This is a genomic window from Actinomadura decatromicini (genome assembly GCF_008121305.1).
Lineage (GTDB): Bacteria > Actinomycetota > Actinomycetes > Streptosporangiales > Streptosporangiaceae > Spirillospora > Spirillospora syzygii.
The window spans coordinates 172,256-227,757 of record NZ_VSRQ01000010.1; the positions used below are offsets into that span (position 1 = coordinate 172,256).

Consider the following 55,502-nt stretch of genomic DNA (forward strand, 5'->3'; position numbering starts at 1 on the left):
CGGACGGCTCCTCGCCCGGCGCCGGATCGGCGGCGGCGGGCTCGTCCTCCTCGTCCAGCCACTGCGGACGCGGCGGCGGGCCGGGCAGGTGCTGCGCCGGGGCGTCCTCCTCGGGCAGGTCGCCTCCGTGCTCGCCGTCCGGCGTCTCCTTCGGAGTCACACCCGCCTCCCCGTAGGCCCTCCGCGGTCGTGGTCGTCAGGGATCATATCGACGCATGGCCGCCGAAATGACCTCCGTCGTCGGGCGGGGACGGCGCCGCAGCCCGTCCGCGAGACCGGTCCGCAGGCCCCTGCGCAGGACGGCCCGGTCCGCCGACCGGACGTACGCGCGCACCCACCGCCGCACGGACGACCCCGCGTACAGGACGCGCTCCCCGGGCGCGAGGCCGCGGCTGCGCGTGAACAGCCACACCTTGTTCCGCACCTCGTAGTAGAAGCGGTCGCCGGGGTCGGCGTCGGCGCCGCCGAACGTCCGCGTCTTGTGGACGACGACGCTCGCCGGGCAGTACAGCCCGGACCGCCCGCGCAGCAGCCGCGTCGTGAACTCGAAGTCGTCGTTCCAGAGGAAGTAGTCGGCGACCGGCAGCCCGCGTTCCCGCACCGCCGCCGCGTCCACGAGGACGGACACGAACGACGCCGACCGGATCGGGCGGCAGCCCACCGCCGACGCGGCGGCCAGCTCGGCGCGCGACGCGCCCGGCTTGACGCGCGGGGTGTTCATGGGGTGGTCGCGGCCGTCCGTCCACACGACGCGGCTCGCGACGAGGACGGGTTCCGCCGCCGCCCGCTCCCGCGCGTCCAGCAGGGCGCCGAGCGCGCCCGGCTCGGGAACGGTGTCGTCGTCCATGAGCCAGAGGAGCCCGGCGCGGCCGGTGTCCAGCACGTGGGCGATCCCCGCCGCGAACCCTCCCGCGCCGCCGGTGTTCTCGGCCAGCTCGACCAGGTCGACGTCCGGGAACCGGTCGCGGACGAGCCCCGCGGTGCCGTCGCCGGACGCGTTGTCCACCACGACGACGCCGTCCGGCGGACGGGTCTGCCGGCCCAGCGCGTCCAGCGCCTCGGTCAGCAGGTCGCGCCTGTTGTAGGTGACCACGACGGCGTACACCGCCGGGCTCATCGCTGCGAGGCCCTGCTCGACAGGACGGCGCCCGGCGCGTCCGCGTCGTCGTCGTCGTCGGCGGCGGGCTCGGGCTCGGGCGGCGGCTCGATCCCCTTGATTCTCTCGACGAGATGCCAGTAGCCGACCCGCATCTTCCACACGGCCCCGTTGCGCTCGCTGAGGTGGCGCGCCATCAGCTTGGGCAGCGCCGTCTCGTGCTGTTCGCGGCGTTCGCGCTGAAGCTCCGTGAGCTCTTCGGTGAGCACCGAGACCCGGTCGAGGAGACCGAGGATCGTGTGGGCGGCGGCGTCGAGGAGGTCGGCGTCGCCGGGCGCGCCGGACGCCGGTGGCCGCGCTGACTCGCGGGGCCGCAACTCCTCCAGGTCGCCGACGACGTCGTACCCTCCGGCGCGGATCGCGTCCACCCGCTCGTGCGACTTGGCCTCCGCCCACGCGCGGCGCTCGGCGGGCAGCGGGACCCGTCCCGGCTCGCCCCGCCCGGGGAGGACGGTCAGCGCGAGGACGTCGGTGACGAGCCGGTGGTACAGCCACATCGGGACGTCCTCGTCGACGGCCGCGTTCACCCGCCGGAGCAGCTCGGTCTCCGTCCAGCTCAGCGAGGCGTTCGCGCGGGCCTCCGACGGGTCGGCCGCGGACGGGTCGAAGCCCACCAGCCCGGCGAACCGCTCCCAGAGCAGCTCGCGGGGCGCGTCCGGACCGGGGACGGTCAGCACGTGCACCCGTTCCGGCGGGACGTGCCGGGCCCACCGTCCGAGCACGTCGGCCACGTCGTGCACCCGCCAGAACCACGAGGCCGCGCCGGTGTCGCGCGGGCCGTCGACCACCTCGTCCAGCCAGTGGTCGAAGCCGTAGTGGTACCGGTGCTTGACGTACTCCTGCCATTCGGACGGCAGCAGCCCCGTCAGGTCGCGCGCGGAGTAGACGACGTGGACCTCGCAGGGCGCGAGCGACCGCACGACCCGTCCGGCGACCTCCTCGTCCACCGCGCAGATGACCTCGTTGGAGATGACGGCGGCGCGGTGCCCCGACGACGCCTTCACCGTTTCGGCGAGGTCGTCCCAGGCGCCGTCCCAGCCGGGTCCGGGATCGTCGGGCTCGGGTTCCATCCCGCGAAGGTCGCGCGCGGCGCGGACGTGCGCGTCGAACGACCCGCCCGGCAGGAGGACACCCGCCTCGGAAAGGGCGTCGGCGTTCTTCCAGAGCAGGCCCTGGAGAAATGTCGTGCCGCTTTTCGGGGCGCCGATGTGGAGGTAGACGACCGGCGGGGAGCCGCCGGAGACCTCAGCCACCAGTGGACTCCTCTGGCTGGTCGGGTGCGACGCGCGGGACGCCGGTCCGGATCACAAGGCAGGGTACAACCGGCCAACCGGGGTCATTCAGCACAACGGGGATGAGGGTGTCGGTATCTTAGCGGGCGGCATCGTCGATCAACTCGTGTCAGTTCTCAGTGCCGATCCTCGACGTCGCTCCCTCCCCGACCCCCTGCGGGCCGCGGGCCAGGACGCGGGGACGGATCGCGCTCCGACGCGGCGGGGGCGTCGCAGGAAAGATGGGCCGTGAACGTTGATCTTGTAGTGGTGGGCTCCGGCTTCTTCGGGCTCACCGTGGCCGAGCGCTGCGCGGCCGAACTGGGGCTGCGGGTGCTGGTCCTGGAGCGCCGCGACCACATCGGCGGCAACGCCTACAGCGAGGACGAGCCCGAGACGGGCATCGAGATCCACCGGTACGGGGCGCACCTGTTCCACACGTCGAACGAGCGCGTGTGGGAGTACGCGAACAGGTTCACCCGCTTCACCGGCTACCAGCACCGCGTGTACACGACGTTCAAGGACCGCGTGTACCCGCTGCCCATCAACCTCGGCACGATCTGCGCGTACTTCGGCCGGGCGTTCACCCCGGACGAGGCCCGCGCCCTGATCGCCGAGCAGGCCGCCGAGATCACGCCCGGACGCGAGCCGCGCAACCTCGAAGAGAAGGCCGTCTCGCTCATCGGGCGCCCGCTCTACGAGGCGTTCATCCGCGGGTATACGGCGAAGCAGTGGCAGACCGACCCGCTCGACCTTCCGGCGGAGGTCATCACCCGGCTCCCGGTCCGGTACACGTTCGACAACCGGTATTTCAGCGACACCCACGAGGGCCTCCCCGTCGACGGGTACACGGCGTGGCTGGAGCGGATGGCCGACCACCCGAACATCGAGGTGCGGCTCGGCGTCGACTTCTTCGACCTGCGCGACGACCTCGCCGGGCGCGTCCCCGTCGTCTACACCGGTCCGCTCGACCGCTACTTCGGCTACGCGGAGGGCGACCTCGGCTGGCGCACGCTCGACTTCGAGCTGGAGGTCCGGGAGACGGGCGACTTCCAGGGCACCGCCGTGATGAACTACGCCGACGAGGACGTCCCGTACACGCGCATTCACGAGTTCCGACACTTCCACCCGGAGCGGCGGTACTACCCGGACGACCGGACCGTCATCATGCGGGAGTTCTCGCGCTCCGCCGAGCGCGGCGACGAGCCGTACTACCCCGTCAACACCGCCGACGACCGCGCCCGCCTGCTGCGCTACCGCGAACTGGCGCGGCGGGAGGACGGCGTCCTGTTCGGCGGGCGCCTCGGCACCTACCAGTACCTCGACATGCACATGGCGATCGCCAGCGCGCTCGGCATGGTCGACAACCGGCTGCGGCCCCACTTCACCGAGGGCGAGCGGCTGACCGACGGAGGAGTTGACCGATGACCGACGAAGCGATGACCGACGAAGCGATGACCGGCGAAGCGATGACCGGCGAAGCGATGACCGGCGATGACCTGCGCGTCCTGCACCGGGTCGTCATGCCCGGCGAGCGCGACTTCGACGTCCTCAAGCTGTACGTGGACGGGAACGCGGTCTTCGGACGCCGCACCGCCGACCTGCAGAGCGCGGCCGAGCGGGTCCGCGCCGAGCAGGACGGCGACGCGGGACCGGCGGCGGCGTACCGCCCCTCGTCCCAGGACGACAGCGCCGAGATCGTCGGACGGCACAGCATCGTCGTCCCGTCCGGGACGCGGGTGTCGTTCTGCAGCTACTTCAACGCGTTCCCCGCCGGGTACTGGCGCAGGTGGAGCACGGTCGAGGACGTCCGGCTGCGGGTCCGGGTCCGCGGCGAGGCGACGATCCTCATCTACCGGTCGACGGGCAAGGGCCACCAGGAGCGCGTCAAGTCCCTGCACGTCGACTCCGACTCGTCCGTCGAGCGGGTCGTCGACCTGCCGCTCGCGCCGTTCATCGACGGCGGCTGGTACTGGTTCGACATCGTCGCCGACGGCCGTACCGCCGTGCTCGACAGCGCGGACTGGTGCGCGTCCACCGACCGGACGGCGCCCGGCACCGCCACGATCGGCATCACCACCTTCAACCGGCCGAGGTTCTGCGTCGAGCAGCTGACGGCGCTCGCCGCGTCCGGCGACGTCCTCGACGTCGTGGACGAGATCCTCGTCGTCGACCAGGGCACCGACCGCGTCGAGGACCACCCCGACTTCGCCGCCGCGGCCGAAGCGCTCGGCGGCCGGCTCCGCGTCATCGACCAGGCCAACCTCGGCGGGTCCGGCGGCTTCTCCCGCGTCATGCACGAGACCGTCGAGTCGGGGCGCAGCACGTACGCGCTCCTCCTGGACGACGACGTCATCCTCGAACCCGAGGGCATCCTCCGCTCGGTGACGTTCGCCGACCTGGCGCGCGGCCCGATGCTCGTCGGCGGGCACATGCTCGACCTCTACAACCGGTCGGTGCTGCACGTGTTCGGCGAGAGCATCGCCCGCTACCGCTGGTGGATGGTGCCCGCCGCGCACACCGAGCTGTCGCACGACCTCGCCGCCCACCCGCTCCGCGACACCCCGTGGCTGCACCGCCGCGCGGACGTCGAGTACAACGCGTGGTGGATGTGCCTCATCCCGGTGGAGGTCATCCGCAAGATCGGGCTCTCGCTGCCGTTCTTCATCAAGTGGGACGACATCGAGTACGGGTTGCGTGCCAAGGCCGCCGGGTTCCCGACCGTCTCGCTGCCGGGCGCGGCGGTGTGGCACGTCCCGTGGCACTCCAAGGACGTCATGACCGACTGGCAGGCGTACTTCACCGAGCGGAACAGGATCGTCACCGCGCTCATGTACTCGCCGTACGAGCGCGGCGGCAACATGCTCAAGGAGAGCCTGTTCATCACCATCAAGCACGCGCTCGCCATGCAGTACTCCACGGCCGAGCTGATGCTGCTGGCGATCGAGGACGCGCTCAAGGGCCCGGAGGACCTGCACCCCTCGATCGTCACGAAGATGGGCGAGCTGCGGGAGCTGCGCGCCGGGTTCGTGGACGCGCAGGCCAAGTCCGACCTGGACGAGTTCCCCGCCGTCCGGCGGAGCAAGCCGCCGCGCAAGGGCCGCGACGTCGTCGCGCCGAAGAACCGGCGGGCCATGTTTCAGACGGCGCTGCTCGGCGCGGCCCGGCAGGTGAAGCCGGTCGGCTCGTTCCCGAAGACGCACCCGGAGGCGCTCGTCCCGCACGTCGACCAGACCTGGTGGCTGCTGACGAAGTTCAACAGCGCGCTCGTGTCGTCCGCCGACGGGACGAAGGTGTCCTGGTACCAGCGCGACCCGCAGCGGTTCTGGTCGCTGGTCCGGCGCGCGTCGGCGCTGCACGCCCGGCTCGGCAAGGACTGGGCGCCGCTCAGCCGCCGCTACCGGGACGCCCTGCCCGGCCTCACCTCGCCGGACGAATGGCGCGAGACCTTCGACCGTGCGCGGCGCCGGTGACGACCGCTTCGACGTCTTCCGCCGACCTCGACGACCCCGAGCTGGTCGAGCCGGGCCGGGGCGGCGGGCTCGCCGACGTCCTGCGCCGCCGCTACCTGCTGCGGCTGATCGTGCGGCGCGAGCTGCGCGCCCGCTACCAGGGGTCGCTGCTCGGCCTCGGCTGGTCCTACGTCCGCCCGGCGGCGCACTTCGCCGTGTTCTACTTCGTGGCGGGCGTGTTCCTCGGGATGAGCAAGAACGTCCAGCACTTCCCGATCTTCATGTTCTCCGGGCTCGTGCTGGTCTCCTTCTTCAACGAGACGCTGATCAACACCACGCACTCGGTGCTCGGGAACGCGCCGCTCATCCGGAAGGTGTACCTGCCGCGCGAGCTGTTCCCGGTCGCGTCGCTGCTGGTGTCGTGCGTGCACCTGCTGCCGGGGGTGGCGATCGCGCTGGGCGTCGCGATCGCCTGGGGATGGACGCCGTCCGCGCTCGCGATCGGCTCGGCGCTCCTCGGGTTCGCGCTCGTCGCCGTGCTCGGCATCGGCCTCGGGCTGATCTGCTCCGCGCTGCACGTCTTCTACCGCGACACCGACAAGGTCGTGGACATCGCGACGCTGTTCGTCACCTGGTCGGTGCCGATGATCTACCCGTGGACGATGGTCCGCGACACCGCGCCCGGCTGGGGCCTCGACCTCTACCTGTCGAACCCGATGGCGGTCGGGGTGCTGCTGTTCGAGCGCGCGTTCTGGTGGCCGACGACCGACCGGACGTTCGTGTTCCCCGCCGGGCTCACCCGGGACGCCCTCGTCCTGCTGGTGCTGGCCATCGTGCTGCTCGCGGTGGGGCAGTTCGTGTTCGCCCGGTTGCAGCGCCGCTTCGCGGAGGAGCTGTGATGCCCCGCGCCCTGGTCATCGACGGCGTGTCCAAGCGGTTCACGCTGCGGCACGCACGCTCGATCAAGAACATGACCGTCCGGGCGCTGCGCCGCGAGAGGCTGCGCGACCGGTTCACCGCGCTGGACGGCGTCACGCTGACGGTCGGCGTCGGCGAGGCCGTCGCGCTGGTCGGCGTGAACGGCTCCGGCAAGAGCACCCTCCTGAAGATCATCTCGGGCGTGATGCCGCCGGACGCGGGCTCGGTCCGCGTGCGCGGCCGGGTCGCCGGGCTGATCGAGGTCGGCGCGGGCCTGCACCCCGACCTCACCGGACGCGAGAACGTCTTCCTCAACGGCGCCATCCTCGGCATGGACCGCGCCGAGACGCTGAGCAAGTTCGATTCCATCGTGGCGTTCGCCGACATCGGGCAGTTCCTCGACCAGCCGGTGCGGTTCTACTCGTCCGGCATGTTCATGCGGCTGGCGTTCTCCATCGCCGTCCACACCGACCCGGACGTCTTCCTCATCGACGAGGTGCTCGCGGTCGGCGACCCGCTCTTCCGCCGCAAGTGCATCGACCGGCTCCACGAGTACCGCGACAGCGGCCGCACGATGGTGATCGTCGCGCACGACGTCACGCTGCTGCGCCAGCTCTGCACCCGCGGCGTCTTCCTGGAGGACGGCCGCGTGATCTGGGACGGCGACATCGACACCGCCGCCGACATGCTGCTCCAGAAGCGGGAGGAGCGCCGCCGGGCGAGCCTGCGGCGGGCGGAGGCGACCGAGGCGGGCCGATGACCCCGATGTCCCCGGTGAATCCGCCGCCTGCGCGCCTTCGGGAGATCGACCTGCTGCGGTTCGTGGCGGCGCTGCTCGTGATGATCCACCACTATGTGGGACGGCTCGGCGGCTGGGGCGTGCAGAACCACCACAACATGCCGGGCATCGCGCAGATCGCGCATTTCGGGAACCTCGGCGTCGACCTGTTCTTCCTCATCAGCGGGTTCGTGATCCTGATGAGCGCGTGGGGACGCGGTGTCGGCGACTTCGCGGTGTCGCGGGTCGTCCGCATCTTCCCCGGCTACTGGTTCGGCGTCACGCTCGCCGTCGTCGCGTTCCTCGCCATCGGACAGACGCCGTGGGCGGGTCACAACCCGATCGCCGTGTACCTGCCGAACATGACGATGTTCCAGATGGGCATCGGAGTGAACCACATGGAGGTCGTCTACTGGACGCTCTGGGTCGAGCTCCATTTCTACGTCCTGATCTCGCTGCTCGTGTGGCGGGGCATCACCTATGAGCGGTGCCTCGCGTTCATGGTCCTCTGGATCGTTCTAGGCACCTTCTCGATGGAGGCCGACTTCCTGCCGCTGGCCGCGATCCTGTTGCCGCCGTGGGCTCCGTACTTCGTGGCGGGCATGGCGTTCTATCTCATCCACCGGTTCGGCCCGAACCTGCTCCTGTGGCTGATCGTGTTCGGGTGTTGGGGGCTCGCCGTCCCCTACCGGATCGCGTCCGTCAGCCCGGAGCTGGAGTGGCCGGAGGTGTGGGACGCGGTCGTCACCGGCGGCGTCACGTTCGCGTTCCTCGTCATGGCGATGGTGTCCGTCGGCATGTTCGATATCGTGCGGTGGCGCGGCTTCACCGTCCTCGGCGCGCTGACGTACCCGCTGTACCTCGTGCACGAGACGGTCGGCCGCGTCCTGGACGATCTGCTCGGCGCCCACCTCGGCCGGTGGACGCTCCTCGGAGTGTCCTGCGCCGCCGCCCTCGCGGCGGCGTACCTGGTCCAGCGGTTCGTGGAGGCGCCCGCCCAGCGCTGGGCGCGAAGGAGGCTGAAGGCCGCCCTCGCCCGGCTGCGCCGGGAGGGGCTCCCGGCCGTCCGCCGCCAGACCCCGTCCCGCAGTCCCGCGGAGGCATCCCGATGACCCGTCCCCCCGCCCTCGCTCCCGCCGCCGTCGCCTCGCCGACCCGGTTGCGCGAGCTGGACCTGCTGCGCTTCGTCGCCGTCGGCTTCGTCGTCCTGCACCATTTCGCGGGCGTGCGCAGCACCGTCTGGGCCGGACGGGACGCGCAGAAGATCTATCCCGAACTGGCCGACGTCGCGCACTTCGGGTACCTCGGCGTGCAGCTCGTGTTCATGATCAGCGGGTTCGTCATCCTGATGTCCGCCTGGGGCCGGAACGCGGGCGAGTTCGCCGTCGCGCGGGTCGTCCGGCTGTACCCGGCGTACTGGGTCAGCGTCCTGCTCAGCCTGACGCTGTACCTGGTCTGCGGGTCGGCGGTGCCGTACGGGGACGGCGCCGACCCGGTCCGCCGCGTCCTGCCGAACCTCACCATGCTCCAGGACGGCATGCACATCGCCCCGCTCGAAGTCGTCTACTGGGCGCTGTGGGTGGAGCTGCACTTCTACGTGCTCATCGCGATCTTCGCCCGCGTCGGCATCACGTACGCGCGCTGCGTGACGTTCATGGTCTCCTGGCTGGTCATCGGCGCGTTCGCCAAGGAGGGCGGCAGCGCGATGCTGCAGACCGTCGTCCTGCCCGAGACCGCGCCCTTCTTCATCGCGGGGATGGCCTTCTTCCTGCTGCACCGGTTCGGGTCGAACATCGCGCTCTGGCTGGTCGTGGCCGCGTCGTGGGCGCTGGCGGTGCATTACCTCGTCGAGGGCGTCAGCCCGCTGAACGCCTGGAAGGGCGTCCACGAGATCGTCATTCCCGTCGTCGTGACGGTGTTCTACGTGGTGATGGCGCTCGCGGCGTTCGGACGGCTTTCGTGGCTGCGGTGGCGGCTCTTCACCGTCCTCGGCGGGCTCGCGTACCCGCTCTACCTGGTGCACGAGACGGTGGCGCGGGCGATCGTGAAGGTGTTCTTCCCGCATCCGTTCCTCGACCGGTGGACGATCCTGCCCGTCATCGTCACGGCGGCGGTGGCGTCGGCGGCGGCCGTGCACTGGCTGGTGGAGCGTCCGGCGCAGGCGCTGATGCGGCCCCGGCTCGCGGCGGCCATCGCGCAGATCCGCGCCGGCGGCGCGCGCCCCGCCGAGCCGCCGACCCGCGCCGAGCCGGACGACGGTCCGCCGGACGAGGGGGAGCGCCCGCGGCGGGACGCCCCGGCGGTCCCGCCCGCCTCGGTGCCCTAACCTGATCGAATCGATCCCGGCGCGGCACGCCGCCCGGTCAGTCCCCCCGCCGGTCCGAAGGGTGTGTGATGCTCGCCGCGAAGCCGCGACGATGGGTCGTGCCGGTGGCGGCGCTGCTGGTCGCGACCCTGTCACTGGCCGGATGCCTGCGCTCCCAGGAAGCCGGCGACCGCAAGGACGGAAAGGTGGAGGCGACGCGCGCCCCCGAAAAGCGGCGGCCCAACATCGTCTACATCCTGACCGACGACCTTTCGTGGGACCTTGTCGACTACATGCCGAACGTCAAGCGGTTGCAGCAGCGCGGTCTGACGTTCTCGAACTACTTCGTCGCGGACACGCTGTGCTGCCCGTCCCGGGCGACGATCCTGACGGGGAAATACCCGCACAACACCGGGGTGCGCAGCAACGATCCGCCCACGGGCGGTTTCCCGGTGTTCCGCGACCGCGGCAACGAGCAGGACACGTTCGCCGTGGCATTGCAGAAGGCGGGCTACCGCACCGCGCTCATGGGCAAGTACCTGAACGGCTACGAGACGACGAAGCAGCAGGGGTCGTCCCGCACTTACGTTCCGCCCGGCTGGACGGAATGGCAGGTCACCGGACTCGGATACGCGAACTACAACTACTGGCTGAACGGCAACGGGACGCTCACCCACTATGGACGCTCCCCGCGGCATTACCTGAACACCGTGCTGAGCGGCAAAGGCGTCGACTTCATCAACCGGGCGGCGGACGTCCGGCAGCCGTTCCTGCTGGAGATGTCGACGTTCTCGCCGCACGCGCCCGCGACGCCCGCGCCCGAGGACGCCCGTAAGTTCGGCAATGTCAGGGCGCCCCGCACGCCCGGGTTCAACGAGCCCGACATCGGCGACAAGCCCGGCTGGCTGCGGAAATACCCGCGGTTGCGGGTCCGGCAGCTCCACGGCGTCGACCAGGCGTTCCGGCAGCGCGTGCGGGCCGTCCAGTCGGTGGACCGGATGATCGGCGCGCTGGAGGCGGCGGTCAAGGCCAAGGGCCTCGCCGACGACACCTATTTCGTCTTCAATTCCGACAACGGCTACCACCTCGGGCAGCACCGGCTCGTCGAGGGGAAGCTGACCGCCTACGACACCGATATCCGGGTGCCGCTGATCGTGGCGGGGCCCGGCGTCCCGGCCGGGAAGACCGAGCAGCGGTTCGCGCAGAACACCGACATCTGCCCGACCATCGAGGAAATGGCGGGGCTGCGGCCCGCCGACTCGGCGGACGGCCGTTCCCTCGTCCCGCTGCTGCGCGGGCAACCCGTCTCCGGGTGGCGGACGAGCGCGTTCATCGAGCACCTCGGCCCCAATTACCGGCACGACGACCCGGACCTGCCGAAACGGTACGGCGGGAACCCGCCGACGTACTACGCGGTCCGCACGGCCAACGAGCTGTACGTCGAGTACGACAACGGCGACCGCGAGTATTACGACCTCGCCCGCGACCCATGGGAACTGGGAAATCTTTGGACGCAGGCTCCCGAACCGCGCAAGGCCGAACTCAAATCGCTGGTCGCCTCGTACCGCCATTGCGTGGGCGCCGAATGCCGCGACCTGTGAGCCGGATGGATCACGGCCGGAGGGAAGCGGCCGCGTAGGCGCGGCAGACGCCGTCCTTGTCGCGCTTGGTGGCGACCTCCAGCAGCCCTTTCCCGTCGTTCGTCGGGAGCAGCGCCGAACTGTAGTTGGCGCAGACGACGTCGGACTGCTCGGGCTCGGCCGGGAACGAGACCCGGACGGGCGCCGGTTCCGCCCGCCAGCCGCCCTGTCCGTCCGCGGCGGCGGCGAACACGGTGGCGCCGCTCGCGTCCCGTGACAGCCGCCCGTCCGCGTCCCGGACGATGCCGCCGACGAGCAGGATCGTCCCGCCCGGACCGCCGCCTGGGACCCACGCGACCGTGGGCGCGTGGAAGAGGCCGCGCCCGTCGCCGGTGCGCGCGGCGGTGCCGGGCGCGGCCGGGTCGCCCCAGGACCAGCCGTCCGCCGAACGCCGGTAGTGGACCCCGCACTTCGCGGAAGGCCCGCAGATCTCGTAGGCCATGAAATAGGAGCCGTCGGGGAGGCGCCGGACGACGGGCATGCCCGGACGGTCGCCGCGCCCGCCCAGGGCGACGACCGGTGTCCGCGAACCCCACGTCGCGCCGCCGTCCAGCGACAACGCCTCCATGACGACCTGGTCGTGTCCCGGCTGTGTCTCGTCGGAGTAGTAGCAGACCAGGCGTCCCTGGGCGTCGAGGTTCAGCTCCGGCTCCCAGAGGCCGCGGTCCCACGGCGTCCCGGCGTCGGCGGTCGCGCAGCTCGACAGGTAGGACCAGGTGCGCCCGCCGTCCCCGCTGCGCCACACGCGCAGCTCGGGCAGGCGCTCGGGGGCGTCGTTCTTCATCCCGGCCGTGCCCGCCCACAGGAGCGTCCCGGCGGGCTGCGCGCCGACCGCCCGGGGCAGTTCGAGCAGGCTGCCGCAGCAGGCGCCGCGTCCGCCGGCGGCGGCCGGGTCGCGGATCTCCGACAGCGTCCGGAACGTGCGGCCGCCGTCCGCGCTCTCGTAGAACCGCGCCGTGTCGGTGAGGCCGGCTCCGGCGGCCGTCGCGACGCCGAGCACGATCCGCCCGTCCCGCAGCCGGACGAGCCGCGGGTACATCGCCTGCCGACCGTCCACGAGATGCTCCGGGAACGGGACGAAGGCCGCGGGGCGGGACGCGGGCTCGTGTGGCCGCGTGCCCGCCTCGGTCGCCGTGCACCCGGCGAGCGCGACGACCGCCGCCAGCGCCACCGCCGGCGCCTTCACGGCGTGAGGCCCTGGCTCATCCAGCGCAGCACCTGCGGCAGGACGCGCCGCCACGTCCCGAAGTTGTGGCCGCCGCTGTCCAGGACGAGGGACGACGCGCGCATCGGCGGCCTGACCAGGGACAGGAACCGCTGCGTCCCGTTCTTGTTCCCCTCCCCGACCCGGCTCGTCGTGAGGAGCACGGAGATCGGCGGCTGCGGCCGGTGCCTCAGCCGCCAGAACAGGTCGTTCTCGTTCCGGACGGCCTGGCTCCCGCCGTACAGGTCGCCGGTCGTGAGGTCCTTGATCGCGCCGTAGTAGCCGGACAGCGACGCCGCCCTGGAGAACACGTCCGAATGGCGCATGGCGAGCTTGAGCGAGCAGTAGCCGCCCGTCGACAGCCCGAGCGCGCCCCATCCGCTCGCCTCGCCGGACACCCGGTAGGCGGAGCGGACGGCGTCCGGCACGTCCTGCGTGAAGAACGTCGCCGACTGCGGGCCGCCGGGGACGTCGAGGCACTCGGTGTCGCGTCCCGGCACCGTCGACGGGCGGAGCATGACGTACACCGTCGGCCGCGCCCGCCCGGCCCGGCTCTCGTCGCGCGCCGTCTGCGGCAGCCTGACCTGCGTGACGAGGTTGCTCAACACCCCCGGGTAGCCGCTGAACGCGAGCGCGACGGGAAACCGGCGGTCTTTCGCGGCGCGGTCGAAGTACTGCGGCGGCAGGTAGACGTAGGCGTGCGCGTTCAGCCCCGACCGGACGCCGTGGATGTCGACGGTGTCGAGCCGCCCGTCGCGCTCCGGGCTCCCGCCGACCGACACTTCGGGGGAGCGGTGGACCAGCGCGGTCCCGGCGTCGCCCTGCCCTTGCTCGGGGACGATTCGGCCCGTCCCTATCCCGGCGGCGCCGACCAGTTCGCCCCATGTCGCGTAGAAACCGAAATGGCGGTTCACCAGCGTCAACGCCATCAGGATGACCAACGCCTGGCAGAGCACGAGGACGCCGAGCCGGGCGGCGAGCCGCCGGACGCCGGGGCCCGCGAGCCGTCCCCAGCCCCACGCCACGGCCGCGAGCGCGGCGGCCACGGCGACGGTCAGCAGGCACGCCAGCGGCCAGCCGGTCAGCGACACACGGGCTCCTCACACGTCGGTCGTCGTCCGCCCGACACGGGACATTACCGCCCGGAGCGCCGCCGTGGCCGGATGCGGCCAGGGGTATGGCATGGCGTGTCCGATCTTTCCCGCAGGTTGGCTTGGTGACCGAATTAGCGCGGGGAGTCGGGCATCGGTAGTCCTGTTCCATTGAAGAAGACGCGGGGACGCGGGAAGCTCTTTACTCTGTGCGGTGTAGAAGAACGTAGAAAACCAACCAACCCGGCCACCCCCAGGCGTTTCCATCATTCCCGCGACTCCCAGGGGTCTCTCGACGTGACGGACATGGCGAGCGGGTCCGCGATGGCGCGGCTCACACAGCCCGACCGCGTCTACGTGGGCTGGCGCTACGCGCAGGTGCACCCCGATCCGGGGCCGCCCCCGGGGCGTCCCGAGCGGCCCGAACGGGTCCCGGCGGCGGCGCCCGCGCGGCGGCCGGGCGAGCACATGGCGGCGCGCCCGCTGCGCACGGCGTTCGGCGGCGGGCTCGTCGGCGTCGTGCTGTTCCTGCTGTGCGCGATCGCGGGCGTCCTGCCCTGGGCGTTCGCGGCGGTGGCGCTGCTCGCCTGCGCCGTGGTCCTCGCCATCACGGGCGGCGCCCTGTGGCGGGACGAGCGCGGCGTCCGGGAGCGGATCGCGTTCGAGCGGGACGCCGAGGAGCGCGAGCGCGCCGCCCGCGAGCGCGAGTCCGACGCGGCCGAGAAGGCGTACGCGAAGGCGAGGGCCGACTGGGAGCGCCGCCGGACGGCGTACGAGGGGCAGCGCGAGTGGTACCCGGTCGCCGTCCCGCCCGGCGTCGACCGGGTGGACGTCGTCGGCGGCACCCTCGCGGGCTGGTCCGCCGCCGTCACGACGATGGGCGCGGCGCGGCTCGCGGTGGGCGCGCGGCTCACCGTCATCGACCTGTCGGAGGGCGCGGTCGCGCACGACCTGCTGCGGCTCGCCGCCGACCGCGGCGACGACCCGCTCGTCTGGGTGCTGCCCGCCGACCTGCCGCGCCTGGACGTCACCCGCGGCCTGAACCGCGAGGCGCTCGCCGACGTGCTGTCCCTGGTCGTCAGCGCGGGCGAGGAGGACGGCGGCACCCGCGACCTGTCCTTCGACAACTCGATCCTGGAACGTCTCATCGAGGTGCTCGGCGCGGACGCGACGATCCCGCGCATCACGGCGGCGCTGCGCGTCCTCGCCCAGGTCGGCGACCCGCGCGACGACCTGCGCAAGGGCCTGCTCACCGACGACCAGCTGGAGCGGATCGCGACGCTGTTCGGCCGCGACGCCACCGACCGGATCGTCGTCCGGCGCGCGTGGGCCCTGGAAGCGCAGCTCCGCAAGCTGGAGAAGCTCGCCACCGAACAGGTGCGGCTCCCACCGTCCAGGCTGCACGTCGTGTCGATGGACCGGCGCGCGGGCGTCCTCACCAACCGCATCCTCGGCACGTACGTGACGACGGCGCTGACGCACCGGATCCGCGAGTCCCCGCCCGGCGGGCGCTGGGACCACACCCTCTTCCTCTGCGGCGCCGAGAAGCTGCGCGGCGACGTCCTGGACCGGCTCATCGACGCCTGCGAGGCCACCGGTACCGGGCTCGTACTGATGTACCGCTCCATTCCCGGCCACGTCCGCGAGCGCCTCGGCCGCCGCGGCCACGCCGCCGTCGGCTTCATGCGCCTCGGCAACCCCGAGGACGCCCGCGTCGCCGCCGAGCACATCGGCGCCGGGACGCCGCTCCTCGTCGCGGAGATCACCGACTCGGCGGGCGAGACGCTGTTCGACATCGCCGGCGAGAGCTACGCCAGCACGGTCGCCTACGCGCGCCCCCGCGGCGACGGTCTCACCGACCCGGTCTGGTCACCCCTGCCCGCCCCCGCCGCCGACGACTCCGCGCTGGTCGAGGGCATCAGCTCCGCCACCGCCTGGGGCCGCACCGTAGCCGCCCGCGCCCCGGCCCCCGACCGCAAACAGCGCTTCCGCGAACTCCTGGTCGAACCGCCGCAACTCCAGGAACTCCCACCGACCGCCATGGTCTTCACCCACTCCGGCGCGACAGGCCGCCGCACCCTCCTCGTAGACGCCAACCCGGGCATCATCACCCTCCCGACCGCCCACTCCATGGAATTCGAGGAATACCTCCGCCACCAGGAGACCCGCGACGCGGCCGACGACGGACCCCCGGAGGCTCCGGAGCCGCCCGCGCCCGCCGAGCCGAAGCAGCCGGACGTCGCGTCCCCGCGCCTCCCGCGAGCCCGCCACGCCCTCCCGCGCGGCGCGAACCCGCGCCCGCCCCGGATCGTCCCGCCTTTGAAACCGTCCGGCCGCCACAAGGCCGATCCCCCTTCCTCGGCTTCCTGATCGTGCGTTGTCGGGGGAGCGGGCGACACGTAAGGATGCTGGGGTGACGTCGTCTGGATCGTTGCCGCCGGGGCCGCCGCCGTATGGGAGGGGGCCCGGGGTGCCGCCGGGGTCGCCGCCGGCGGGGATGCGGGGGATGACGCGGGGGACGGTTCCGGCCGCCGCCGTGCCGCCTCCGGACGAGTTCGGGCTGCCGGGGCCCTGGTATCGGATCCAGGCCATTCCGGCGCCGCAGCGGGAGGCGTCGGCGGAGTGGGACTTCGTGAGCGTGCTGCCCGCGGCGTTGTCGGCGGCGCGGTTGGGCAGGCCGTTCGTCGTGGGTTGGCTGTCGGCGGGTAGTGGGTCGCCGCTTGAGCTGATCACCAATGCTGGTCCGGTGGGCGGGGCTGGGGACGGGCTGCTGTTCCCCAGCGGGGCGCGTGGCGTGCCGGTCGGGGACGAGTGGCTGCGGCGGGCCGAGCGGATGGCGTGGACGCGGTGTCCCGGACGTCTCGCCCCGCAGGTCGGCCGGGCGGAGGCCGGACCCGGGCTGTTCGAGGCGACGCTCGTCACCTTGATGGAGCGGCCGTTCGGCTGGTTCGTGGTGGCCGACCCGTGCGACGAGCGGCTGATCGACACGGAGATGCGCGAGCTGCACCACGAGTTGCGGATGTTGCGCCGTGGCGAGGACGAGCAGGCCCGGCTCGCGGTCGCGCGGGCCGACCAGCGGCTCGCCGAGCTGGACGCCTTCCGCGAGGCGGGGCTGTGGAGGGTCCGGGTCGTCGCCGGGGCCGCGACGCAGGCGGAACTCGGGCAGATCGCGCCGGTGCTCGTCGGGTCGATGGAGCTCGGCCACCATCCGTACCGGCTGCGGTCGGGGCACGGCAGCGGGTCGTTCAGCGGGATGCTGCGGCCCGGCGCGGAGCCCGCCCCGGTGCGCGCGGTCGCGGAGCCGGAGCAGCGGTTCCCGTTCGTCGCGACGGCGGGGGCGCTCGCCGCGCTGGCCGGGCTGCCGCGCCGCGAGGTGCCGGGGCTGCGCGTCCTGGAGGCCGGGTACTTCGACGTCACCTCCGAGACCGTCGCGTCCGAGAGCCCGGCGGAGGCGTCCGCGCAGATCGAGCTCGGCGCCATCCTCGACGGGCAGGACCGGCAGGTCGGGCGGTTCACCGTGCCGCGCTCGACGATCAACCGGCACGTGTTCGTCACCGGGGCGACGGGCGCGGGCAAGTCGCAGACCGTCCGGCACCTGCTGGAGCAGCTCACCCGCGCGGGCATCCCGTGGCTGGCGATCGAGCCCGCGAAGTCGGAGTACGCGGCGATGGCCGGGCGCATCCGGGACCTCGGCGGGCCGGTGACGGTCGTGAACCCGTCCGACCCGGAGTCGGTGCCGCTGTCGGTGAACCCGCTCGCGCCGGAGCCCGGCTATCCGGTGCAGGCGCACATCGACATGGTGCGGGCGCTGTTCCAGGCCGCGTTCGACGCGGAGGAGCCGTTCCCGCAGATCATGGCGCAGGCGCTCCAGCGGGTGTACGAGAACAACGGGTGGGACGTCGTGACCGGGGCGGGCGTGCCCGGCTCGCTGATCGAGCCCGCCGTCCCGACGCTGGAGCAGCTGCAGAACGCCGCGCTCCAGGTCATCTCGGACGTCGGCTACGGCCGCGAGCTGATGGCCGACGTGCAGGGCTTCGTGGACGTCCGGCTCAGGTCGCTGCGCATCGGCTCGGCCGGACGGTTCTTCGAGGGCGGCCACCCCGCCGACATCGGCGGCATGCTGCGCGACAACATCGTCCTCGCCATCGAGGACGTCGCCAACGACGAGGACAAGGCGTTCCTCATGGGGACGCTCATCATCCGCATCGTCGAGCACCTCCGCATGCGCGAACGCCGCCGCGACCGGAGCGACGAACCGGCGCTGCGGCACGTCATCGTCATCGAGGAGGCGCACCGGCTGCTCCGCAACCGCGGCCCGGAGCGCGGCAGCTCGCACGCCGTCGAGCTGTTCGCCGGGATGCTCGCCGAGATCCGCGCGTACGGCGAGGGCATCATCGTCGCCGAGCAGATCCCGACCAAGCTCGTCCCGGACGTGATCAAGAACACGGCGCTGAAGGTCGTGCACCGGCTGCCCGCGTTCGACGACCGGCACCAGGTCGGCGCGGCGATGAACCTGGACGCCGACCAGTCCCGCGCCGTGGTGTCGCTGCGGCCCGGCGTCGCGGCCGTGTTCGCGGACGGCATGGACCGCCCGCTGCGCGTCCGCGTCCCGCTCGGCGAGGGGCGCGAGGCGGAGCTGGCGGGACCGCCGCCGCCCGTGGACGGCCGCCGGTCCGCCGCGTGCGGCTGCGAGTGCCGGTCCGGGCGTGCCTGCACCCTGTACGAGCTGCGCGAGGCCGACCTCGTCGCCGGGAGCCCCGACTGGGCGTGGCTGCGGGTGTGGGCGGACACGCTGGTGCTGGCGCACGTCGTGAACCGGCCGCTGCCCGCCGTCCCGCCGGAGCTCGGCCGCGCCTGGTCGCGGCTCGCGCCCCGGCTGCGCGAGTGCGCGCTCGCGACCGTGCTGGAACGTGCCGTGAGCAGGCGGTCGCGGTCGCTGCGCGGCGCGTACCCGCCCGCCGAGCTGACCGCCGCGGTCGCCGACGTCGCCGGACGCCTCCTCGGCGGCGCCCCGGCCGGCGCCGCGCCCGGCCCGGCCTGGGTCATCCCGCAGGTCCGCTGGCTGCACGAGATGGACCGGATCTTCCCCTACGGCGGCGACACCCCGGACAAGCACGCCGCCGCCCCGCCGCTCGACTACCAGCTCCCCGGGCTGAAGCAGCCGCCCGCGCCGAAGCTCGGCCACCGGCTCCGCGCGCTGCGCCGCCACCCGCTGTCGATGGAGCTGGAGCGCAACCGCCCGCTGGCGCTCACCGCCCTCTACGGCGACGACGGACAGGACGGCTTCTACCGCGACCTCTCCGTCGTCGCGATCGGCGTCGAGGAAGAGGACCAGATCGACGACGTTGCCGGGACGATGCGCGTCACCGACTGGCTGGAGCCGGTGCTGAGCTGGGTCGAGCGCTTCGTCGCGCCGTTCGAGGACCCGTCCGCGGGGCCGCCCGTCCTCGGCCGGCCCGAAGGGGAGTGACGGCCCCCGGCTAGATGTCGTCGGCGTTGCGGGCGGGCAGGCCGGCCTTCTCGGCGATCGGCGTCCAGTAGCCGATGAACTCGTTCTTGGCGTCGCTCGCCCGCTGGTTGACGTCCGCGACCTCGGAGTCGGACGGGCAGCCGGGCGCGACGTCCAGGTAGCGCTGGTTCGACTCCGACGACGCCTCAAGGGCGCGGACCAGCGCGTCCTTCATCTGGTCGCCGTTGTCGAGCGCGCTCACGTCCAGCGCGCGGGCCTTCTCCAGTTGCGCCTTGCGCGCGTCGAGGACGCGCTGGAGGCCGCTCGTGCCGCATCCGGCGACCACGACTGAACCGAGGTCGGACCGGGTCGAGCCCATCTCCTCAAGGAGGCCGTCGACCGCCTTGGCCTGTGCGTCGAGGTCGCCGCCGCTCGCCGACTCCTCCGTCTCGGGGACGGTGCCCTGGCTCTGCAGCGTCGACGGCGCCCCGCCCCGCGTCGGCCCGGCGGACGGCTCCGACCCGCTCGGCCAGAACACGATGCCGAGCGCGAGCCCGAGCAGCAGGACGACCCCCGCCGCCGCGAGGAAGTACGGGGCCCGGCTCTTCTTCGGCGGCGCGGGCGGCTGCCAGATCGCGGGCTCCGACCACGGCTCGGCGGACAGCCGCGTGATCGTCTCGTCCGACGGCGGCATCGGCGTCGTGTAGTCGGACGGCGGCTGCCCCGGCGGGGGAGGGGTCTCCCACGGGACGGGGATCTGCGGCTGCTGCGGCGCTCCCCACGGAGGCGCCGGGGGCTCGTCGCGGGTCGTCGACTCGACGCCCGGCGGACCGTTCAGCGGCGCGTCGCAGCGCGTGCACCTGGGCAACGCCGCCGGCGTCTCGCCTCCGCAGACCGGACACCGCATGAGGCCCCCTACCCCGTGAGACACGACGGTGACAAGATACTGCGCCGCCGTTGGACGGGAACCCGTCCTCCAAAGGTCGCAACCGGGTCGTGACCGGCCGTCACACCCGCTGCCAGTTCCGCAGCGGCTGGCCGGTCCTCTTCGCCACCGGGTTCCACAGGACGACGAACTTCTTCTTCGCCGCCGTCGCCCGCTGCTCGATGGGCGCGCGTCCCGGCACCTGCGCCGCGCCCGGCTTCGGCCGGCCGTGGCAGCGCGGCTGGTTCTGCTGCGCCCACTGGAGCAGGACCTGGTCGACCTGGAGGGACGCCGTCAGCGCCTCGGTCAGCGACGCGCGGAGCCGCTCGCCGTTCGCGAGCTTGTCGACCTGGAGGTTCCGGGTCCGGACGAGCTGGTTCTGGCGCCGCTGCGCGACGATCTGGAAGCCCTGGATCGCCTGCGGCAGCGTCTTGCACTTCCCGGCCCGGCCGAGCGCCCCGGCGAGGATCCGGCGGGTGTCGACGCTCGCGTTCAGGATCGCGTTCAGCGCGGCGGCCTGCTCCTTCGTCGCGGGCGGGATCGGGTTCTTCTGCGCGACCTGCGTGTTCGACGGCGACGGATGCGCGCCGGTATTGCCGGACGAGTCGTCCCCGGACGGCCACGCGACGTACAGGACCGCCCCGGCCGCGACCGTCACCAGCGCGGCGACGGCGGCGATCAGCGGCTTGCTCGGCCCGCCGCCGCCCGGACGCCCGGCGCCCTGCCCCGGCGGGTACCCGCCGTACGCGGGATCGCCCGGCCCCATCTGCATGCCCGGCTGCATGCCCGGCCCCGGCTGCATGCCGGGACCCATCGGGCCGCCCATGGGACCCGGCCCCATCGGGCCCTGGCCCATCGGCGGGGCGCCCATGGGCGTGCCGGGGTCCATCCGGGTCTGATCGAAGTCGTCGCCCCCGAAGCCGCCCGGCCCGCCGCCGAAGCCTTGCCCGCCGTCGAAGCCTTGCCCGTTGCCGAAGCCGTTGCCGTAGCCGGGGGTGTTGCCGAAGTTCTGGGTGTTGCCGTAGCCGGGGGCGATCTGGGTCGCGTCGGCGTCCCGTACGGCGGGCAACTGCATGGGCGGCTGCGGCGACATGGGGGACTGGTACACCTGCGTCGCGTCGGCCTCGGCCTCGGGCTTGCGCGGCCGCGCGAACCACGAGTCGGGGACGATCGACTCCGTCCGCTCCGGCGCTGGCTCCAGCCCGAACGTGCTCGGCGCGGCGGCGGGCGGCGCGGGAGGCGGCGGAGGCGCGGCGAACCCGCCGGACGCGTCGTCCTCGTCCGGGACGAACGTCCAGGCGGCGGTGTCCTCGGGATCGAAGGATGGCAGCGGCGACGCGGGCGGCGTGGACGCCCCGGGCGACCCCGTCGACCCTGCCGAGACCGGCGGCACGGAGGGCGTGGACGGCTCGACCGTCAGCCGTAGCACCGGCTGCCCGCCCGTCGTCCCCGGCGGCTCCGGCGCCGTCCGCTGCGTGGCGGACCGCGCGCTCTCCCCGTGGCCGTTGTGTCCCGGCAGGTCGAGGTCGGGCGTGACGGGCGGCTGCGCGCTGCCCGCCCAGGACGGCGTGGGCGGCGGCACCATCACCGTCCGGTCGCCGAGCGCGTCGGCGGTCCCGGCCACCGCCGGGGGCGCCGAGAGGGGAACGACGGGCCCGGCCGAGTACACGTCGATCGGGGCCGCACAGTGTGAACACCTGCCGAGCGTCCCGGGCGTGTCGTTCCCGCACGTCGGACACTGCATCGCTGAGACCTCGCCTTATCGCCGCTCTGTCCACGCCTTGCGATCCGGCCCGCCGCCGCGGGCGGCCGTCGCGTCCCCCGCGACCAGCAGGGCCCCCGACAAAAGTAGTCGGTGCCGCCGTTCTCGGACGGGTGGATGGGAATCTGGCACACCGCAGTCGGAGGTCGCACCGAATCACGACATCTCGGTACGGGTCAAGACCGGCCGCGCTGGTTTACCCGACATCCCGTGATGCTGCTCACATCTTGCCCCCCGTCCGTCCCGGCCGCCCCGCAACCCGCCGCGGAGCGCCGGGGACGAGCCCGGACCGGGGCCGTCAGCGGCTAGGCTCGGAGCGGTTTACCGGCGCATACCAGACGCATCCAGAGAAGACGGAGTCCATGAGCGATCTTCCGCTGCGTTCGCAGCTGGCCGTCGCGCTCGGTCGTACGGCCGCCAAGATGTCCCGCATGGCGGGCCGCGGGGACGGCTCGGTGATCGGCGGAAAGGTCGGCCTCCGCCTCGACCCCGAGCTGCTGACCAGGCTCGCGAAGGACCGCAAGCTCGTCCTCGTCAGCGCCACCAACGGCAAGACGACGACGACCCGGCTGATCACCTCGGCGATGACGCCGCTGGGGGAGGTCGCCACCAACGCGTTCGGCGCGAACATGCCGACCGGTCACGTGTCCGCGCTCGCGTCCGCGCCGACGGCCCGGTACGGGGTTCTGGAGTGCGACGAGAAGTACGTCCCGATGGTCCTGCGGGAGACCGGGGCGAACGTCGTCGCGCTGATGAACCTGAGCCGCGACCAGATGGACCGTGCCGCCGAGATCTGGCTGCTGGCCGGAAAGTGGCGGCGCGCGCTGGAGGCCGCCCCGCAGAGCCACGTCATCGCGAACTGCGACGACCCGCTGGTCACGTGGGGCGCGGCCACGGCGAAGAGCGTCACGTGGGTCGCGGCGGGCCAGCACTGGCGCGAGGACTCCTGGTGCTGCCCCGAGTGCGGCGGCCCTCTCGACCGGCAGGACACCGACGAGGACAGCGACTGGCGCTGCCGCCAGTGCCACTTCGCCCGGCCCCGTCCCGACTGGGCGCTGCGCGGCGACCAGATCACCGCGCCCGACGGCCGGACGTTCCCGCTGACCGGGCTGTCCCTGCCGGGCCGGGCGAACCGGTCGAACGCGCTGATCGCGCTCGCGGTGGTCGCGCAGTTCGGCGTCGCGCCCGAGCAGGCGCTGCCGCTGCTGTCGCAGGTCACGTCCGTCGCCGGGCGGTACACGACGGTCGAGCACGAGGGCCGGTCGATCCGGCTGCTGCTGTCGAAGAACCCGGCGGGCTGGCTGGAGGCGTTCGACGTCCTGCAGCCCGCGCCCGGCCCGGTCGCGCTGTCGATCAACGCGCAGGGGCCGGACGGCCGCGACACGTCCTGGCTGTGGGACGTCGACTACCGCATCCTGCGCGGCCGTCCCGTCTGGGTCACCGGCGAGCGCCGCATCGACCTCGCCGCCCGGCTGGAGGCCGCCGAGGTCTCCTTCACCGTCGTGGACGACATCGACCAGGCGGTCATGGCCGTCCCGCCGGGCCACCTGGACGTGATCGCCAACTACACCGCCTTCCAGTCCATCCGAACGAGGTACGGCCGTGTCGTCTGACCGCATCAAAATCGTCTGGATCTACCCGGACCTGCTCAGCACCTACGGCGACCAGGGCAACACGATCGTCTTGGAGCGGCGGGCGGCGCTGCGCGGCATCCCGACCGAGACCGTGCACCTGCGGTCGGACGAGCCCGTCCCCGCCGACGGCGACATCTACCTGCTCGGCGGCGGCGAGGACCGGCCGCAGATCCTCGCGGCGCAGCGGCTGCGCGGCGACGGCGGGCTGGCGCGGGCCGTCCAGTCGGGTGCGGTCGTGTTCGCGGTGTGCGCCGGGTACCAGCTCCTCGGCCACGAGTTCGGCGGCGAGGAGGGCCAGCCGGTCGCGGGCCTCGGCCTGCTCGACATCCGGTCCACGCGCGGTGAGCAGCGCGCGGTCGGCGAGATCGTCGGGGACGTCGCGGGCGAGCTGAACGTGCCGCGCATCACCGGCTTCGAGAACCACCAGGGCGTCACCCACCTGGGGCAGAACGCCCGCCCGTTCGCGAAGGTCGTGCACGGCATCGGCAACGGCGACGGGTTCGAGGGCGCCTACAGCGGGCGCGTGCTCGGCACGTACATGCACGGCCCGGCGCTGGTCCGCAACCCCGGCCTCGCCGACCTGCTGCTCCGCTGGGCGGTCGGCGCCGAGCTCCAGCCGCTGGACGACTCCTGGGCGGGCCGCCTGCGCGACGAGCGCCTCAAGGCCGTCGCCGGCTGACCCGCCGGCCGCCCGGCCGGGACCCGCGTGTCCCGGCGGGCGGCCGAGCGCGGGCCGGCGTTGTGCAGCGCGTGCCGCGCTCGGCCGTTCCGGTCCGGCCCGCCACAGGGCCTGGTACGGGCCATCGGCGATCATCCGGAAACCCGGATCGCGCGCCCGGCGCTGAAACCGTCGCGGCCGCGCGCCCCCGGCCTCCAAATTCGCCGCCGGAAATCAGAACTCATTGGGCACGGATCTCGCTCGTCCTGCGAAAATGCAAGGGTGAACGATTTCGACTTCTACGCCTCGGTCGTCGCGACCGGCACCGTCCTCGGTCTGGACGAGACCTGCGACACGGGCGACCTGGCAGTTCGTCTTGGTTATGACCGCGACGAGGGCGAGGCCCAGAAGGCGTATCCCGTTCGCCATCTGGGGCTCGTGGAGTCGTGCTGGACGGGCCTCGGCAGCGGCCGGTGGCACGGCGTCAGCCTCGCCGTCCGCGTGTTCACCCTGCATTACGGCGATGTCGTCCCGCCCGCCGTGCGCGAGGCGTACGGACCGTTCCGAAGCGCGGTCCGATTCCCGGAGTTCCGCGACGAGCTGGAAAGCCGCGGCCTCGTCCTGGAGGAGCTTCCCACCCAGCCGGGCTGGCGCTGGTTCGTCCAGCCCGACTCGCAGACCGCGATCTGGGTGGACGACGGCGAACCCGATCCCCGGATGCCCACGCAGCCCGGAGACGTGCACGGCATCCGCATGCCCGCCGCCCTGCCGGTGAAGCCGCGCAGCGGCGCGCTGCGGGACGCCACCGCCGCGGTCCGCCGCATGTCCCCGGAGGACCGCGTGCGCTGGCTCGCGAAGCGGCAGCCCGCCGCCGGACCCGACCGCGCCGACTGGTGGGCGGAGCTGTTCGGCGCCGTGCTCGCGCGCCTGCACGGCCCGCCCGCGCAGCGCGCCGAATGGGGGCGGTTCGGCCTGTGGCTGCTGCGGCAGGCCGAGTCCACGCAGCCGTTCCCGCCCGCGCGGGCGGCCTTAATCCAGGCCGGGCTCGTTGACACGCTGCACGAACTCGGCCTCCGGGACGCGCTGTCCGGTGAGCTGCCCCCCGCGGAGGACGTCGTCCGCGACTGCCTGGCCGCGATGCCGATGAGCCGCGCCGACGCCGTCCCGCCTCGGTTCGCGTCGCCCGACCCGTCCTATGTCCGGCGCTGGCGGGAAATGAAGAACATGGTCGACGCGGCCCTCCCGCATCTGCCCCGCACCATCGCCCCCGATCTCGCGAGCGAGCTGCGCGCCTGGGCCGACCTTCGCGCGACACCGCTTCCCCTGCCCGACCGTGGATCGTCCTGGAATCGCGGTCTCTCATAAAGTCCAGCACCATTTCCCCCCAGCCCAAGGACCGATATGCGCATCGAGGTGGACGGACGTCCGGCGACGGCGGAGACGCTCGCGCACCCGGCGCTCGTCAACTACGGCCATTTCACCGCCATGCAGGTGCGGTCCGGCCGCGTCCGCGGCCTTCTCGCGCATCTGGAACGGCTCGACGCCGCGACCCGCGAACTGTTCGGGACGTCCCTCGACCCCGCTCGCGTCCGCGAACTGATCCGGCACGCCGTGGGCGACGCGGACGCCTCCGTAAGGGTGAGCGTTCACCGGCCGGACTCGGAACCGGTGGTCCAGGTGGTCGTGCGGCCGCCGGGCGAGGCGCCGACGAAACCGCAGAGCCTTCTGCCGGTCGTCTATGAGCGGCCCGTCCCGCACATCAAGCACGTTGGCACGTTCGGCCAGATCCATTTCGGGCTCCAGGCGGAACAGGCCGGTTTCGACGAGGCGCTGCTCGTCCTCTCGGACGGCCGGGTCGCCGAAGGCGGCATCACCAACGTGGGCTTCTTCCGCGACGGCCGGATCATCTGGCCGGACGCACCCATGCTGCGCGGCATCACCATGCGACTTCTCGACGAGATACTGCGCCCCTACCGCGCCGTGGTCCGCGTCGACGACCTGCCCTCATTCGACGGCGCGTTCGTCACCAACTCGCTCGGCATCGCGCCGGTGAGCCGGATAGGCGACGTGAAATACCCGGCGCGCGACGACTGGATGGTCCCCGTCCACGAGGCGTACTCGTCCGTTCCCTGGGACCTCATCTAACCGGTCACCCCAGGGCGGCGAGGCCCTTCTCCAGGTCCTCCCTGTTCATCACCGGCTGGATCTCGATCTTCGCGCCGAACTCCTGGAAGAGCGGCTCGGCGATGGCCGGCAGCGCCGAGGAGTCCTGCATGTCGAACACGAGCGTGCAGGAGCGTCCGCCGTCGCTCGGCCCGAAATAGGCGGCCTCCGGGGCGAGCCTTTCCATCAGCGACGCCATGACCTCGGAAAGCCTGCCGGTCTTGATCGCGTCATTCGCGACTCGCGTGTCCATCTGCGCTCTGAGCATGACTCTCATCGCGTCGTCCCCCCGCCGCACCGGGACCGGTGCGGCCGGGCCCGCACTCGCTAAATCCCGGTGCTCCCCGGTTGATACTCGCCCACTGACCTGGACAAACCCGCCACCTGCCCGGCAAAACCAACAATCTACGCACGCCACTCTCGGGGGTGAGACTTGTCTCAGTGTTTGAACGTGTTCAAGTCTCGGGGTTAGGGTCGTTCGTGGAGGGTGGGAGGTGGCTTGGTGAAGGTCGTGATTCCTGGAGGGACCGGGCAGGTCGGGACGGTTCTCAGGCGGGCGCTGACCGGTGCGGGGCATGAGGTCGTGGTGTTGACCAGGAACCCGCGGAGTGGTCGTGAGGTCCGCTGGGACGGTGAGACCTTAGGACCGTGGGCGGACGAGGTGATCGACGGCAGTGACGTCGTCATCAACCTGGCCGGGCGCAGTGTCAGTTGCCGTTACACCCCGGCCAATCTGCAAGAGATGATGGATTCGCGGGTGCGTTCGACCCGGGTCGTGGGTGAGGCGATCGCGGGGGCGACGCGGCCGCCCCGCGTGTGGTTGCAGATGAGTACCGCGACCATTTACGCGCACCGTTTCGACGCTCCGAACGATGAGGCGACAGGCGTGATCGGCGGGGACGAGGAGGGCGTGCCGCGCTACTGGGGCTACAGCGTCGAAATCGCCAAGGCGTGGGAACGGGCGCAGGAGAACGCCGAGACGCCGTCCACGCGGAAGGTCGCCCTGCGCTCCGCGATGGTGATGAGTCCCGATCGCGGGGGCGTCTTCGATGTCCTGCTGTGGCTGGCGCGGCTCGGGCTCGGCGGGCCGGTCGCGGGCGGCGGGCAGTACGTGTCCTGGATTCATGACCGCGACTTCGTCCGGGCGACCGAATTTCTTGTTGAGCGGGACGATCTCGAAGGGCCGGTGAACCTGGCCGCGCCTGGGCCGTTGCCGCAGCGGGAGCTCATGCGTGCGTTGCGTGCCGCCTGGCGTGTTCCGGTGGGGCTGCCCGCGACGAAATGGATGGCGGAGCTCGGTGCGCTCGCCATCAGGTCGGACACCGAACTCCTGCTCAAGAGCCGCCGCGTCGTTCCGGGACGGCTCACGCAGGCCGGTTTCTCCTTTGAGCACCCCGAATGGCCCGAGGCCGCAGCCGACCTCGCGGGCCGCGTTAGGCGCGGGAGAAGCGGGACGCCCATTCCTGCATGAAGGTCCGCAGTTCGGGGGGCTCCACCACCTGGAATTCCTCCCGGGCGGCGCCAAGCGCCATGCTCGGCCAGTCCAGGGAGTCGGACGTCATCCGCACCCGGCAGTGCCCGGCGTCGATCTCCTCGACCGTGCACCACCGTCCGATACGCCTGCGCACGGTTTCGGCGGGTGCGTCCACCAGGGCCTCCACCTGGTAGGAGCGGGCCCGTTCGTCGACGGCGGCGCGGACGAACTCCGCCGCGTCCGCCGCGGGCAGCTCGCGCGGACGGAACCGCGTCCCGGTCACGTCCAGCCCGGAAAGCCGGTCGACCCGGAAATTGCGCCAGTCGTGCCGGGCGAGGTCGTAGGCCACCAGGTACCAGCGGCGGCCGAGCCGGACGAGCCGGTGCGGCTCGGCCTCCCGCTCCGTCCGCTCGCCGCCCGCGGCGGTGTAGCCGAAGCGGAGCCGCTCGGCGTCCCGGCAGGCCAGCGCGATGGCGGTGAGGACGGAGGCGTCGACCTCCGTCCCGGACGCGCCGCCGAACCCGGCGGGCACGGTCATCGCGCGCAGCGCCTCCACCTGCCGCCGCAGCCGGGCGGGCATCACCTGCACGACCTTCGCGAGCACCCGCACCGACGACTCGGCGATGCCCTCGACCGAGCCCTGCGCCGCCGCCTGGAGGCCCACGGCCAGCGCGACCGCCTCCTCGTCGTCGATCACCAGCGGCGGCAGCGCGGCGCCCGCGGCGAGCTGGTAGCCGCCGTCGACGCCGCGCTGCGCCTCGACCGGATAGCCGAGGTCGCGGAGCCGGTCGACGTCCCGCCGCAGGGTGCGGACGGACACGCCGAGCCGGTCCGCCAGCTCGCCGCCCGGCCAGTACCGGTGGGTCTGGAGCAGGGAGAGCAGGCGCAGGGTCCGTGAGCTGGTGTTCGCCATGTGCCCGATTCTTCCCGCAATTCAGGTCAGGAAGTGGCCGCTATCGCTCCTAACTTGGTGTCGTCAGCGAGAAGCGACCAACGACCGAAGGCGGAGACGTGACGATGACGACCGACGAGCGGCGGACGGCCCCGGCCGGAGAGCACGCCGACCTGCTGGCGATGCTGGCCAAGCACCGGCACTTCCTGCGGTTCACGACCCGCGACCTCACCGACGAGCAGGCGGGCCTGCGGACGACGGCGAGCGAGCTGTGCCTCGGCGGGCTCATCAAGCACGTCACGTCGTGCGAGCGCGGATGGGTGGAGTTCATCCAGCGGGGCGCGTCCGCGATGCCCGACTTCAGCCAGATGACCGAGGAGGACTTCCAGCGCCGCGCGGACGAGTTCCGCATGCTGCCCGGCGAGACCCTGGCCGGGGTCCTCGACGCCTACGCCGAGGTCGCCCGCCGGACGGACGAACTGGTCGCCGCCCTCCCCGACCTGGACGAGCCCAAGGAACTGCCCAAGGCCCCGTGGAACACCGAGACGCACTGGTCGGTCCGCCGCGTCCTGATCCACATCGTCGCGGAGACGGCCCAGCACGCCGGGCACGCCGACATCATCCGGGAGTCCCTGGACGGCGCGAAGAGCATGGGCTGACCGGACCGGCGGCGCCCCGCGAGAATGGGCGCGTGGGACAGGTGCACTCGGTGCTGGTGCGGGCCGGGGCGGAGCCGTGCGCGACGCGCGCCCGCCCGGCCGCGCCCCGGCTGCGTCCGTTCGCCGCCGGGTACGGGGCCTTCCGCATCGGGACGGCGGGCCCCGCGCCGCGCCGCGTGCTCCCGCTGAACCTGGTCACCGTGATCGTCGACCTCGCCGGGCGGGGCGCGCTGGTCTTCGGGGCGCGCGGCGCGCCGCTGGTGCACGCGGGGGCGTCGTGGGAGCGGGGCGTCACGGTCGGGCTGACGCCCGCCGGGGTCCGCGCCCTGTTCGGGACGCCGATGAGCGCGCTGACCGGCGCGGTCGTCCCGCTCGACGACCTCCTCGGCCGCAGCCGCACCGCCGAACTGGAGGACCGGCTGTCCACCGAGCCGGGCTGGACGGCCCGGCTCTCCCTCCTCGACGGCCTGCTCGCCGAATGGCTGAGCCCGGACGGCGAAAGCCCCGACGCTCCGGCGGCCCGAGCCTGGTGGCGAATTCACGAGGTGGCGGGACAGATAAAGGTCGGCCCGTTGGCGGCGGAACTCGGCATCGGCAGGCGCCGTCTGGAGACCGGTTTCCAAAGGGAATTCGGCCTGAGCCCGAAGACGGTGGCGCGGGTCGCGCGGTTCCAGCGGGCCGCGTCGGTGCTCGGCGCGCCGTCCGGCGACCTCGGCACGGCCGCCGCCTGCGGTTTCGCCGACCAGCCGCATTTCACCCGCGAAGTCCGGACGATGGCGGGCGTCACCCCCACCGAACTCCGCGCGATTCTTCAATACACCGGGCCGCTCGACGGTTAGCGTCCGGGGGCATGACGCTCAGCATGACGCTCAAGGGCAGGCGGGCGCTCGTGACGGGCGGCTCGCGGGGGATCGGCGCGGCGATCGTCCGGCGGCTCACCCGGGACGGCGCCCGCGTCGTCTTCAGTTACCGGGCCGCGAAGTCCGCCGCCGACGCGCTCGTCGAGGAGTTCCCGGGAACGGTCGCCGTCCGCGCCGACCAGGAGGATCCGGTGAGCCTCGACGCCCTTTTCGAGCCCGTCGCGGACGGCCTGGACATCCTCGTCAACAACGCCGCGCTCGTCCCGAAGACGCCGATCCGCGACATCACCCCGGAGTTCTTCGACCGGGTGATGCTGGTCAACGCGAAATACCCGCTGATGGCGATGCGCCGCGCTGAGCCGCTCATGCCGGACGGCGGCCGGATCGTCAACATCTCCACGCTCAACACCGTCCTGCCGATGGCGGAACTGGCGCTCTATTCGGGGAGCAAGGCGGCGCTGGAGCAGTTCACGGCGGTCGCGGCACGCGAATTCGGCGCGCGGGACATCACGGTCAACACCGTTTCGCCGGGCGCCACGGACACCGCAGCGCTGCGCGTGGGGAACTCGCCGGAAAGCCTGGAGCAGACCTCCGCGTTCACCGCGCTCGGACGGATCGGCAAGCCCGCAGACATCGCGGACGTGGTCGCCTTCCTCGCCGGTCCCGACGCGCGCTGGATCACCGGCCAGAACATCCGCGCGACCGGCGGCCTCCTCCTCTAGTTGTGGGCCGGTTCCTTTTCCCGCGGCTCCTTCTCGCGCCGCTTCCGCAGGGAGCCCGCCTGCGCCCTCTCCTCCGGGTGGTGGTGGACGCGCACCAGGCTCGCCCCCGTCGTGATCAGCAGGATCAGCAGGATCACGCCCAGCGAGAAGGGCGTCGGGATCTCGGGCACCGAATGGGAGACGTCCTCGTGCAGGAACTGCAGGATCAGCTTCACCCCGATGAACCCGAGAATCGTCGACAGCCCGATCGACAGATAGACGAGCCGTTCCAGCAACCCCTCGATGAGGAAGTAGAGGGCGCGCAGGCCGAGGAGCGCGAACGCGTTCGCGGTGAACACGAGGAACGGGTCCTTCGTCACGCCGAAAACGGCCGGGATCGAGTCGAGCGCGAACAGGACGTCCGTGCTGCCGATCGCGACGAAGACGAGCAGGAGCGGCGTCATGACGCGCCGCCCGTCCTCGTGGGCGAGCATCCGCCCGCCGTGGAAATCGTCGCTCACCGGCAGGATCTTGCGGGCGCGGCGGACGAGGAAGGTGTCCTCGACGTCGGGCTGCTCGTTGCGGTGCCGGACGAGCTGCACCGCCGTCCAGATCAGGATCAGCCCGAACAGCAGGAACGTGAACGAGAAAAGGCTGATCGCCGCGGCGCCGATCGCGATCAGCACGGCCCGCAGGGCCAGCGCCGCCGCGATGCCGAACAGCAGCGTCCGCTGCTGGAACTCGGCGGGCACCGCGAACCGCGCCATGATGATCACGAAGACGAACAGGTTGTCGACGGACAGGCTCTTCTCCACGATCCATCCGGAGAAGTACTCGGTGCCCGCCGTCCCGCCGCCGACCGCCCACACGGCGAGGCCGAAGAGGAGGGCGACCGCGATGTAGAACACCGACCAGAACGCGGCCTCGCGGATCTCGACCCGGTGCGGGCGGCGGACGGCCACCAGCAGGTCGAACACGAAGAGCGCGACGATCAGGCCGATCGTCGCGGCCCAGGCCCAGGCGGGTACGTCGACCATCCGGCTGCTCCACTCGGTTCGGGGCGTCGGCAGTCCTATTTCCGATCTACGGCGCTTCTACCGCGCGCGGGACGGCGCACGCACTCAGACGAACCTGAGTATCCGCGCAGATGTCGCGACACCGTGCGGGCGGTCATGCTCGACTCATGCACAGTTCTCGCTGGCGGACGCCGGCGCTCGCGGCCAAGGCGGCCCTGGCCGCGCTCCTCGCGCTCGCCGTCGCGTTCCCCGAATGGGACCGGTTCGCGGACAAGGCCATGGGCGCCCGCGCGGTCGCCTATCCGGCCGCCGTCATGGTCGTCGCTCTCGGCTGGGCGCTGCGGGGGCGCGCCCGGCCGTTCCCCTGGGACATCGACCTCCTCGTCACCGCGCCGTTCGTCATCGACGTCGGCGGAAACGCCGCCGACCTCTACGACACGATCGGCTGGTTCGACGACGCCTGCCATTTCCTCAACTGGGCCCTGCTGTGCGCGGCCGCCGGAATGGCGCTGCGGCGATGGGGCGGCCTCGCGTCCTGGACGCTCGGCCTCTGCTGCGCCGGAATCGGCGCCATCACCGCCATCGTCTGGGAATTCGTCGAGTACGAGCTGTTCATCCTCGACACCCCCGAATCGGTCACCGCCTACCGCGACACGATCGGGGACCTGATGCTCGGGCTCACCGGCGCGGTCGTCGCGGGCCTCGCCCTCGCCGTCCGCACCCGTCCGGCCCGACCGGAACGGTCAGTAGACGAGCGCCTGGACGCCGTCCATCGTGATCTCCTCGACGAAGGTCGGCGCCCCGGCGATGCGGACGCCGGGCAGGACGTCGTCCGGCCCGATCTCGCGCCGGGCGGCGCACTGCGTGCAGAGGGTGACGCGCCCGCTCGCGAGGATGACGGACAGCAGGTCGTCGAGGGGGGTGGCGTGCGGCAGTGAGAACCCGGCGGCGCGCCCCGGCAGCGCGAACCACGCGGACTCGCCGGTCAGCCACAGCGACACCGGCACACCGCTCGCCGCGGCCGCCGCCGCGACCGTGAACGCCTGGTTGCAGCGCTCGGGCGCGTCCGCGCCCGCCGTCACCTTGATCACCAGTGGTCTCGCCATGCCTCGCACTCTAGTCGGGCCGTCCCGCGTAGCATCCCGCTATGGATCAGCGGAGGGGACGGGCATGAGCGGGATGGTGAACGCGGGGATCCTCGTCGTCTTCCTGGGCGTCACGGCGGTCGCCGCCGTCCTGCTCGTGGTCCGCCTCGGCCGCCTCCGCTAGGCGGGACGCCGCGGACTAGGGCCTGCGCGTCCGCCGCCGCTACCCTCAGTGCCCATGGATCCTGAGCTGCACCCGGACCTTGAGCCCCTGGAGTTCCTGCTCGGCACGTGGGAGGGCGCCGGCGTCGGCGGCTATCCCACGATCGAGTCGTTCAACTTCGGCCAGGAACTGTCCTTCACCCACAACGGGAAGCCGTTTCTGATCTACTCCAGCCGGACGTGGCTGATCGAGCCGGACGGCACCCTCGGACGTCCGCTCGCCACGGAGACGGGGTACTGGCGGGCCCGTCCGGACAACGAGGTCGAGGTCACCCTCGCCCACCCGACCGGGATCGTGGAGATCTACGTCGGGACGGTCGCGTTCAGCCGCGTCGAGTTGCAGACGGACGTCGTCGCGCGCACCCGGTCGGCCAAGGAGGTGACGGCCGGTCACCGCCTCTACGGCATGATCGGCGAGGACCTCGGCTGGGCGTACGACATGGCGGCGGTGGGGCAGAAGCTCCAGTCGCACCTGTCCGCGCAGCTCAAGCGCGTCGCGTGAGACCGGTCGGAACGCCTGGGAAATGAGCGATCCCCGGACCTTCCCGCCATGGGGCGGGGCGATGGACAGGACGGGTCCATCGGTCCGGGGACCGGGTAACTGCCTGGTATTCGCCGGTCACCGTCGCGACCGGTTGCCGCCGCCACGAGCGGCGGCGCCGAGGCGGAACGGCGACTAGCTGACAGTCACCTCGCGAGTCCTACAATCAACCATTGTTTAGGACCACCTCCTTTCGCGCGTGTCTCGAACGTATGCGAGCCCCGCGCGGGGAGGCAAGTGGGTTTCCGGCGAGCGAACAAGAACCGGATGGACACCCCGGGCCGGGATCTAGACTCGGAGCATGGTCGAGTCGTGGCAGGAGGAGCTGCGGGCGAAGGGGTACCGGGTCACCCCCCAGCGCCAGCTGGTCCTCGAAGCGGTCACCAACCTGGAGCACGCGACCCCCGAGGAGATCTGCACGGAGGTGCAGCGCACCGCCCGCGGCGTCAACATCTCCACCGTGTACCGGACGCTCGAGCTCCTCGAAGAGCTCGGCCTGGTCAAGCACGCGCATCTCGGGCACGGACCGCCGAACTACCACCTCGCCGCCGAGGCCGAGCACATCCACCTGGTGTGCCGGGGCTGCGACACCGTCGAGGACGTCGATCCCCGCGCCGCGGCCGGGCTCGCGGACGTCCTCGCCCGCGACTACGGCTTCGAGACGGACGTGCACCACCTCACCGTCTACGGACGGTGCAAGGACTGCCGCGCGACATGACCCGGGCGCGACGCAACCCGGGCGCCGCGACATAACCTGGACGCATGGAGAGCCCGTTGCTGAAGTCGCCAGGAGCCGTCCCCGCGGACGAGCCCGACCAGGAGGTCGCCGCCCACTACGGGGAGCCGTCCCAAGAGCAACGCGCGCTGGCCGACGGCGCCGCCTTCGTCGACCGGAGCAACCGGGGCGTGGTGCGGGTCTCCGGGCCCGACCGGCTGAGCTGGCTGCACAGCCTGCTGAGCCAGCACCTGGACGGCCTGCGGCCGTTCGAGCCGACCGAGGCGCTGCTGCTCGGCCCCAACGGGCACATCGAGAACCACCTCTTCCTGATCGACGACGGCGAGGCCGTGTGGGCGCACGTCGAGCCGGGGTTCGCGGCGCCGCTCGTCGAGTTCCTCGACCGGATGCGGTTCATGCTCCGCGTCGAGGTCGCCGACGTGTCCGACGAGTTCATGGTGATCACCGGTCCCGAGACCCCGGAAGGGGGCCTGGCCTGGCCGGACGTCGCCGGGACTGTCACCCGGATCGTCCCGCGCGGCGAGTTCCCCGAGGGGCTGCGCCCGGCGGGCCTGTGGGCGTACGAGGCGCTGCGGATCGCCGGGCACCGGCCGCGCTTCGGGCTCGACACCGACCACAGGACCATCCCGCACGAGGCGGGGTTCGTGGAGACGGCCGTCCACCTGAACAAGGGCTGCTACCGGGGGCAGGAGACGGTCGCGCGCGTCCACAACCTGGGGCGCCCGCCGCGCCGCCTCGTGTTCCTGCACCTGGACGGCAGCGTCGACCGGCTGCCCGCGCACGGCGACCCGGTCGAGATCCCCGGCGGGCGGACGGTCGGGTTCGTCGGGACGGCGGCCCGCCACCACGAGCTGGGCCCGGTCGCGTTGGCGCTGGTCAAGCGGAACGTCCCGGTCGACGCCGAGCTGCTGGCGGGCGGCGTCGCGGCGGCGCAGGAGATCGTCGTCTCGCCGGACACCGGCGGGAACGCCAAGATCGAACTGCGCCGGCGGCCCGCGCGGCACGGGTAGCGCGAGGAGCACGGGTAGCCCCCGGATCCCCTGGGCAATATCGTCGGGTATAGACGATTTTCAACCGGCCACCGCTCGGGGAGGTGGGGTTCCTACCGATGGTCGCGAACCTGGGGGAGGATGAGCCGTCGGCGTCCCGCAAGGGGGCCCGGCGGCTTCCGCGTCGGGAGTCCGCGCTCGTGTGGTGGGCCCTGTTCGCGGCGTTCGCGGGCGCCGCCCTGTGGCTGCATTCGTGGCGCATAGCGCTGCTGGGGCTGCTCACCTGGTGCCTGTACCAGTTCCTGCTCGTCCCCACGCTGTGCCGGGTGCTCAAGGTGCAGGGCCACCCGTGCACGAAGCGGGTTCGCGGACGGCTGTTCGCCTGCGGCCCCGCGCACCAGCGGTTGAAGTCCGACGCGCTGTGGCGCCTGGTCTTACTGCGCAACCCGTTCCAGAAGGGCGACGCGGAACACGAGCCGGGCGGGGTCGTCTACTCGTCGGACGTGCGCGGACGCCTCACCCCGGTCGACAAGGCCCTCATCCTCCTGGCCCTCCTCGGCACGATCGGGACACTGGTCGGAATGGTCTACGGCTTCCGCTGACGGGTTCCTCAGAATTCCAGGACGAGGGTGATCGGGCCGTCGTTGACGAGGGCGACCTTCATGTCCGCGCCGAAGCGGCCCGTCTCCACCTTGGCTCCGAGGGTCCGCAGTTCGTGGACGACCGCGTCCACCAGCGGCTCGGCGACCGGGCCGGGCGCGGCGGCCGTCCAGGTCGGGCGGCGGCCCTTCCGCGTGTCCCCGTAGAGGGTGAACTGGCTCACGACGAGGAGGGGCGCGTTCAGGTCGGAGCACGACTTCTCGTCCTCCAGGATGCGCAGGCCCCACAGCTTCGCGGCCAGTTTCCGGGCCTTGGCGGGGTCGTCGTCGTGCGTCACGCCGACGAGGACCATCAGCCCCGGACCCTCGATCGCGCCGACGACGCGCCCGTCCACGGACACGCTGGCCTGGCTCACCCTCTGGACTACAGCACGCATGACCATGCATTCTGCCGCCATGGGAGCAACGACGCTCATCACGGTGGCGCCCACGGGCGCGGAGTCCGCGAAGGCGGACGTCCCGGCCCTGCCCGTCACCCTTGCGGAACTCGTCCAGACGGCCAAGGAGTGCGAGGCGGCCGGCGCGGCCGTGATCCACGTGCACATCCGCGACGACGACGCGAGGCCGACGCTCGACCCGTCCCGGCTGCGGGACACGGTGACGGCGCTGCGGGAGAGCACGGGCCTGATCGTCCAGCTCTCCACCGGCGGCGCGGTCACCGACCCGTACGAGGACCGCCTCCGCGTCCTGGACGCGGCCCCCGACATGTGCTCCCTCACCTGCGGGACGGTCAACTTCGGCAGCGACGTCTTCATGAACCCCTGGCCGTTCATGGTGGAGCTGTACGAGCGGACACATGAACTGGAGGTCGTCCCAGAGTTCGAGCTGTTCGACCTGGGACACGTCGCCGCGCTGCACCGTCTCCTGGACAAGCACGGGCTTCCCTACGGCGGCCACGTCCACTGCGACCTGGTGATGGGCGTCCCTGGGGGCATGCCAGGCGACGCCAGAACATTGGTAGCGGCGGTGGAGGCGCTCCCGTCCGGCTCAACGTGGTCGGCGACGGGCATCGGGCGGACGTCCTTGCCCGTCATGTTCGCGGCCCTCTCAGCGGGCGGACACCTCCGGGTGGGCATGGAGGACACGGTCACCTTGGCCAAGGGCAAGCCGGTAACGGCGAACGTCCAACTGGTGGAACGCGCGGCCCAAGCGGCCGCCCTGGCGCAACGTCCCGCCATGTCCTCCGCCGACGCCCGCACACTCCTCGGTACGAAGCCCCGCTGACCCACCCGGATCACGGTCCACCGTCCAAGGCGGCGCCCTCTCGGCGCCGCCTTGGACGCGTATGTCGGCGGGGTATGAGTGGTTGCTGAAGATCAGCCGCATGCGAGTTGAATATCCGCTGCATGATCTGGTACGAGCCGGTACCGCCGATGGCGAGTCGCTTAATCCGATGGCGCATCGGTGCTCGCTAGTACCATCCGCGGTCCTCCGCTATACCGGTCCAACGGGATAGATAAATCTCACCCCCTATTTTTGCGGTGATGGCTTCGGCCGGGCATTTGTGCTGGCCGCAGCGCGTGTCTGGTCGGATGTTGCATGTGAACTCCGTCCTCATAAGGTCATTTATTAGGGGGTTGTGCATACCCGATATGCACTGTTGGCCGCATGCGGTCAGCACCGCCGTTCACCTGCGGTTATGTAGTCGGGTCGACAAGTGGCCGGTCGCGGCCACGGACGGCCTCTTGATCCGGCATCGAAAGTCTTCGCAAGATCAATTCGAACACAAGGCGTCCAGCCAGAAGTGGGAGAAAAGCATGAAATTAGGAGCAGCGCGTCGGGCGGCGGTCATCACGGGTGCGGCGGTGCTCGCCACCGCCATGGGCGGAGCGGTCACCGCCTCCGCCCGCACTCCGGAGAGCGTCTGCAGCGCCGAGATCTACAACGGCGCCATCTCCTACAAGCTCTGTAGCAACACCATCTACATCGGGTCCACCGAGTACGGCACCGAGCCGTTCGCGGCCATCACCAACCACGGCATCGTGTCGGCCAATGTGACCGTCACCCACCAGCTCTGGAACTACTCGACGAATGCCTGGGAGACCGACTCCAGCGGCGGGAAGCTGATCGGGGCCGGTTCCTCGACCCAGTACTTCAGCCCGTCGCGCATCTGGCCGTGCGGCACGGACGCACCGGAGCGCGTCCAGGTCAACTCGGGCGACTGGGCCGAGCTGACCACCCTCGCGGAGTGCTGATCGAGAACCACGCCCATCGGTCGGGTTCAGTCGCCTGAACACGATCGGCGGCGGGCGCGCCACCAGTCCGACCGGACGGTGGGCGCCCGCCGCACCCGTGTCCGACCCAAGTCTGAGAATGGGCCAAGCTGGGAAGCCACAGCGGTCGCGCTCGGCGAAGGGGTCTGGTGGACGTCAATCCTGTGCTCGTCGAGGTGGAACGATCCGGGTTCGTCGAGTCCCGGCACCGGGGGACGGCGGTCGGGCTCGCCGCGGACGGGACGGTCGCCGTCCGCGCCGGAGATCCTGACTTGCCGATCTTTCCGCGCTCCGCCAACAAGCCGATACAGGCCGTCGCGATGCTCCGCCGCGGGCTCGACCTGCCGGACGACGAACTCCTCGCCCTAGCCGCCGGAAGTCATTCCGGTGAGGACTTCCACGTCGAGGGCGTGGAGAGGATCCTCGCCGGGGCCGGGCTCGACGCCCGCGACCTGCGCTGTCCGGAGAGCTGGCCGCTCGATCCCGCGACCGAGCGGGACCTCGCGCGCCGTGGCGGCGGGGCGTCCCGGCTCCGGATGAACTGCTCCGGGAAGCACGCTGCGATGCTCGCCACCTGCGTCGCGTCCGGCTGGCCGACCGCGTCCTACCTGGACGCCGACCATCCGCTGCAGCGCGCCGTCCGCGAGACCGTCGAGGACCTGGCCGGCGAGCGGGTCGCGGCGGTCGGGGTCGACGGGTGCGGGGCGCCGCTGTTCGCCGTGTCCGCGGCGGGCGTCGCACAGGCGTTCCGGGCGCTCGCCGTCGCCGCGCCCGGCACGTTCGAGCGGCGGGTCGCGGACGCCATGCGCGCGCACCCGCGGTGGACGTCCGGCACGCGGCGCGAGGAGCGCGGGCTGATGGACGCCGTCCCGGGCCTGCTGGTCAAGTGCGGTGCGGAGGGCGTCGACGCCTTCGCCCTCGCGGACGGCCGCGCCGGCGCCGTCAAGATCGACGACGGCGCGATGCGCGCCCGAACGCCCGTCACCGTCGCCCTCCTCCGCGCGCTCGGCGTCGCGGAGGTCGAGGGCCTCGACGCAGCAGCGCTGGAAGAGCTGGCAACGGTCGAGGTACGCGGCGGAAACGGCACGGTCGGCACGATCCGCCCCGCCGCCGGGGCCTTCGCCCCGCCGGAATCCGCCTAGGTCTTCGGGTCCCTGACTGCGAGCCGCGCCGCGAATACGGCAAACCCCCCGGCTGGAGCCCGTCTAGGTCTTCGGGTCGCCGCCGGAGCCCGTCTTCTTGGCCTTGAGCTCCTCGAACTCCTCCTTGAAGATCGTCTGCTCGTAGCAGACGCCGTCCGGCCACGGGTTCTTCGGCTCCCGGCCGGGCTGCGGGTTGTCCCGCCGGAATTCCTCGTACTGCGACTCGCGGGTCGGCGGGTAGCTGTGCGAGAACATGCCGGGACGGTAGGTGTAGAGCCCGCCCTGCTCCATCCCGCGCTGGTTGTACTGGTCGTTCCGGCGCTCGGGGTGGATCCGCCGCGACGACGCGAGGACCGTCATCGCCAGCCGTGCCACCAGTGCCAGGACGGCCACCACCGGGATGACCCACACCCAGTCGGGCGCGCCGGTGGGAGCGGTGTTGGCCAGCGCCGGACCTGCCAGGACCGTGGCGATCATTTGGGTCCACCTCCCGGTGGGGTTTCGGCCTCGCTCGGGGTTATGTAGGGATGTGTCCGCTCATGGACGTGTTAACCCCATCGGAGGCCCCGTCCGCCGGGGCCGTGGTCCCGCCGACCGTGCGGAGGCGTCCGGCGGCTAGGCCGGGCAGCGTCATGGCGACGCAGACCAGCAGCACGGCGGTCATCGGAACGGTCCAGCCGCCGGTGGCGTCGTGCAGCGCGCCGATGCCGAGCGGGCCGAGCGCCGCGATCACGTAGCCGACGCCCTGCGCCATCCCGGAGAGCTGCGCGGCGGCCTGCGCGTCGTGCGCGCGGAGCCCGATGAACGACAGCGCGGTCGCGAACCCGAGGCCCTGGCCGAAGCCGAGGACGACCGTCCACACCCACACCGACCCGATCGGCGCCCAGGTGATCCCGGCGAACCCGATCAGGGACACCGCCGCGATGGCCGGGACGAGCGGGCGCTGGTCGCGGGTCCGCCGGACGAGCACCGGGACGGCCAGCGACCCCGCCGCCTGCACCGCCGAGACCAGGGCGAGGACGTATCCGGCGGAGGTCTCGTCCATCCCGCGGTCCTGGCAGATCGTCGGGATCCAGCCGAGCGACACGTACGCGAGCAGCGACTGCAACCCCATGAACACCGTGACGTGCCAGGCCAGCGGCGATCGCCACACCCGCGCCGCCGTCCCGCGCGCGACCGGCGCGGGCGCCGCCGACCGCGCGGCGTGCGCGGCCCGGCGCGCCCTCGGCAGCCAGAGCAGCCCGGCGAGCGCGGCCGGGACCGCGAGCAGCCCGAGCGGCAGCCGCCACGTCGCGTCGAACGCGTCCTCGACCGGGACGGCGGCCCCGGACGCGGCGGACGCGCCGACCGTGATCGCGACCGTGTAGAGCGCGGTCACGGTGGTGATGTCGTCCGGATGGTCGCGCTTGATGATCGCGGGGATCGCGATGTTGCCGATGCTGATCGCGATCCCGGCGGCGAGCGACCCGGCGAACAGCGGGAACGGGGCGTCCAGCAGCCGGAGCAGCAGCCCGGCGACGAGCAGGGCCATCGCGCTGACCAGGAGCGTCTCGCCGCGCGGCGCGCGCCGCAGGAACGGCGCGACGAGCCCGTACGACCCGAAGAACACCACGGGCAGCGTGGTGAGCGCGCCCGCGGCCGCCCCGGACAGGCCGAAGGCGTCCCTGATCTCGGTCAGCACCGGCCCGACCGCCGCGACCGCCGGACGCAGGTTGACCGCCACCAGGACGATCATCAGCAGCGATCCGGCCGCGCCGACCCCCCGCCCGGTCACCTCGGCGCTCCGCCGGTCAACGACTCCAGGACGGCCAAGGTGGGTTCGACCACGGCGGCGGCCGCGGCCGCGGCGGCCTCCGGGTCGCGGGCGGCGATCGCGTCCAGGACGGCGCGGTGCGCGGCCGGGCCCGCCTCCGGGACGTCCCGGTCGAGCCTGATGTCGCGCATCGACTCGCGGAGGCGCCCGATGGAGAAGCGCATCGCCTCGATCAGCACCGGGTTGCCGGACGCCTCCGCGACGCCGAGGTGGAAGGCCGCGTCGGCGGCGCCGAACTCGTCCGGATCGACGGCCGCGTCGCGGGCGCGCGGCAGCTCCGCCAGCCGCGCGAGGTCGGCGTCCGTGCGGCGGCGGGCCGCGAGCCGGGCCGCGCGGCGAGCTCCGTCTCCGCCGGGATGCGCGTGCCGACCGTCCAGGAACCGCCGCTGACCTGCGCTTGGAGCTGGTCCAGGACGGCGTCGACGGTCGACCCGCCGGGCACTCGACTCAAAGTCACCGGAAACCCCCACAAGTAAGACGTCAGACATCTTACTGAGGCGGTCCGGACGAGACGGACCCGCGGTGACCGCCAGGAGGGGCCTCAGCGATCACCGCGGGCTCAGCGGCACCCGCCGGAACAGGGTGTGGGGCGTGCGATTCGGCCCCGACGGGCACCGCGCTCTGTGCTCCGCTTGTGCTTGTGCTTGTGCTTTGTGCCGCGAATGGGGTCAATGCCGCTTCGGGAGGCCGAATCGGCGTTTCCCGGGTTTCCTGCGGCCTCTCGGCCCGCGCCTGGCCGACGCCTCCTCGGCGTGAGCCTCCTCCGCACGAGCCCGTTCGACGTGCGCGACGACCTCGCGGTGCGTGACGGACGGCGCCGGGTCGCGGCGCGAGCGCTGCGACGGGCTGCCCATGATGATCCCGCCCTGCACCGGCCCGCGGTTCGGCAGTCCTCCCGTTCCCCTGCGGGGACGCGGCGGTTTCCGCGACGCGAGCAGCGTCACCAGAACCCAGGTCAGCACCGCGAGGAAGATGACGGCCGGTCCGATGGCCATGAAGTAGGCGTCCCCGACACGGGTCGAGTCGGCGAGGACGGCGCTGATGGGCATGAGGCGACACCTCCTCACCCGAGATCCCTACCCGCCGTCAGTTCCTTAATCGTCCGACGACAGACAAAAGCCCCGCAGCGCGGTCACATGCCGCGCGACTGGGAGATGGAACCCGAGGTGGCGAGGGTGAACACGCGCATCGACTCGGCGAACTTCGACAGGTCCCATTCGGCGGGGCCCTCGTACCAGTAGAGGTTGTCGGCGCCCTCGGCCCGCTCGCCCGCGTCCTTGACCGTCTCCGCCCACTTGGGAACGGCGTCGAACACCACCGCGTACGGCAGGAAACGCGAGAACAACGCGATCCGCTGCCGGGACGCGACGGCGTCCCCCTCCGGGATCGCGCCGCGCTCCAGGAACGCGCGGAAACCGATCGTGTGCGCGAGGACCGTCGCGCCGCGCGCCGTCTTCGCGGGCATGTACTGGCCGCCGTACGCGAGCGCCGCGCCCGCGATGATCAGCGCGAGCCCGGCGAGCGCCCACTCGGTGGTGAGCGCCAGCGCGACGGTCGCGCCGACGCCGAGCACGGTGATCAGGATGCCGGTGATCGTCCAGCGGGACCGGACGGTGTCGGGCCGCCGCGCGAACCAGCCCTGCTTCACCACGTCCTCGTACATCGCGGACCTGACCTGGGCGAGCTTCGTGGCGAACGTCCCGCCGAGCTCGGACAGCTTCACCGCGTCCCGCGCGGCCCCGTCCGGGGCGGTGAGCAGCGCGTCCAGCAGGATCCGCTCGTAGGGGAGCAGGTCGGCCTGCGGACGGTCGAGGCGCCGCAGCGTCCAGTCGGTGCGGCCCGTCCGGGCCCGGTCCTCCTCCTCGATCAGCAGGTAGCCGCGGACGGCGAGGTCCACGATCGTCGCCGTCACGTCGATCACGTCGGCCTGCTCGTCGATCAGCGTGCCGATCTGGCCGGGGCGCACGCCGTCCGGCGGTTCGAACTCGTTCCCCGCGACCGGCGGCTGGTCGCCCTCGGCGGCCTTCTTCACGACGACCCGGGCGTCGCGCCCGCGCAGCAGGTAAAGGGCCGCGACGCCGCCGCCGAGCAGGACGAGCAGCCCGGCGAGCGCGGCGCTCGTGACCGCGTTGACCGAGAACGCCGTCGCCAGCGTGTGGCGGCGCTCGTAGAGGGCGCGGCCGCCGGTCGTCCCGGCCGGGAGGCCCGCGACGACCGTCAGGTACTCGCCGGGCAGCATCCCCTGCTGCGCGTACACGCCCTGGGTGTGCGTGTGGTTCGTGTAGTACTGCGTGCAGCCGATCGTGCTGCCGATCGGACCGGTGAAGCAGTTGACGCTGCGGATCGCGGCGCCCGCGTCGACGGTCGCGCGCGCCTCGTCCAGCGGAACCTTCCAGCCGCCGATCACCGGCCAGCGCAGCTCCTCCGCCGCGCCCATCGGCGTGATCGCGCCGCGCAGTTCGTACTCCAGGACGACCGTCTTGTCGCCGGTCAGGTTCCCGCCGCCCGACACCTTGATCGTCGTCCGGGTGCCCTTGTCGGACTTCGTGATCTTCGTCGGCCCACCGTCCGGGCTGGTCGCCCGCAGATTCCCGATCTTGTAGACGCGGTCCTCGGAGAGGCTCTCGTGGGTGCGTGTCGGATACGTCCGGGTGAACCCCGAATGCCCGGCGAACCGGTAGACGATCGTCTCCTTCACCCGGGTCACGCCACCCTGACCCGCGGTGAGTACGGCCTCGTCCTTCACCACCCGCTCCGCCGCCCCCGCGGTCGCGGACGCCGCGTCCCGCTCCGGCCCGGCCGCCGACGCGGGCGCGCCGACCAGCCCGGACAGCAGGAAAACGCCCGAAACGGTGGCCGACACGGTGGCCGCGGATGTCGCAAGGACCGGCCGCGACCGGAACATCGCCGCAAGAGCAGACATGGCCGCAAATGGTATCGCCAAAGCATGCGATGATGCCGTGCTATGGCAGGTCAGTACCCCCCGCCGCCGCCTCCGCCGCGGCCTCCGGCTTCGCCGTACGGGCATCCGGGCTATGGTCCTCCTGCTTACGGGCCGCCGCCCGGGCCGCCGCGTCCGCCCGGCGGGTACGGGCCGCCGCCCGGTCAGCCCTACCGGTACGTGCCGTTGCGTCCGCCGCCCCGCCGCAGCGCGGGCGGGACGATCGCGGGCATCTTCGGCGGGCTGACCTCGCTGGTCGTCATCGCTATCGTCGCGTTCGCGATCGCCGGCGGGCAGGACGGCGTCGCCGGGACCCGGACGCCGACGTCGTCCGGCAACGGGACGTCCGTCCGCGAGAAGGCGACCAACAGCAAGCTTTACAAGACGGGCGCGCTGACGCCCGTGAACTGCCGGCTCCCGCGGATCCTGCCGAGCGCCGAGTCCATGCGCCAGTTCATGGACGTGCTGAGCGACTGCCTGGACGCCGCCTGGGCGCGGCAGTTCGCGAAGGCGGGCATGGCGTTCGACAAGCCCGACCGCGTGTTCTGGCTGGAGCCGGGACGCAGCCCGTGCGGGACGTATCCGGCGCCCGGCGCGTCCGCGTTCTACTGCCCGGCCAACAACACGATGTATGTCGGGCTGCGGCACGTGGTGGAGACGTCCGGCGGCGAGCCGCTCACGCACTACGCGGTGTTCGCGCGGGTCATCGCGCACGAGTACGGGCACCACGTCCAGGACCGGGCGGGCATCCTCCTCTACGGCGACCAGCAGATGGAGAGCGGGAACAAGGCGTCCGGGAACGAGGCGAGCCGCCGCATCGAGTTGCAGGCGCAGTGTTTCGCGGGCGCGTTCCTCGGCTCGGAGCGGACGACGCTGCCGATGACGCGCGAGCAGTACACCGCGCTCCTCCTCGACCTGCGCGGACGCGGCGAGGACCGGCTTCCCCCGGACGAACGCGACCACGGCACCGGCCGCCACTACGAGGGCTGGGTCGTCGCCGGCTTCAACGAGGGCAGACTCACCATCTGCAACACCTGGACGGCTCCCGCGTCCAAGGTCAGCTGACGCCCGCCCGGCCGTAGGCAAACGTGAGCGGTTTCACGGGCAAAGTGCTAGCAAGGCCGCTTGCAATAGCAAGCACCATGACGCAGGGTGGAGACATGGCAGGTTCGAAGGTCGGCTCGATCGGCGAGTACATCCGGGAGCAGCGGACGCGCGCGAAGATCTCGTTGCGTCAGCTCGCGGACGTCTCCGGGATCTCCAACCCGTATCTGAGCCAGATCGAGCGCGGCCTGCGCAAGCCGAGCGCCGAGATACTCCAGCAGATCGCGAAGGGGCTGCGGATCTCCGCCGAGGCGCTCTACGTGCAGGCCGGGATCCTGGAGGCGCGCGAGGCCGACACGGACGTGCAGGCCGCCGTCCGCGCCGACCTTCTGCTCACCGAACGGCAGAAGCAGGTCCTGATCGACATCTACGGCTCGTTCCTCAAGGAGAACGAGGCCGCCGGAGTGTTCCCGGCAGAGCACGCGGCGGCGGAGGACCCGGCGGCGGAGGCCGCCGAAGGGGAACCGGCCGCGGACGAACCCGCCATTGGAGAGCGAACCGAACCAGCACAGGACGGAAAGGAAGAGGTCGGATGACGCTGGCCAACAACCTGCGAGAGAACAAGGCCGTCTACGCCGTGGCCGGCGCCGGCGACTTCGCGGTGGAGAAGCTCCGCGAGATGCCGGAGCAGATGACCCGGTACCAGGACCGCGCCCGCGAGATCTCGGAGCGGTACCAGGGCGAGGTCCGGGAGACCGTGGACCGCTACCGCGGCCAGGTCCGCCAGGCCGCCCGCCGCTACCGCGGCGAGGTCTCCCGGTACCAGGGGCGCGTTGACGCGAAGGACCTGCCCGGCGCCGCCGTCGCGTACGCGACGGAGTTCGGCACCCGGGCCGTCGGGTTCTTCGACGAGCTGGCCGAGCGCGGCAAGCGCGTCGTGCACCGCGAGGCGGCCGACGTCGCCGAGATCACCGACGCGCCGGCGCGGCCGGCCGCGAAGCCCGCCGCCGCCAGGTCGGGCGCCGCCGCGAAGCCGGCGCCGAAGGCCCGCGCCGCGCAGCCGAGGAAGAGCACGCAGCCGCGGTCCACCGCGAAGAAGAACGGCGCCTGAGCACGCCAGTCGGGGCCCGGCCGGAACATCCGGCCGGGCTCCTTCGTCATCCACAGGCGGGACGGTCGCGGTTTTCCGCTGGACGGCGCGCATAGGGTTGGGGTAACCGAGGCCCCGTGTGCGCGACGCATGAGTCGCCGTCCGAGACGAGCAGGAGCGCTGATCGCCGATGTCGGACTTCAACGTGCTGGACTACTTCTTCTGGCTATTGCTGATCATCGCGTTCGCGATGGAGGCGTGGGCGCTGATCGACTCGCTGACGGTGCCGGAGGGGGCGTTCTCCGCCGCGAGCAAGCAGAGCAAGAAGCTCTGGACGATCATCCTGATCGTCGCGACGGTGGTCGGCGCCGCCTACGCGGTCGCGCCGGTCGCGCTCGGCGCCAGCCCGATCGCGCTGCTGCTCGGCATCCTCCCGGTCGCCGCGTTCATCGCCGGGGCCGTCTACCTGGCGGACGTCCGTCCGGCGGTGGCGCCCTACAAGAAGAAGGGGCGCGGCGGCTCGTCCCGCTCCGGCCCCTACGGTCCCTGGTGATCGGGGCCGGCACCCGTCACTAGTGTGAGGGCATGGAGAGCTTGGGACGCACGGCCCGCCTGGAACTGGACGACCAGGGGCTGCGGGAATGGGAGGCGGTCGTCCTCGACGCCGGGCCGGACGGGATCGTCCTCGACCGGTCGGCGTTCTACCCGGGCGGCGGCGGGCAGCCGCCGGACCACGGGGTGCTGCTGTGGCAGGGCGTCCAGACGCGGATCGCGGGGGTCCGCAAGGGCGACGACCTGGTCCTGATCCCGGTGGAGGGCGACCCCGTCCCGCCGGCCGGCGCCGCCGTGCGCTGCGCGGTGGAGGACGACCGCCGCAGCGCGCTGATGCGCACCCACTCGGGCCTGCACCTGCTGTGCGGGGTGGTCTTCCGCGACTACGGCTGCCTCGTGACCGGCGGGAACATGGAACCGCTGAGCGCGCGCATGGACTTCGACCTCCGCGAGGTCCCGCCCGGGTTCAAGGAGACCGTGGAGGAGGCCTGCAACGCCGAGGTCGAGGCCGACCGCCGCATCGACGTCCGGACGCTGCCGAGGGCCGAGGCGTTCGAGATCCCGGACATCATCCGGACGGCGACCAACCTCGTCCCACCTGAGGTACAGGACGTCCGCATCGTCGACATCGTGGGCCTGGACACCCAGGCCGACGGCGGCACCCACGTCGCGTCCACGAAGCAGATAGGCCGGATCAGAGTCGCCAAGGTCGAGAACAAGGGCCGAGGCTTCCGCCGCCTCCGCATCAAGATCGAAGACTGACGACACGCGCCCATCGCGGTGCGGGGCCGAATGGGGCCGGGCACCGGGGGGCGGGCGCCTCCGCCGCCCGGTGCCCGGGGTTCAGGGGGACGGGCGGGACAGGGCGTCCACCGAGGTCAGGCCGTGTTCGACGATGTCCACGGCGCGGTCGAGGGCGGCGCGCATCGCGGCCGGGTCGTAGCCCGCGCGGCGGCAGTGCGCGATGACCGCCTGCATGCCGCCGACCGCGATGCCGGACGCGGCGACCGCGTCGATCTCCGCGATGCCCGGACACAACTCGCGCAACAGCGCCTCGATCGCCTCCTGCGTGTGCGTCATCCGTTGCAGCGCGCGGGCCTGCAGGCCGGGCCGTTCCAGGATCAGCGCGATCTGCACGGCGCCGTACTCGCCGTGCTCGGTCACGATCGCCTCCAGGACGTCCACGACGCTGCGCCGGATCGTGTCCATCGGCGACTCGCCGGGGGTGCGGCGCAGCCGCTCGGACACCTCGGCGAGCCGGTCGTCGACCTCGGCGAAGACCACGTCCTCCTTGGACGGGAAGTAGCTGAAGAACGTCCGCGGGGACACGTCGGCCGCCGCGGCGATGTCGGCGATCGTCGTCTCCTCGTAGCCGCGCTCGGCGAACAGGCGCAGCGCGGCGGTCGCGATGGCCCGCCGGGTGCGCTGTTTCTTGCGTTCCCGCAGACCGGCCCGTCCCTGTCCGCCGTCCATGTGACGGACATTACCACGATGGCAAAGTTGCAGCTGTTGCAAATCTGCACGCTGTCCGGTTTTCTGCGGACATGGCGCGTTTTCTGGACGCCCTCGGACGTCTCTGCGTGCGGCGCCGGCGCGCGGTCTTCGAGCTGTGGTTCGCCGCGATGCTGGGCGCGGCCGTCCTCGGGCTGCTGCACGGTGGCATGTTCGTGCAGCAGAGCACGCTGCCCGGAACCGAGACGCAGCGCGCCATCGACGCCCTCTCCCGCGACTTCCCGGCGATGACCGGCCCGACCGCGACCGTCGTCTTCCACGAGACGCGCGCGGCGAGCCCCGCGGACTGGCGGGTCGCGCTCACCGTCGGCCGGTCGATCGAGAACCTCACGAAACTCGACCGGGTCGCCTTCTGCGAGAACCCCTACGCCCAGGGGATGGGCGGGTTGAGGAACGACGACGCGGTCGTCGTCCGGCTCAATTTCGCCGGGACGATGAGCGATGTCGGCGCCGCCGACCTCGACGCGCTGAACCGCGCCGTCGAGCCCGCGCGAATGGCCGGGCTCGACGTGAAGTTCGGCGGGATCGTCGCGATGATCCTCAACCAGCCGAAGGGCGGGCCGCAGGAGGGGGCGGGCATTCTGCTGGCCCTCGTGGTGCTGCTCCTGGCGTTCGGCTCGTTCCTCGCCGCGGGCATCCCGATCCTGGTGTCGCTGTGCGGCTTGGTCATCGCGTATTCGCTGGTGCACTTCTCGGCGTCGCTGTTCCAGATAGCGCCGACCGCGCCGATGGTCGCGGCGATGCTCGGCATCGGCGCGGGGATCGACTACGCGCTGTTCATCGTCACCCGCTATCGGCAACAACTCGCCGAGGGCGACGACGTCGAGACCGCGGTCGGACGCGCCCTGGCCCATTCCGGGCACGCCGTCCTGTTCGCCGGGGGAACAGTGGTCTTCGCGATCTGCGGCCTTTTCCTGTCGGGCATCGCGTTCATCGGACGGATCGGTTTCGCCGCCGCGCTCGCCGTCGCCGTCATGGTCGTCGCCGCGCTGACCCTGCTCCCCGCCATCCTCGGCGCGCTCGGCGACCGCATCGACCGCTACCGGCTGCCGCGCGTCCACCCGGACCGGAGTTCACGCAGGTGGGAGGCGTGGGGACGGCACGTAGACCGGCATGCCTGGCCGTATGCGATCGGTGCGACGCTGATACTCCTGACCCTGTCCATCCCGACGCTGAGCCTGAAGTTCGGTGTGATGGCGGACAGCATGTCGTCCCCGCGAATGGAGGCGCGGCAGGCGTACGACATCGTCGCGGAGGAATTCGGCCCCGGACACTACAGCCCGTTCGTCGTGGTCGCGACGGTCCCCGGCAAGGAAACAAGGCCCGAAAGACCGGTGCCGACCATCAAAGGCCCGCAGGGCCTCAGCGGCTTGACGGGCCCGCCCACCACCACCCCACCGGCCCCGGCACAACCAAAAGGCACCCCAGACCTGACCAAGAAGCCCGACAAACTCGCGATCCTCATAGGCCAAGAACTGCAACAACGCCTGTCCGAGGCATCGGGCGTCGTCTTCGTCGGCGACCCCGTCGTTATCGGCACGACCGCGATGGTTCAGGTCATCCCACGGGACGCACCGCACGCCGACTCGACCACCGCACTCGTCCGCCATTTGCGCGAGGTGGAGATCCCGACCGTCCGGGACGCGCACTCCGGAACGCAGATCTCCCTGGGCGGCGAGAACCCGGCCATCATCGATATCGCGACGACCGTGGGAAACCGCATGCGGAACGTCGTCATCGCCGTCGTGGGCGTCGCGCTGCTGCTCCTCGTCATCGCGTTCCGCTCGATCGTCGTCCCGGTGAAGGCGGCGCTGATGAACCTGCTGTCGATCGGCGCGTCGTTCGGCGTCGTCACGGCGGTCTTCCAATGGGGCTGGGGCGTCGGCCTGCTCGGACTCGACCAGGCCATTCCCATCATGTCGTTCGTGCCGCTGTTCATGTTCGCGCTGATATTCGGCCTGTCCATGGACTACGAGGTGTTCCTCCTGTCGCGCATCAAGGAGGAATACGAGCGAACGGGCGACCCGCACGAGTCGGTCGTGACCGGAATCGGCGCCACGGCCCGCCTCATCACCGCGGCCGCCCTAATTATGATCTTCGTGTTCGCGGGTTTCGTCCCGCAACCGGACGCAACCGTGAAAATGATGGCCCTGGGCCTGGCGGTAGCGGTCGCCATGGACGCCACAATCGTCCGCCTGGTACTCGTCCCAGCCCTGATGAGCCTCCTAGGCCACGCCAACTGGTGGTGGCCAGGCCACCCCCGCCCCAAACCACCCCCTCCAACCCCAGCCCCCAAACAGCTCGAATTCGGCCTAACGCCCTGATCCACCGAGCCTGGCACGAGCTCTATCGAGGGGATTGACGAAGCGTCCCTTGATAGGTTCTACGCGAACGACAGCCTCGGTTTCTCTCCGCGGAAAGGGGCGTCGAAAATGGCCATCGACCGCCCCACACGGAACGGCGACGCCCCTGAGAACACCGACGACCCCTGGAGTAGCGAGCCTCTGCCGCCGCTGCCCTCTGACCGCCCCGGAGCTCCTGGCAGCCCGTCCCGTGCGGAGAGCCGCCGCGCCGCCCGCGCAGCCGAGGTTCAGCCGGGTTCCCTCGACGAGACGGAGAAGACATTCAGCCCTCCCGAGGACGGGATCGTGGACGCACGGGGAAGTGGTTTGGAGCAAGCGGCGGCCCAGTCGGGTTTGGACAGGTTTCTGAAAATCAACCCGGAACGCATGCGTGCCATCAGAATAGTCGGGGACGCGTATGATATAGAGTGGCTGAGGGAATGATATGAGTAGTTATTATCAGATCTTTATTCGTGCTCCCGGAGCGGGAGAAAGAGAGGTCGCCGCGGTCGCGGCGGCGGCCGGGTGCCCGCTTGAGCCGACTGGGGAAGGCGACGATGGGGTCGCCTTTGCGGGAAGAGTCGGGTCCACCAAGGTTCAGGTGGAGCTTTCGCACGACTTCGACGACGATTATGGGATCGCTTTTTCGTCGTATCCCATGGTCGTCACGGTGATCGATCTAGAGCGTGATAAGGCACGGGAAGAAGCTTGTGTCAGAAGCATCTTCCACAGGCTCGCGGAGGGCGGCGAGTACTCGATGGTTCTGGTGTTCGATCTGTCGGTGCCGATCGACCGCTTTGACACCGCGTCGAGTTGACCCTGCGCGTACCGGCGGCCGCGGCGCGGACCATTCGAGGTTCGCGCCGCCAGCCGAGCGCACCTGCGTTGAGAAGCCGGGCCCGGCTGCTCGTGCTCGCCGGGCCGACGGCTACTTCTTCTTGCGGGACTTCTTGGGCTCGGGGGGCTTGGGGAGGGGTGGGGTGGTGGAGGCGCCCTGGTTTTTGACGGCTTCTATGGCGGCCTTGGCGGCGGCCGGGTCGAGGTATTCGCCGCCGCGCTTCAAAGGCGCGAAGTCGTCGTCGAGTTCGTAGACGAGCGGGATCCCGGTGGGGATGTTGAGGCCGACGATCTGCTCGTCGGAGACGTCGTCCAGGTGCTTGACGAGGCCGCGCAGGGAGTTGCCGTGCGCGGCGACGAGGACGGTCTTCCCGGCGGCGAGGTCGGGGACGATCGCGTCGTACCAGTAGGGCAGCATCCGGTCGACGACGTCGGCGAGGCATTCCGAGCGGGGGATCAGCTCGGACGGCAGCTCCGCGTAGCGGAGGTCGTTCACCTGGGAAAGGGGGTCGTCGTCCTTGATGGGCGGCGGCGGGGTGTCGTAGGAACGGCGCCAGATCATGAACTGCTCTTCGCCGAACTCCTCGCGCGTCTGCGCCTTGTTCTTTCCCTGGAGGGCGCCGTAATGGCGTTCGTTGAGCCGCCAGGACCGCTTGACCGGGATCCAGAGCAGGTCGGCGACGTCCAGGGCGATGTTGGCGGTGCGGATGGCCCGCTTCAGCAGCGAGGTGTGGACGACGTCCGGGGTGATGTCGGCGTCGAGCAGCAGGTCGCCGCCCCTGGTCGCCTCGCTCTCGCCCTTCGCGGAGAGGTCGACGTCCACCCAGCCGGTGAACAGTCCTTCCGCGTTCCAGACGCTTTCGCCGTGCCGCAGCAGTACCAGGGTCGCCATGGGCGAAAGCCTAGCGGCACGGCGGAAGTCACTCGCGGTTGGCCGGGTCCGCGAACGACGCGAAGGCGCGCAGGTTGGCGAGGCTCTCGCCGCGTTTGACGCGCCAGTCCCATTCGCGCTGGATGGACGTCTTGAACCCGCGTTCCAGCGCCTTGTCGAAGTTCTCGTCGGAGTAGGTGAGGACGCAGCCGAGCAGCCGGTCGATCTCGTCCGGCGACACGGACTCGAGCGCCACCCGGCCGACGAGATGGACGTCGCCGACGTCGTCCAGCGCGAACGCCACCCCGTACATCCGGCCGTTCTTCTCCAGCAGGAAACGGTAGAACTCGGTGTGGTTCTCGTCGGGACGGCGGCAGAAGAACGCCTCCACGTGCAGGCTGTGCTCGCCGACGATCAGCCACGTCATGGTGGCGAGCTTGTGCTGCCCGGGAAGCTTGACGAAGAAGGCGTTCTCGCGCGGTTCGTCGAACTCCAGCCCGGCCGCCCGCAGGCTCTCCCTGATCGTCTCGACGACGCTCAAGCGGTCACCTCCACCTGCCCGATCGGCATCGGTCCCATTTCCACAGCACCGGTATACACGTCGAGCAGGTCGTCGACGGTCGCGTCCCACCCGAAGCCGTGCGCGTGGCGGACGGCGCCGCGGGCGAGGCGGGCGTGCAGGCCGGGCTCGGCGTCGAGGCGGCGCAGCACGGCCGCGTAGTCCGCCGGGTCGTGGCCGGAGATCAGGACACCGGACTCGCCGTCCGCGACCGCCGTGCAGAGCCCGCCGACGCGGGACGCGACGACCGGCGTCCCGCACGCCTGCGACTCGACCGCGACCAGCCCGAACGACTCGCTGTAGGACGGGACGACGGTGACGTCCGCGGCCCGGTACCAGTCGGCCAGCTCGGCCTGCGGCGACGGCGGCTCGAACCGCATCACGTCGGAGATGCCGAGCCCGGCGGCGAGGTTCTGGAGCCCCTCCGGGCGCTGCCGCCCGGAGCCGCTCGGCCCGCCGACGATCGCGACGACGAGGCGGCGGCGCAGCGACGGGTCGTCCGCGAGCATCCGGGCGACGGCGCGGAGCAGGACGTCCGGCGCCTTCAGCGGCTGGATGCGGCCGACGAACAGCAGCACGTAGGCGTCCGAGGGCAGGCCGAGGCGGCGGCGGGCGGGGCCCGGCCCGCGCGGGACGAGCGACGGCTCGGGCCGGAACACCGACAGGTCGACGCCGGGGCTGACGGTCGCGACCCGCGCCGGGTCGGCGCCGTAGAGGTCGACGAGCTCGCGGGCCTCCTTGGCGGTGTTGGCGACGAGCTGGTCCGACGACGCGACGACCTGCTCCTCGCCGAGGACGCGCTCGTCCGGTTCCGGCCGGTCGCCGTCCGCGAGCGCCGCGTTCTTGACCTTCGCCATCGTGTGCATGGAATGGACGAGCGGGACGCCCCAGCGCCGCTTCGCCGCCCATCCGGCCTGCCCGGACAGCCAGTAGTGCGTGTGGAGGAGGTCGTAGTGCCCCGGCTCGTGCATCGCCTCGACGCGCAGGATTCCGGACGTGAAGCCGCAGAGCTGCCGGGGCAGCTCGGTCTTGTCCAGCTCCTCGAACGGCCCGGCGACGACGTTGCGGACGAGCACGCCCGGCGCCAGCTCGACGACGGGCGGCATCGCGCGGCAGGTGGCGCGGGTGAAGACGTCGACCTCGACACCGCGCTCGGCCAGCCGCTTCGCCACCTCGACGACGTAGACGTTCAGGCCGCCCGCGTCACCGGTGCCCGGCTGGTCGAGAGGGGAAGTATGAACACTGACGGTCGCAACCCGGTTGATACGACGCGACACCGGACATCACCTCCGTTCATGCAACCTATCGACCGTGTCGCCTGTTCCCCCGCCGAGGGGCCCGTCCGGCGATCGCGGGACGCGCGTGCGAGGCGCGGGCGCGGGCCTGGGAGGCTGGGCGCATGCGGAAGACGGCGGTAGTGACCGGAGCAAGCAGCGGGATCGGGGCGGCCACGGCGCGTCGCCTCGCGGCGGAGGGGTTCCATGTCGTCCTGGCGGCGCGGCGCCGCGACCGGCTGGACGCCCTCGCCAAGGAGATCGCCGAGGACACGCCGGGGGCGGGACGGGTCGCGGCCGTGACCCTGGACGTGACGTCCCAGGAGTCCGTGGACGCCCTCGCGGCGGCGGTCGGCGGCTGCCACGTCCTCGTCAACAACGCGGGCGGCGCGCTCGGCCTGGACCCGGTCGCCACCGCCGACCTGGACGAATGGCGCGCCATGTACGACACGAACGTCCTCGGGCTGGTGCGCGTCACGAAGGCGCTGCTGCCGGAGCTGATCGCGAGCGGCGCGGGCCACATCGTCAACATCACCTCGCTGGCCGCGCACGTCGCCTACGAGGGCGGCGGCGGGTACAACGCGGCCAAGTACGCGGCCTACGCGGCGAACGAGGTGCTGCGCCTCGAACTGGTCGCCGAGCCGGTGCGGGTCACCGAGATCGCGCCGGGCCTCGTGAAGACCGAGGAGTTCTCGCTGGTCAGGTTCCACGGGGACGCGGAGCGGGCCGCCAAGCCGTACGAGGGCGTGCCCGAGCCGCTGGTCGCGGACGACGTCGCGGACTGCGTGGCCTGGGCGGTGACCCGTCCGCCGCACGTGAACATCGACCGGATCGACGTCCAGCCGCGCGTGCAGGCGGCGCCGCACCGGCTTCACCGGGAGGTGTAGGGCGCTACCGCCGTCCAGGGGAGGGTCACCTCACCGAGTCGCCACCGGTTTCTTCCCCCGTAGGGCGGACGGGTGACGACGGGATGCGTCCGGGCGAGCAGCGCGACCGCCTCCACCCAGCGGGCGCGCGGCCCGAACGCCGAGTGCGGCGCGGCCGTCGCCCAGCAGCGGTCGAAGGCCGCCAG

The 55,502-nt window shown here is 71.8% G+C and carries 55 protein-coding genes and 1 pseudogene (2 of these 56 running past the window's edge); 34 read left to right on the forward strand and 22 right to left on the reverse strand.

Annotation, left to right across the window (positions count from 1 at the left end):
* The 3 genes in view from FXF68_RS36930 to FXF68_RS36940 are tightly spaced (at most 36 nt apart) and all read right to left on the reverse strand, a layout consistent with a single transcriptional unit that may run on beyond the window.
* Positions 1-160: the 5' portion of a sialidase family protein gene (locus tag FXF68_RS36930; RefSeq protein ID WP_148767476.1), read on the reverse strand. Its footprint begins 3,161 nt before the window's first position; only the first 160 of its 3,321 coding nucleotides appear in the window; its start codon is at positions 158-160; its stop codon lies beyond the left edge, outside the window.
* A gap of 36 nt (positions 161-196) precedes the next feature.
* Positions 197-1,117: a glycosyltransferase gene (locus FXF68_RS36935; RefSeq protein WP_148767477.1), complete on the reverse strand. Its 921-nt coding sequence runs from the start codon at positions 1,115-1,117 to the stop codon at positions 197-199.
* On the reverse strand, positions 1,114-2,409 hold the full coding sequence (locus FXF68_RS36940; protein WP_148767478.1) for a hypothetical protein: 1,296 nt from the start codon (positions 2,407-2,409) through the stop codon (positions 1,114-1,116). The genes FXF68_RS36935 and FXF68_RS36940 overlap by 4 nt, the downstream gene beginning before the upstream one ends.
* A 267-nt stretch (positions 2,410-2,676) precedes the next feature.
* Here FXF68_RS36940 and glf point away from each other — a divergent pair, with 267 nt between their 5' ends.
* The 7 genes from glf (at position 2,677) to FXF68_RS36975 (ending at position 11,481) form a co-directional block, all read left to right on the forward strand.
* A complete protein-coding gene (glf, locus tag FXF68_RS36945) occupies positions 2,677-3,855 on the forward strand; it encodes a UDP-galactopyranose mutase (protein ID WP_148767479.1) in 1,179 nt (392 codons plus the stop codon).
* Entirely contained in the window at positions 3,852-5,900 is a 2,049-nt protein-coding gene (locus FXF68_RS36950; RefSeq protein WP_246179140.1) for a glycosyltransferase, read from the forward strand. Before glf ends, FXF68_RS36950 begins: the two co-directional genes overlap by 4 nt.
* Complete coding sequence (locus tag FXF68_RS36955; protein ID WP_246179141.1) at positions 5,897-6,778, forward strand: ABC transporter permease; 882 nt, start codon at positions 5,897-5,899, stop codon at positions 6,776-6,778. Before FXF68_RS36950 ends, FXF68_RS36955 begins: the two co-directional genes overlap by 4 nt.
* The gene (locus FXF68_RS36960) at positions 6,778-7,557 is read left to right on the forward strand and encodes an ABC transporter ATP-binding protein (RefSeq protein ID WP_148767481.1); all 780 of its coding nucleotides are present in this window, start codon (positions 6,778-6,780) and stop codon (positions 7,555-7,557) included. The genes FXF68_RS36955 and FXF68_RS36960 overlap by 1 nt, the downstream gene beginning before the upstream one ends.
* Positions 7,554-8,687 carry an acyltransferase family protein gene (locus FXF68_RS36965; protein WP_148767482.1) on the forward strand — a complete coding sequence of 378 codons (1,134 nt, stop codon included), beginning with the start codon at positions 7,554-7,556 and terminating at the stop codon, positions 8,685-8,687. The genes FXF68_RS36960 and FXF68_RS36965 overlap by 4 nt, the downstream gene beginning before the upstream one ends.
* Positions 8,684-9,901, forward strand: coding sequence for an acyltransferase family protein (locus FXF68_RS36970; protein WP_148767483.1), 1,218 nt, complete (start codon positions 8,684-8,686; stop codon positions 9,899-9,901). Before FXF68_RS36965 ends, FXF68_RS36970 begins: the two co-directional genes overlap by 4 nt.
* Before the next feature lie 68 nt (positions 9,902-9,969).
* Positions 9,970-11,481, forward strand: a complete 1,512-nt coding sequence (locus FXF68_RS36975; RefSeq protein ID WP_148767484.1) for a sulfatase family protein — start codon at positions 9,970-9,972, stop codon at positions 11,479-11,481.
* A gap of 10 nt (positions 11,482-11,491) precedes the next feature.
* Here FXF68_RS36975 and FXF68_RS36980 read toward each other — a convergent pair whose 3' ends face one another.
* Both FXF68_RS36980 and FXF68_RS36985 read right to left on the reverse strand, forming a co-directional pair.
* On the reverse strand, positions 11,492-12,706 hold the full coding sequence (locus tag FXF68_RS36980; protein ID WP_148767485.1) for a sialidase family protein: 1,215 nt from the start codon (positions 12,704-12,706) through the stop codon (positions 11,492-11,494).
* Positions 12,703-13,815 carry an alpha/beta hydrolase gene (locus FXF68_RS36985; protein ID WP_148767486.1) on the reverse strand — a complete coding sequence of 371 codons (1,113 nt, stop codon included), beginning with the start codon at positions 13,813-13,815 and terminating at the stop codon, positions 12,703-12,705. Before FXF68_RS36985 ends, FXF68_RS36980 begins: the two co-directional genes overlap by 4 nt.
* 306 nt (positions 13,816-14,121) lie before the next feature.
* Here FXF68_RS36985 and FXF68_RS36990 point away from each other — a divergent pair, with 306 nt between their 5' ends.
* Positions 14,122-16,185, forward strand: a complete 2,064-nt coding sequence (locus tag FXF68_RS36990) for a hypothetical protein (protein ID WP_246179154.1) — start codon at positions 14,122-14,124, stop codon at positions 16,183-16,185.
* A 136-nt stretch (positions 16,186-16,321) separates the two neighbouring features.
* Entirely contained in the window at positions 16,322-19,285 is a 2,964-nt protein-coding gene (locus tag FXF68_RS36995) for an ATP-binding protein (protein ID WP_187438306.1), read from the forward strand.
* Positions 19,286-19,295: 10 nt separating this feature from the next.
* On the opposite strand, the gene FXF68_RS37000 is transcribed toward FXF68_RS36995, so the two are convergent.
* Positions 19,296-20,132: a hypothetical protein gene (locus FXF68_RS37000; RefSeq protein ID WP_148767487.1), complete on the reverse strand. Its 837-nt coding sequence runs from the start codon at positions 20,130-20,132 to the stop codon at positions 19,296-19,298.
* A 139-nt stretch (positions 20,133-20,271) separates the two neighbouring features.
* Entirely contained in the window at positions 20,272-21,813 is a 1,542-nt protein-coding gene (locus FXF68_RS37005) for a hypothetical protein (protein ID WP_187438307.1), read from the reverse strand.
* 500 nt (positions 21,814-22,313) lie between these two features.
* Here FXF68_RS37005 and FXF68_RS37010 point away from each other — a divergent pair, with 500 nt between their 5' ends.
* The 4 genes from FXF68_RS37010 to FXF68_RS37025 all read left to right on the forward strand — a co-directional run bounded on the left by FXF68_RS37010 (position 22,314) and on the right by FXF68_RS37025 (position 26,388).
* Complete coding sequence (locus tag FXF68_RS37010) at positions 22,314-23,564, forward strand: Mur ligase family protein (protein ID WP_148767489.1); 1,251 nt, start codon at positions 22,314-22,316, stop codon at positions 23,562-23,564.
* Positions 23,554-24,264 (forward strand): type 1 glutamine amidotransferase, encoded by a 711-nt coding sequence (locus FXF68_RS37015; RefSeq protein ID WP_148767490.1) that lies wholly within the window; start codon positions 23,554-23,556, stop codon positions 24,262-24,264. Before FXF68_RS37010 ends, FXF68_RS37015 begins: the two co-directional genes overlap by 11 nt.
* A 261-nt stretch (positions 24,265-24,525) precedes the next feature.
* Complete coding sequence (locus FXF68_RS37020; protein WP_148767491.1) at positions 24,526-25,608, forward strand: hypothetical protein; 1,083 nt, start codon at positions 24,526-24,528, stop codon at positions 25,606-25,608.
* Positions 25,609-25,644: 36 nt separating this feature from the next.
* Positions 25,645-26,388 carry an aminotransferase class IV gene (locus FXF68_RS37025; protein WP_148767492.1) on the forward strand — a complete coding sequence of 248 codons (744 nt, stop codon included), beginning with the start codon at positions 25,645-25,647 and terminating at the stop codon, positions 26,386-26,388.
* Between the two features lie 4 nt (positions 26,389-26,392).
* Here the strand turns inward: FXF68_RS37025 and FXF68_RS37030 are convergent, their stop codons facing one another.
* Entirely contained in the window at positions 26,393-26,659 is a 267-nt protein-coding gene (locus tag FXF68_RS37030) for a DUF3303 family protein (RefSeq protein WP_222870271.1), read from the reverse strand.
* 249 nt (positions 26,660-26,908) lie between these two features.
* Between FXF68_RS37030 and FXF68_RS37035 the strand changes: the two genes are divergently transcribed.
* The gene (locus tag FXF68_RS37035; RefSeq protein WP_148767595.1) at positions 26,909-27,877 is read left to right on the forward strand and encodes a TIGR01777 family oxidoreductase; all 969 of its coding nucleotides are present in this window, start codon (positions 26,909-26,911) and stop codon (positions 27,875-27,877) included.
* Here the strand turns inward: FXF68_RS37035 and FXF68_RS37040 are convergent.
* Complete coding sequence (locus tag FXF68_RS37040; RefSeq protein WP_148767494.1) at positions 27,840-28,793, reverse strand: helix-turn-helix transcriptional regulator; 954 nt, start codon at positions 28,791-28,793, stop codon at positions 27,840-27,842. The genes FXF68_RS37035 and FXF68_RS37040 overlap by 38 nt on opposite strands.
* A 104-nt stretch (positions 28,794-28,897) precedes the next feature.
* On the opposite strand from FXF68_RS37040, the gene FXF68_RS37045 reads away from it, so the two are divergent.
* Genes FXF68_RS37045 through FXF68_RS37055 form a run of 3 tightly spaced genes read left to right on the forward strand, consistent with a single transcriptional unit; the run spans position 28,898 to position 31,013 of the window.
* Positions 28,898-29,431, forward strand: a complete 534-nt coding sequence (locus FXF68_RS37045) for a DinB family protein (protein WP_148767596.1) — start codon at positions 28,898-28,900, stop codon at positions 29,429-29,431.
* Positions 29,432-29,463: 32 nt separating this feature from the next.
* The gene (locus tag FXF68_RS37050; RefSeq protein WP_148767495.1) at positions 29,464-30,270 is read left to right on the forward strand and encodes an AraC family transcriptional regulator; all 807 of its coding nucleotides are present in this window, start codon (positions 29,464-29,466) and stop codon (positions 30,268-30,270) included.
* Between the two features lie 11 nt (positions 30,271-30,281).
* The gene (locus FXF68_RS37055) at positions 30,282-31,013 is read left to right on the forward strand and encodes an SDR family oxidoreductase (RefSeq protein ID WP_246179142.1); all 732 of its coding nucleotides are present in this window, start codon (positions 30,282-30,284) and stop codon (positions 31,011-31,013) included.
* Here the strand turns inward: FXF68_RS37055 and FXF68_RS37060 are convergent.
* The gene (locus tag FXF68_RS37060; RefSeq protein ID WP_148767496.1) at positions 31,010-32,029 is read right to left on the reverse strand and encodes a TerC family protein; all 1,020 of its coding nucleotides are present in this window, start codon (positions 32,027-32,029) and stop codon (positions 31,010-31,012) included. The genes FXF68_RS37055 and FXF68_RS37060 overlap by 4 nt on opposite strands.
* Before the next feature lie 146 nt (positions 32,030-32,175).
* Here FXF68_RS37060 and FXF68_RS44920 point away from each other — a divergent pair.
* Positions 32,176-32,715, forward strand: a pseudogene (locus FXF68_RS44920) (DUF2238 domain-containing protein); the annotation flags it as partial.
* Positions 32,716-32,751: 36 nt separating this feature from the next.
* Here the strand turns inward: FXF68_RS44920 and FXF68_RS37065 are convergent.
* Positions 32,752-33,114 (reverse strand): DsrE family protein, encoded by a 363-nt coding sequence (locus FXF68_RS37065; RefSeq protein ID WP_148767497.1) that lies wholly within the window; start codon positions 33,112-33,114, stop codon positions 32,752-32,754.
* 217 nt (positions 33,115-33,331) lie between these two features.
* Between FXF68_RS37065 and FXF68_RS37070 the strand changes: the two genes are divergently transcribed.
* The 4 genes from FXF68_RS37070 (at position 33,332) to FXF68_RS37085 (ending at position 36,183) form a co-directional block, all read left to right on the forward strand.
* On the forward strand, positions 33,332-33,817 hold the full coding sequence (locus tag FXF68_RS37070) for a heme-binding beta-barrel domain-containing protein (protein WP_148767498.1): 486 nt from the start codon (positions 33,332-33,334) through the stop codon (positions 33,815-33,817).
* Between the two features lie 340 nt (positions 33,818-34,157).
* A complete protein-coding gene (locus FXF68_RS37075; RefSeq protein ID WP_067898697.1) occupies positions 34,158-34,574 on the forward strand; it encodes a Fur family transcriptional regulator in 417 nt (138 codons plus the stop codon).
* Positions 34,575-34,618: 44 nt separating this feature from the next.
* A complete protein-coding gene (gene ygfZ, locus FXF68_RS37080) occupies positions 34,619-35,602 on the forward strand; it encodes a CAF17-like 4Fe-4S cluster assembly/insertion protein YgfZ (RefSeq protein ID WP_148767499.1) in 984 nt (327 codons plus the stop codon).
* A 98-nt stretch (positions 35,603-35,700) separates the two neighbouring features.
* Entirely contained in the window at positions 35,701-36,183 is a 483-nt protein-coding gene (locus FXF68_RS37085; protein ID WP_148767500.1) for a hypothetical protein, read from the forward strand.
* An 8-nt stretch (positions 36,184-36,191) separates the two neighbouring features.
* Here the strand turns inward: FXF68_RS37085 and dtd are convergent, their stop codons facing one another.
* Positions 36,192-36,617 carry a D-aminoacyl-tRNA deacylase gene (dtd, locus tag FXF68_RS37090; protein WP_148767501.1) on the reverse strand — a complete coding sequence of 142 codons (426 nt, stop codon included), beginning with the start codon at positions 36,615-36,617 and terminating at the stop codon, positions 36,192-36,194.
* Between the two features lie 19 nt (positions 36,618-36,636).
* Between dtd and FXF68_RS37095 the strand changes: the two genes are divergently transcribed.
* The 3 genes from FXF68_RS37095 to FXF68_RS37105 all read left to right on the forward strand — a co-directional run bounded on the left by FXF68_RS37095 (position 36,637) and on the right by FXF68_RS37105 (position 39,595).
* Entirely contained in the window at positions 36,637-37,464 is an 828-nt protein-coding gene (locus FXF68_RS37095; RefSeq protein WP_148767502.1) for a beta-keto acid cleavage family enzyme, read from the forward strand.
* 533 nt (positions 37,465-37,997) lie between these two features.
* Entirely contained in the window at positions 37,998-38,435 is a 438-nt protein-coding gene (locus tag FXF68_RS37100) for a hypothetical protein (protein ID WP_148355827.1), read from the forward strand.
* Positions 38,436-38,602: 167 nt separating this feature from the next.
* Positions 38,603-39,595, forward strand: a complete 993-nt coding sequence (locus FXF68_RS37105) for an asparaginase (RefSeq protein ID WP_148767503.1) — start codon at positions 38,603-38,605, stop codon at positions 39,593-39,595.
* Positions 39,596-39,658: 63 nt separating this feature from the next.
* Here the strand turns inward: FXF68_RS37105 and FXF68_RS37110 are convergent, their stop codons facing one another.
* The 5 genes from FXF68_RS37110 to FXF68_RS37130 form a co-directional block, all read right to left on the reverse strand.
* The gene (locus FXF68_RS37110) at positions 39,659-40,072 is read right to left on the reverse strand and encodes a hypothetical protein (RefSeq protein ID WP_148767504.1); all 414 of its coding nucleotides are present in this window, start codon (positions 40,070-40,072) and stop codon (positions 39,659-39,661) included.
* A 40-nt stretch (positions 40,073-40,112) separates the two neighbouring features.
* Complete coding sequence (locus tag FXF68_RS37115) at positions 40,113-41,369, reverse strand: CynX/NimT family MFS transporter (protein ID WP_246179143.1); 1,257 nt, start codon at positions 41,367-41,369, stop codon at positions 40,113-40,115.
* Positions 41,366-41,878: a FadR/GntR family transcriptional regulator gene (locus FXF68_RS37120; RefSeq protein WP_222870272.1), complete on the reverse strand. Its 513-nt coding sequence runs from the start codon at positions 41,876-41,878 to the stop codon at positions 41,366-41,368. The genes FXF68_RS37115 and FXF68_RS37120 overlap by 4 nt, the downstream gene beginning before the upstream one ends.
* A 198-nt stretch (positions 41,879-42,076) precedes the next feature.
* Positions 42,077-42,457, reverse strand: a complete 381-nt coding sequence (locus FXF68_RS37125) for a hypothetical protein (RefSeq protein ID WP_148767505.1) — start codon at positions 42,455-42,457, stop codon at positions 42,077-42,079.
* 83 nt (positions 42,458-42,540) lie between these two features.
* Positions 42,541-44,331, reverse strand: a complete 1,791-nt coding sequence (locus FXF68_RS37130) for a DUF2207 domain-containing protein (RefSeq protein WP_246179144.1) — start codon at positions 44,329-44,331, stop codon at positions 42,541-42,543.
* A gap of 42 nt (positions 44,332-44,373) precedes the next feature.
* On the opposite strand from FXF68_RS37130, the gene FXF68_RS37140 reads away from it, so the two are divergent.
* From FXF68_RS37140 to FXF68_RS37160, 5 genes are all read left to right on the forward strand, one after another.
* Positions 44,374-45,414 (forward strand): neutral zinc metallopeptidase, encoded by a 1,041-nt coding sequence (locus FXF68_RS37140; protein WP_187438309.1) that lies wholly within the window; start codon positions 44,374-44,376, stop codon positions 45,412-45,414.
* Between the two features lie 95 nt (positions 45,415-45,509).
* On the forward strand, positions 45,510-45,989 hold the full coding sequence (locus FXF68_RS37145) for a helix-turn-helix domain-containing protein (RefSeq protein WP_246179145.1): 480 nt from the start codon (positions 45,510-45,512) through the stop codon (positions 45,987-45,989).
* On the forward strand, positions 45,986-46,504 hold the full coding sequence (locus FXF68_RS37150; protein WP_148767507.1) for a hypothetical protein: 519 nt from the start codon (positions 45,986-45,988) through the stop codon (positions 46,502-46,504). Before FXF68_RS37145 ends, FXF68_RS37150 begins: the two co-directional genes overlap by 4 nt.
* Before the next feature lie 169 nt (positions 46,505-46,673).
* Complete coding sequence (locus FXF68_RS37155; RefSeq protein ID WP_246179146.1) at positions 46,674-47,036, forward strand: DUF2516 family protein; 363 nt, start codon at positions 46,674-46,676, stop codon at positions 47,034-47,036.
* A 32-nt stretch (positions 47,037-47,068) separates the two neighbouring features.
* Positions 47,069-47,797, forward strand: coding sequence for an alanyl-tRNA editing protein (locus FXF68_RS37160; RefSeq protein ID WP_148767508.1), 729 nt, complete (start codon positions 47,069-47,071; stop codon positions 47,795-47,797).
* Positions 47,798-47,878: 81 nt separating this feature from the next.
* On the opposite strand, the gene FXF68_RS37165 is transcribed toward FXF68_RS37160, so the two are convergent.
* On the reverse strand, positions 47,879-48,508 hold the full coding sequence (locus tag FXF68_RS37165) for a TetR family transcriptional regulator (protein ID WP_148767509.1): 630 nt from the start codon (positions 48,506-48,508) through the stop codon (positions 47,879-47,881).
* A 71-nt stretch (positions 48,509-48,579) separates the two neighbouring features.
* Between FXF68_RS37165 and FXF68_RS37170 the strand changes: the two genes are divergently transcribed.
* The 3 genes from FXF68_RS37170 to FXF68_RS37180 all read left to right on the forward strand — a co-directional run bounded on the left by FXF68_RS37170 (position 48,580) and on the right by FXF68_RS37180 (position 51,706).
* On the forward strand, positions 48,580-50,871 hold the full coding sequence (locus FXF68_RS37170) for an MMPL family transporter (protein WP_148767510.1): 2,292 nt from the start codon (positions 48,580-48,582) through the stop codon (positions 50,869-50,871).
* A 108-nt stretch (positions 50,872-50,979) separates the two neighbouring features.
* Positions 50,980-51,333, forward strand: a complete 354-nt coding sequence (locus FXF68_RS37175; protein WP_148767511.1) for a hypothetical protein — start codon at positions 50,980-50,982, stop codon at positions 51,331-51,333.
* Position 51,334: 1 nt separating this feature from the next.
* Positions 51,335-51,706, forward strand: a complete 372-nt coding sequence (locus tag FXF68_RS37180; RefSeq protein WP_148767512.1) for a hypothetical protein — start codon at positions 51,335-51,337, stop codon at positions 51,704-51,706.
* A 111-nt stretch (positions 51,707-51,817) separates the two neighbouring features.
* On the opposite strand, the gene FXF68_RS37185 is transcribed toward FXF68_RS37180, so the two are convergent.
* Genes FXF68_RS37185 through mshA form a run of 3 tightly spaced genes read right to left on the reverse strand, consistent with a single transcriptional unit; the run spans position 51,818 to position 54,433 of the window.
* Positions 51,818-52,618: a phosphoglyceromutase gene (locus FXF68_RS37185; protein WP_148767513.1), complete on the reverse strand. Its 801-nt coding sequence runs from the start codon at positions 52,616-52,618 to the stop codon at positions 51,818-51,820.
* A 28-nt stretch (positions 52,619-52,646) separates the two neighbouring features.
* The gene (locus tag FXF68_RS37190) at positions 52,647-53,138 is read right to left on the reverse strand and encodes a type III secretion system chaperone family protein (protein ID WP_148767514.1); all 492 of its coding nucleotides are present in this window, start codon (positions 53,136-53,138) and stop codon (positions 52,647-52,649) included.
* Positions 53,135-54,433, reverse strand: a complete 1,299-nt coding sequence (mshA, locus tag FXF68_RS37195) for a D-inositol-3-phosphate glycosyltransferase (protein ID WP_148767515.1) — start codon at positions 54,431-54,433, stop codon at positions 53,135-53,137. The genes FXF68_RS37190 and mshA overlap by 4 nt, the downstream gene beginning before the upstream one ends.
* 122 nt (positions 54,434-54,555) lie before the next feature.
* On the opposite strand from mshA, the gene FXF68_RS37200 reads away from it, so the two are divergent.
* Positions 54,556-55,317, forward strand: coding sequence for an SDR family NAD(P)-dependent oxidoreductase (locus FXF68_RS37200; RefSeq protein WP_148767516.1), 762 nt, complete (start codon positions 54,556-54,558; stop codon positions 55,315-55,317).
* On the opposite strand, the gene FXF68_RS37205 is transcribed toward FXF68_RS37200, so the two are convergent.
* Positions 55,302-55,502, reverse strand: partial view of a class I SAM-dependent methyltransferase gene (locus tag FXF68_RS37205; RefSeq protein ID WP_246179147.1) — the 3' portion only. 621 nt of this gene lie beyond the right edge of the window; 201 of the gene's 822 nt are visible here — the last part of the coding sequence; its start codon lies off the right edge, out of view — the gene reads right to left on this strand; it ends in the stop codon at positions 55,302-55,304. The genes FXF68_RS37200 and FXF68_RS37205 overlap by 16 nt on opposite strands.

What these genes read in the sequence shown, in the direction of transcription:
- FXF68_RS36935 (WP_148767477.1), bottom strand. Translation starts at nt 1,117, where the DNA reads ATGAGCCCGGCGGTGTACGCCGTCGTGGTCACCTACAACAGGCGCGAC.
- FXF68_RS36950 (WP_246179140.1), top strand. Translation starts at nt 3,852, where the DNA reads ATGACCGACGAAGCGATGACCGACGAAGCGATGACCGGCGAAGCGATG.
- FXF68_RS36960 (WP_148767481.1), top strand. Translation starts at nt 6,778, where the DNA reads ATGCCCCGCGCCCTGGTCATCGACGGCGTGTCCAAGCGGTTCACGCTG.
- FXF68_RS36965 (WP_148767482.1), top strand. Translation starts at nt 7,554, where the DNA reads ATGACCCCGATGTCCCCGGTGAATCCGCCGCCTGCGCGCCTTCGGGAG.
- FXF68_RS36970 (WP_148767483.1), top strand. Translation starts at nt 8,684, where the DNA reads ATGACCCGTCCCCCCGCCCTCGCTCCCGCCGCCGTCGCCTCGCCGACC.
- FXF68_RS36975 (WP_148767484.1), top strand. Translation starts at nt 9,970, where the DNA reads ATGCTCGCCGCGAAGCCGCGACGATGGGTCGTGCCGGTGGCGGCGCTG.
- FXF68_RS36990 (WP_246179154.1), top strand. Translation starts at nt 14,122, where the DNA reads ATGGCGAGCGGGTCCGCGATGGCGCGGCTCACACAGCCCGACCGCGTC.
- FXF68_RS36995 (WP_187438306.1), top strand. Translation starts at nt 16,322, where the DNA reads ATGACGCGGGGGACGGTTCCGGCCGCCGCCGTGCCGCCTCCGGACGAG.
- FXF68_RS37010 (WP_148767489.1), top strand. Translation starts at nt 22,314, where the DNA reads ATGAGCGATCTTCCGCTGCGTTCGCAGCTGGCCGTCGCGCTCGGTCGT.
- FXF68_RS37025 (WP_148767492.1), top strand. Translation starts at nt 25,645, where the DNA reads ATGCGCATCGAGGTGGACGGACGTCCGGCGACGGCGGAGACGCTCGCG.
- FXF68_RS37030 (WP_222870271.1), bottom strand. Translation starts at nt 26,659, where the DNA reads ATGGACACGCGAGTCGCGAATGACGCGATCAAGACCGGCAGGCTTTCC.
- FXF68_RS37040 (WP_148767494.1), bottom strand. Translation starts at nt 28,793, where the DNA reads ATGGCGAACACCAGCTCACGGACCCTGCGCCTGCTCTCCCTGCTCCAG.
- FXF68_RS37045 (WP_148767596.1), top strand. Translation starts at nt 28,898, where the DNA reads ATGACGACCGACGAGCGGCGGACGGCCCCGGCCGGAGAGCACGCCGAC.
- FXF68_RS37055 (WP_246179142.1), top strand. Translation starts at nt 30,282, where the DNA reads ATGACGCTCAGCATGACGCTCAAGGGCAGGCGGGCGCTCGTGACGGGC.
- FXF68_RS37060 (WP_148767496.1), bottom strand. Translation starts at nt 32,029, where the DNA reads ATGGTCGACGTACCCGCCTGGGCCTGGGCCGCGACGATCGGCCTGATC.
- FXF68_RS37065 (WP_148767497.1), bottom strand. Translation starts at nt 33,114, where the DNA reads ATGGCGAGACCACTGGTGATCAAGGTGACGGCGGGCGCGGACGCGCCC.
- FXF68_RS37070 (WP_148767498.1), top strand. Translation starts at nt 33,332, where the DNA reads ATGGATCCTGAGCTGCACCCGGACCTTGAGCCCCTGGAGTTCCTGCTC.
- FXF68_RS37075 (WP_067898697.1), top strand. Translation starts at nt 34,158, where the DNA reads ATGGTCGAGTCGTGGCAGGAGGAGCTGCGGGCGAAGGGGTACCGGGTC.
- ygfZ (WP_148767499.1), top strand. Translation starts at nt 34,619, where the DNA reads ATGGAGAGCCCGTTGCTGAAGTCGCCAGGAGCCGTCCCCGCGGACGAG.
- FXF68_RS37085 (WP_148767500.1), top strand. Translation starts at nt 35,701, where the DNA reads ATGGTCGCGAACCTGGGGGAGGATGAGCCGTCGGCGTCCCGCAAGGGG.
- dtd (WP_148767501.1), bottom strand. Translation starts at nt 36,617, where the DNA reads ATGCGTGCTGTAGTCCAGAGGGTGAGCCAGGCCAGCGTGTCCGTGGAC.
- FXF68_RS37095 (WP_148767502.1), top strand. Translation starts at nt 36,637, where the DNA reads ATGGGAGCAACGACGCTCATCACGGTGGCGCCCACGGGCGCGGAGTCC.
- FXF68_RS37100 (WP_148355827.1), top strand. Translation starts at nt 37,998, where the DNA reads ATGAAATTAGGAGCAGCGCGTCGGGCGGCGGTCATCACGGGTGCGGCG.
- FXF68_RS37110 (WP_148767504.1), bottom strand. Translation starts at nt 40,072, where the DNA reads ATGATCGCCACGGTCCTGGCAGGTCCGGCGCTGGCCAACACCGCTCCC.
- FXF68_RS37125 (WP_148767505.1), bottom strand. Translation starts at nt 42,457, where the DNA reads ATGCCCATCAGCGCCGTCCTCGCCGACTCGACCCGTGTCGGGGACGCC.
- FXF68_RS37130 (WP_246179144.1), bottom strand. Translation starts at nt 44,331, where the DNA reads ATGTCTGCTCTTGCGGCGATGTTCCGGTCGCGGCCGGTCCTTGCGACA.
- FXF68_RS37140 (WP_187438309.1), top strand. Translation starts at nt 44,374, where the DNA reads ATGGCAGGTCAGTACCCCCCGCCGCCGCCTCCGCCGCGGCCTCCGGCT.
- FXF68_RS37145 (WP_246179145.1), top strand. Translation starts at nt 45,510, where the DNA reads ATGGCAGGTTCGAAGGTCGGCTCGATCGGCGAGTACATCCGGGAGCAG.
- FXF68_RS37150 (WP_148767507.1), top strand. Translation starts at nt 45,986, where the DNA reads ATGACGCTGGCCAACAACCTGCGAGAGAACAAGGCCGTCTACGCCGTG.
- FXF68_RS37155 (WP_246179146.1), top strand. Translation starts at nt 46,674, where the DNA reads ATGTCGGACTTCAACGTGCTGGACTACTTCTTCTGGCTATTGCTGATC.
- FXF68_RS37160 (WP_148767508.1), top strand. Translation starts at nt 47,069, where the DNA reads ATGGAGAGCTTGGGACGCACGGCCCGCCTGGAACTGGACGACCAGGGG.
- FXF68_RS37165 (WP_148767509.1), bottom strand. Translation starts at nt 48,508, where the DNA reads ATGGACGGCGGACAGGGACGGGCCGGTCTGCGGGAACGCAAGAAACAG.
- FXF68_RS37170 (WP_148767510.1), top strand. Translation starts at nt 48,580, where the DNA reads ATGGCGCGTTTTCTGGACGCCCTCGGACGTCTCTGCGTGCGGCGCCGG.
- FXF68_RS37175 (WP_148767511.1), top strand. Translation starts at nt 50,980, where the DNA reads ATGGCCATCGACCGCCCCACACGGAACGGCGACGCCCCTGAGAACACC.
- FXF68_RS37180 (WP_148767512.1), top strand. Translation starts at nt 51,335, where the DNA reads ATGAGTAGTTATTATCAGATCTTTATTCGTGCTCCCGGAGCGGGAGAA.
- FXF68_RS37185 (WP_148767513.1), bottom strand. Translation starts at nt 52,618, where the DNA reads ATGGCGACCCTGGTACTGCTGCGGCACGGCGAAAGCGTCTGGAACGCG.
- FXF68_RS37200 (WP_148767516.1), top strand. Translation starts at nt 54,556, where the DNA reads ATGCGGAAGACGGCGGTAGTGACCGGAGCAAGCAGCGGGATCGGGGCG.